General features: G+C 62.6%; 50 protein-coding genes (2 of these 50 cut by a window edge). 23 read left to right on the top strand and 27 right to left on the bottom strand.

All coding sequences use genetic code 11. The features are described 5' to 3' along the window. The 6 genes from ASD00_RS33785 to ASD00_RS33760 all read left to right on the top strand — a co-directional run. Nucleotides 1-475, top strand: the end of a protein-coding gene (locus ASD00_RS33785; RefSeq protein WP_025428566.1) for an ABC transporter substrate-binding protein. The gene continues 548 nt to the left of window position 1, outside the view; 475 of the gene's 1023 nt are visible here — the last part of the coding sequence; its start codon lies beyond the left edge, outside the window; the stop codon is at nt 473-475. 110 nt (nt 476-585) lie between these two features. Further along, nucleotides 586-1413, top strand: coding sequence for an ABC transporter permease (locus ASD00_RS33780; protein ID WP_025428567.1), 828 nt, complete (start codon nt 586-588; stop codon nt 1411-1413). Further along, nucleotides 1410-2189, top strand: coding sequence for an ABC transporter permease (locus ASD00_RS33775; RefSeq protein ID WP_025428568.1), 780 nt, complete (start codon nt 1410-1412; stop codon nt 2187-2189). The genes ASD00_RS33780 and ASD00_RS33775 overlap by 4 nt, the downstream gene beginning before the upstream one ends. After that, the gene (locus ASD00_RS33770; RefSeq protein ID WP_057211284.1) at nt 2182-3210 is read left to right on the top strand and encodes an ABC transporter ATP-binding protein; all 1029 of its coding nucleotides are present in this window, start codon (nt 2182-2184) and stop codon (nt 3208-3210) included. The genes ASD00_RS33775 and ASD00_RS33770 overlap by 8 nt, the downstream gene beginning before the upstream one ends. Before the next feature lie 6 nt (nt 3211-3216). Next, nucleotides 3217-4140 (top strand): nucleoside hydrolase, encoded by a 924-nt coding sequence (locus ASD00_RS33765; protein WP_057211283.1) that lies wholly within the window; start codon nt 3217-3219, stop codon nt 4138-4140. Next, the gene (locus tag ASD00_RS33760; protein WP_156585917.1) at nt 4137-5918 is read left to right on the top strand and encodes an adenine deaminase C-terminal domain-containing protein; all 1782 of its coding nucleotides are present in this window, start codon (nt 4137-4139) and stop codon (nt 5916-5918) included. The genes ASD00_RS33765 and ASD00_RS33760 overlap by 4 nt, the downstream gene beginning before the upstream one ends. Before the next feature lie 358 nt (nt 5919-6276). Here the strand turns inward: ASD00_RS33760 and ASD00_RS33755 are convergent, their stop codons facing one another. Further along, nucleotides 6277-7458 carry a M20 aminoacylase family protein gene (locus ASD00_RS33755; RefSeq protein WP_057211281.1) on the bottom strand — a complete coding sequence of 394 codons (1182 nt, stop codon included), beginning with the start codon at nt 7456-7458 and terminating at the stop codon, nt 6277-6279. Nucleotides 7459-7651: 193 nt separating this feature from the next. On the opposite strand from ASD00_RS33755, the gene ASD00_RS33750 reads away from it, so the two are divergent. Then, nucleotides 7652-8332, top strand: coding sequence for a phosphoribosyltransferase (locus ASD00_RS33750; protein ID WP_057211279.1), 681 nt, complete (start codon nt 7652-7654; stop codon nt 8330-8332). 26 nt (nt 8333-8358) lie between these two features. On the opposite strand, the gene ASD00_RS33745 is transcribed toward ASD00_RS33750, so the two are convergent. The 11 genes from ASD00_RS33745 to ASD00_RS33695 form a co-directional block, all read right to left on the bottom strand. After that, nucleotides 8359-8784, bottom strand: a complete 426-nt coding sequence (locus ASD00_RS33745) for a DUF411 domain-containing protein (RefSeq protein ID WP_225906303.1) — start codon at nt 8782-8784, stop codon at nt 8359-8361. Between the two features lie 120 nt (nt 8785-8904). Beyond that, nucleotides 8905-9177, bottom strand: coding sequence for a copper-binding protein (locus tag ASD00_RS33740; protein ID WP_057211277.1), 273 nt, complete (start codon nt 9175-9177; stop codon nt 8905-8907). A 26-nt stretch (nt 9178-9203) separates the two neighbouring features. Further along, nucleotides 9204-9689 (bottom strand): plastocyanin/azurin family copper-binding protein, encoded by a 486-nt coding sequence (locus ASD00_RS33735; protein WP_057211388.1) that lies wholly within the window; start codon nt 9687-9689, stop codon nt 9204-9206. Between the two features lie 38 nt (nt 9690-9727). After that, nucleotides 9728-11077, bottom strand: coding sequence for a copper oxidase (locus ASD00_RS33730; RefSeq protein ID WP_057211386.1), 1350 nt, complete (start codon nt 11075-11077; stop codon nt 9728-9730). Nucleotides 11078-11091: 14 nt separating this feature from the next. Beyond that, nucleotides 11092-12543, bottom strand: a complete 1452-nt coding sequence (locus tag ASD00_RS33725) for a TolC family protein (RefSeq protein ID WP_057211275.1) — start codon at nt 12541-12543, stop codon at nt 11092-11094. Beyond that, a complete protein-coding gene (locus ASD00_RS33720; RefSeq protein WP_063963374.1) occupies nt 12540-12770 on the bottom strand; it encodes a hypothetical protein in 231 nt (76 codons plus the stop codon). Before ASD00_RS33720 ends, ASD00_RS33725 begins: the two co-directional genes overlap by 4 nt. Nucleotides 12771-12862: 92 nt before the next feature. After that, a complete protein-coding gene (locus tag ASD00_RS33715; RefSeq protein WP_113567519.1) occupies nt 12863-13291 on the bottom strand; it encodes a hypothetical protein in 429 nt (142 codons plus the stop codon). 90 nt (nt 13292-13381) lie between these two features. Next, entirely contained in the window at nt 13382-13852 is a 471-nt protein-coding gene (gene cueR / locus ASD00_RS33710) for a Cu(I)-responsive transcriptional regulator (protein WP_025428581.1), read from the bottom strand. A gap of 108 nt (nt 13853-13960) precedes the next feature. Further along, nucleotides 13961-16483: a heavy metal translocating P-type ATPase gene (locus tag ASD00_RS33705; protein WP_082523802.1), complete on the bottom strand. Its 2523-nt coding sequence runs from the start codon at nt 16481-16483 to the stop codon at nt 13961-13963. 111 nt (nt 16484-16594) lie between these two features. Then, entirely contained in the window at nt 16595-17110 is a 516-nt protein-coding gene (locus ASD00_RS33700) for a DUF4396 domain-containing protein (protein WP_057211269.1), read from the bottom strand. 150 nt (nt 17111-17260) lie between these two features. Then, a complete protein-coding gene (locus tag ASD00_RS33695; RefSeq protein ID WP_057211267.1) occupies nt 17261-17458 on the bottom strand; it encodes a heavy-metal-associated domain-containing protein in 198 nt (65 codons plus the stop codon). A 433-nt stretch (nt 17459-17891) separates the two neighbouring features. Here ASD00_RS33695 and ASD00_RS33690 point away from each other — a divergent pair, with 433 nt between their 5' ends. Then, the gene (locus tag ASD00_RS33690) at nt 17892-19184 is read left to right on the top strand and encodes an NCS2 family permease (RefSeq protein WP_025428585.1); all 1293 of its coding nucleotides are present in this window, start codon (nt 17892-17894) and stop codon (nt 19182-19184) included. Nucleotides 19185-19315: 131 nt separating this feature from the next. On the opposite strand, the gene ASD00_RS33685 is transcribed toward ASD00_RS33690, so the two are convergent. Beyond that, on the bottom strand, nt 19316-19636 hold the full coding sequence (locus tag ASD00_RS33685; protein ID WP_025428586.1) for a 2Fe-2S iron-sulfur cluster-binding protein: 321 nt from the start codon (nt 19634-19636) through the stop codon (nt 19316-19318). Between the two features lie 68 nt (nt 19637-19704). Continuing rightward, on the bottom strand, nt 19705-20958 hold the full coding sequence (locus ASD00_RS33680; RefSeq protein WP_057211383.1) for a cytochrome P450: 1254 nt from the start codon (nt 20956-20958) through the stop codon (nt 19705-19707). Between the two features lie 112 nt (nt 20959-21070). On the opposite strand from ASD00_RS33680, the gene ASD00_RS33675 reads away from it, so the two are divergent. After that, nucleotides 21071-21919: an AraC family transcriptional regulator gene (locus tag ASD00_RS33675; RefSeq protein WP_057211266.1), complete on the top strand. Its 849-nt coding sequence runs from the start codon at nt 21071-21073 to the stop codon at nt 21917-21919. A 71-nt stretch (nt 21920-21990) separates the two neighbouring features. Here ASD00_RS33675 and ASD00_RS33670 read toward each other — a convergent pair whose 3' ends face one another. From ASD00_RS33670 to puuE, 3 genes are read right to left on the bottom strand one after another with little or no spacing between them, the layout of a single operon-like run. Further along, nucleotides 21991-22476 carry an ureidoglycolate lyase gene (locus tag ASD00_RS33670; protein ID WP_057211263.1) on the bottom strand — a complete coding sequence of 162 codons (486 nt, stop codon included), beginning with the start codon at nt 22474-22476 and terminating at the stop codon, nt 21991-21993. 29 nt (nt 22477-22505) lie between these two features. Then, a complete protein-coding gene (alc, locus tag ASD00_RS33665; RefSeq protein ID WP_057211261.1) occupies nt 22506-23528 on the bottom strand; it encodes an allantoicase in 1023 nt (340 codons plus the stop codon). A gap of 9 nt (nt 23529-23537) precedes the next feature. Beyond that, complete coding sequence (gene puuE, locus ASD00_RS33660; protein WP_057211259.1) at nt 23538-24953, bottom strand: allantoinase PuuE; 1416 nt, start codon at nt 24951-24953, stop codon at nt 23538-23540. A 170-nt stretch (nt 24954-25123) separates the two neighbouring features. On the opposite strand from puuE, the gene uraH reads away from it, so the two are divergent. The 4 genes from uraH to xdhC are packed head-to-tail and all read left to right on the top strand — an operon-like array spanning nt 25124 to nt 30216. Beyond that, a complete protein-coding gene (gene uraH, locus ASD00_RS33655; protein ID WP_025428592.1) occupies nt 25124-25495 on the top strand; it encodes a hydroxyisourate hydrolase in 372 nt (123 codons plus the stop codon). Between the two features lie 6 nt (nt 25496-25501). Continuing rightward, nucleotides 25502-26983: a xanthine dehydrogenase small subunit gene (xdhA, locus tag ASD00_RS33650; RefSeq protein ID WP_057211257.1), complete on the top strand. Its 1482-nt coding sequence runs from the start codon at nt 25502-25504 to the stop codon at nt 26981-26983. 12 nt (nt 26984-26995) lie between these two features. After that, nucleotides 26996-29347 carry a xanthine dehydrogenase molybdopterin binding subunit gene (gene xdhB / locus ASD00_RS33645; protein ID WP_057211255.1) on the top strand — a complete coding sequence of 784 codons (2352 nt, stop codon included), beginning with the start codon at nt 26996-26998 and terminating at the stop codon, nt 29345-29347. After that, nucleotides 29347-30216, top strand: coding sequence for a xanthine dehydrogenase accessory protein XdhC (gene xdhC, locus ASD00_RS33640; RefSeq protein ID WP_025428595.1), 870 nt, complete (start codon nt 29347-29349; stop codon nt 30214-30216). The genes xdhB and xdhC overlap by 1 nt, the downstream gene beginning before the upstream one ends. A 3-nt stretch (nt 30217-30219) precedes the next feature. Here the strand turns inward: xdhC and ASD00_RS33635 are convergent, their stop codons facing one another. Next, a complete protein-coding gene (locus tag ASD00_RS33635; protein WP_025428596.1) occupies nt 30220-30597 on the bottom strand; it encodes a helix-turn-helix domain-containing protein in 378 nt (125 codons plus the stop codon). Between the two features lie 99 nt (nt 30598-30696). On the opposite strand from ASD00_RS33635, the gene ASD00_RS33630 reads away from it, so the two are divergent. Continuing rightward, a complete protein-coding gene (locus ASD00_RS33630) occupies nt 30697-31677 on the top strand; it encodes a zinc-binding dehydrogenase (protein ID WP_025428597.1) in 981 nt (326 codons plus the stop codon). A gap of 34 nt (nt 31678-31711) precedes the next feature. On the opposite strand, the gene ASD00_RS33625 is transcribed toward ASD00_RS33630, so the two are convergent. Continuing rightward, a complete protein-coding gene (locus ASD00_RS33625; protein ID WP_025428598.1) occupies nt 31712-32626 on the bottom strand; it encodes a LysR family transcriptional regulator in 915 nt (304 codons plus the stop codon). Nucleotides 32627-32773: 147 nt separating this feature from the next. Here ASD00_RS33625 and ASD00_RS33620 point away from each other — a divergent pair, with 147 nt between their 5' ends. Together ASD00_RS33620 and guaD are read left to right on the top strand one after the other, a co-directional pair. Further along, nucleotides 32774-34012: a urate hydroxylase PuuD gene (locus tag ASD00_RS33620; RefSeq protein ID WP_025428599.1), complete on the top strand. Its 1239-nt coding sequence runs from the start codon at nt 32774-32776 to the stop codon at nt 34010-34012. Beyond that, the gene (gene guaD / locus ASD00_RS33615; RefSeq protein WP_057211253.1) at nt 34009-35364 is read left to right on the top strand and encodes a guanine deaminase; all 1356 of its coding nucleotides are present in this window, start codon (nt 34009-34011) and stop codon (nt 35362-35364) included. The genes ASD00_RS33620 and guaD overlap by 4 nt, the downstream gene beginning before the upstream one ends. A gap of 107 nt (nt 35365-35471) precedes the next feature. Here guaD and ASD00_RS33610 read toward each other — a convergent pair whose 3' ends face one another. Next, complete coding sequence (locus ASD00_RS33610) at nt 35472-36293, bottom strand: IclR family transcriptional regulator (RefSeq protein ID WP_025428601.1); 822 nt, start codon at nt 36291-36293, stop codon at nt 35472-35474. A 169-nt stretch (nt 36294-36462) separates the two neighbouring features. Between ASD00_RS33610 and gcl the strand changes: the two genes are divergently transcribed. The 4 genes from gcl (at nt 36463) to ASD00_RS33590 (ending at nt 41371) form a co-directional block, all read left to right on the top strand. Then, nucleotides 36463-38247 (top strand): glyoxylate carboligase, encoded by a 1785-nt coding sequence (gcl, locus tag ASD00_RS33605; protein WP_025428602.1) that lies wholly within the window; start codon nt 36463-36465, stop codon nt 38245-38247. Nucleotides 38248-38273: 26 nt separating this feature from the next. Next, a complete protein-coding gene (hyi, locus tag ASD00_RS33600) occupies nt 38274-39089 on the top strand; it encodes a hydroxypyruvate isomerase (protein WP_057211251.1) in 816 nt (271 codons plus the stop codon). Between the two features lie 5 nt (nt 39090-39094). After that, nucleotides 39095-39979, top strand: a complete 885-nt coding sequence (glxR, locus tag ASD00_RS33595) for a 2-hydroxy-3-oxopropionate reductase (protein WP_057211249.1) — start codon at nt 39095-39097, stop codon at nt 39977-39979. Nucleotides 39980-40102: 123 nt separating this feature from the next. Continuing rightward, nucleotides 40103-41371 (top strand): glycerate kinase, encoded by a 1269-nt coding sequence (locus ASD00_RS33590; RefSeq protein WP_057211247.1) that lies wholly within the window; start codon nt 40103-40105, stop codon nt 41369-41371. 39 nt (nt 41372-41410) lie between these two features. On the opposite strand, the gene hpaH is transcribed toward ASD00_RS33590, so the two are convergent. From hpaH to ASD00_RS33560, 6 genes are all read right to left on the bottom strand, one after another. Next, nucleotides 41411-42226, bottom strand: coding sequence for a 2-oxo-hept-4-ene-1,7-dioate hydratase (hpaH, locus tag ASD00_RS33585; protein WP_057211245.1), 816 nt, complete (start codon nt 42224-42226; stop codon nt 41411-41413). Between the two features lie 146 nt (nt 42227-42372). Next, on the bottom strand, nt 42373-42984 hold the full coding sequence (locus ASD00_RS33580; protein WP_025428607.1) for a LysE family translocator: 612 nt from the start codon (nt 42982-42984) through the stop codon (nt 42373-42375). A gap of 207 nt (nt 42985-43191) precedes the next feature. Then, nucleotides 43192-43851, bottom strand: coding sequence for a response regulator transcription factor (locus ASD00_RS33575; RefSeq protein WP_057211243.1), 660 nt, complete (start codon nt 43849-43851; stop codon nt 43192-43194). Nucleotides 43852-44168: 317 nt separating this feature from the next. Beyond that, nucleotides 44169-46250 carry a penicillin-binding protein 1C gene (gene pbpC / locus ASD00_RS33570; protein WP_057211241.1) on the bottom strand — a complete coding sequence of 694 codons (2082 nt, stop codon included), beginning with the start codon at nt 46248-46250 and terminating at the stop codon, nt 44169-44171. Nucleotides 46251-46258: 8 nt separating this feature from the next. Continuing rightward, nucleotides 46259-51709 (bottom strand): alpha-2-macroglobulin family protein, encoded by a 5451-nt coding sequence (locus ASD00_RS33565; RefSeq protein ID WP_057211381.1) that lies wholly within the window; start codon nt 51707-51709, stop codon nt 46259-46261. 156 nt (nt 51710-51865) lie between these two features. Next, nucleotides 51866-52531 carry a GntR family transcriptional regulator gene (locus tag ASD00_RS33560; protein ID WP_057211239.1) on the bottom strand — a complete coding sequence of 222 codons (666 nt, stop codon included), beginning with the start codon at nt 52529-52531 and terminating at the stop codon, nt 51866-51868. Nucleotides 52532-52813: 282 nt separating this feature from the next. On the opposite strand from ASD00_RS33560, the gene ASD00_RS33555 reads away from it, so the two are divergent. Further along, on the top strand, nt 52814-53845 hold the full coding sequence (locus ASD00_RS33555) for a proline racemase family protein (protein WP_057211237.1): 1032 nt from the start codon (nt 52814-52816) through the stop codon (nt 53843-53845). An 11-nt stretch (nt 53846-53856) separates the two neighbouring features. On the opposite strand, the gene ASD00_RS33550 is transcribed toward ASD00_RS33555, so the two are convergent. Next, nucleotides 53857-54477 carry a cupin domain-containing protein gene (locus tag ASD00_RS33550; protein ID WP_025428613.1) on the bottom strand — a complete coding sequence of 207 codons (621 nt, stop codon included), beginning with the start codon at nt 54475-54477 and terminating at the stop codon, nt 53857-53859. Nucleotides 54478-54707: 230 nt separating this feature from the next. On the opposite strand from ASD00_RS33550, the gene ASD00_RS33545 reads away from it, so the two are divergent. Both ASD00_RS33545 and ASD00_RS33540 read left to right on the top strand, forming a co-directional pair. Next, nucleotides 54708-56285: an ABC transporter substrate-binding protein gene (locus ASD00_RS33545; RefSeq protein ID WP_025428614.1), complete on the top strand. Its 1578-nt coding sequence runs from the start codon at nt 54708-54710 to the stop codon at nt 56283-56285. 65 nt (nt 56286-56350) lie between these two features. Then, nucleotides 56351-56931: the 5' portion of an ABC transporter permease gene (locus ASD00_RS33540; protein WP_025428615.1), read on the top strand. Its footprint extends 361 nt past the window's final position; 581 of the gene's 942 nt are visible here — the first part of the coding sequence; the start codon lies at nt 56351-56353; its stop codon lies off the right edge, out of view.

Genomic DNA, 56931 nt, shown 5'->3' with positions numbered 1-56931 from the left:
GGATCTGAAGGAAGCCATCGCCGCCGTCGGCGCGAAGAAGGACGAGATCGTCACGTTCTACGTCAAGTCTTCGCAGCTCGTGCAGCTGATGCAGCAGGAAGAAATCTGGGCAGCACCTATCGGTCGCTTCTCCTGGGAGGGTTTCACCAAGCTCGGCCTGCCGATCAAGTGGGCGACGCCGAAGGAAGGCCAGACGGGCGGCATGAACGTCATGGTTCTGACCAAGGGTGCCAAGAACCAGGATCTGGCGCTGGAATTCATGGACTTCTGGCTCTCGACCGAAATCCAGACGGCACTTGCCGAAAAGCTGGTCGACAGCCCGGCCAACAAGGACGTCAAGGTCGCGCCGGAAATCGCTGAAAACCTCACCTATGGCGAGGAAACCGTGAAGAGCCTCAAGCTCATTCCGTCGGCCGTCGCTCTCGACAACCGCGAAGCCTGGCTTTCCGAGTGGAACGCCCAGGTCGGCCAGTAACAGCCATCGACAAACGCCCCCATCGCCGTGATGGGGGCAGTTTTGCGGGTCGGCCGGCAACCTTTGAGCCGATCCCGCAGTGAATGAACGCGACGAAAGGAAGACCAGGGATGTTTCAGAACCGCGCCGAGGCACTGGCGCTCGCTTTGCCGGCGGCGGTCTTTGCGGCGATCGTCTTTCTGGCGCCCGTCGTCATTCTGCTCGCCGAAGGCTTTCGCAGCGCCGACAGCTGGTCGCTTACAGCGTATGTCGATTTCTTCACCGACCCGCTGAACCGCACGGTCTTCCTGCGCACGTTCCGGCTCGGTCTGATGGTGACTGCCGTCTCGGCCGTGCTCGGCTACGCCGCTGCCTTTGCGATCGTCAATCTTTCACCGCGCAGCAAGGGGCAGATGATCGGCCTTGTCGTGCTGCCGCTTATGATTTCGTCGGTCGCCCGCACCTATGCCTGGATCGTCATTCTCGGGCGCACCGGCATCGTCAACCAGGCGCTGCAGCTCATCGGCCTTTCGGACGAACCGATCCGCTTTCTCTTCACCGAGACAGCCGTGTTTATCGGCCTGTTGCAGCTGTTCCTGCCGCTGATGATCCTGTCGCTGATCAGCGCGCTCGAGAACATGCCGAAGGATGCCATTCCGGCGGCGCGCGTGCTGGGTGCCAACTGGTTCCAGGTGTTCTGGAAGGTCATTCTTCCGCTCACAAAGGAAGGTCTCGTCATTGGCGGTACCCTGGTCTTCACCGGTTCGCTGACTGCCTATATCACCCCGGCAATCCTCGGTGGCTCCAAGGTGCTGATGCTCGAGACGCTGCTCTACCAGCGCGTCACCGTCGCCAATGATTTCGTCTCGGCGAGCGTCATTGCCTTCATCCTGATCGTCATGAGCTTTGCCGCCAATCTACTCCTGAAACGGCTCGCCACCGCGAGGAACAAGCGATGACCCCCCGCGTCTTTTCTCCCCTCGTCCTGTTTCTGGTGATCGCCTTCCTGATCGGGCCGTTCTTCATCATCGTCGCGGCATCACTGTCGGGCGGCGAGACCCTGGCTTTCCCGCCACAGGGCTTCTCGCTGAAATGGGTCGCCAAGGTCTTCACCGTCGAAAGCTTCCGTGAAAGCTTCGCCGTGTCGATGTTCCTTGCCATCGGTGGTACCGCGATGGCGCTGGTGCTTGGCATTCCCGCTTCCTACGCGCTTTCGCGCTACAAGCTGCCCTTCGGCGAAACCATCCGCACGATCGTGTCGTTGCCGATCATCGTGCCTGGTATCATCGTCGGCCTGGCGCTGCTGCGCTATATCGTCGTACCTTTCGGCTTCAACATCACGCTGGCGCTCTTCCTTGCGCATACGGCGCTGGTGCTGCCCTATGCTGTGCGTGTCGTCTCAGCGAGCCTCAACAATCTGCGCTCCGATATCGAGGAAGCGGCAGTGCTGCTCGGCTCTTCGCGCGCCGGAGCCTTCTTCCGGGTGGTGATGCCGAATATTCGCAGCGGCATTCTCGCCGCCTTCATTCTCGGCTTCGTCACGAGCTTCAACCAGGTGCCGGTCTCGCTGTTCCTGTCCGGTCCTGGCGTTCGCACGCTGCCGATCGACATGCTCTCCTATATGGAGATCACCTATGACCCGTCGGTGGCCGCTCTTTCAGCGCTGCTCGCCTTCATGTCCATCGGCATCGTTTTCCTTGCCGAACGCTTCCTAGGATTTTCCCGCTATGTCTGACGCTTCCTTCCTCAGCCTCGAAAAACTCACGCTCGCCTATGGCGATACCGTTGCGGTGAAGGATCTCGACTTGTCGATCCGCAAGGGCGAACTGGTGGCGTTCCTCGGTCCATCCGGCTGCGGCAAGACGACGACGATGCGCTCGATTGCCGGGCTGCTGACGCCCGCCTCGGGCCGCATTAGCCTCGACGGTGTCGACATCACGCGGGTTTCCGCCAACAAGCGTTCGGTCGGGCTCGTCTTCCAGTCCTATGCGCTTTTTCCGCATCTGTCGGTTTTCGAAAACGTCGCCTTCGGCCTGCGCCTGAAGAAGCAGCCGGCAAACGACATCGAGACGCGTGTGACCGCCGGCCTCAAATCCGTCGGCTTGTCGAAGTTCGCCACGCGCAAGCCGGCCGAGCTTTCCGGCGGCCAGCAGCAGCGCGTCGCGCTTGCCCGCTCGATGGTGATGGAACCGAAGGTCCTGCTGCTCGACGAGCCGTTGTCGAACCTCGACGCCCGGCTGCGGCTGGAGATGCGCACCGAGCTGCAGCGTGTGCAGAAGGAAACTGGCGTGACGATGATCTTCGTCACGCACGATCAGGGCGAGGCGCTGTCGCTTGCTGACCGGATCGTGGTGATGCTCAACGGCGCCATCGAGCAGATCGGCACGCCCGAGGATATCTACAACCGTCCGGTTTCCCGCTTTGTTGCCGACTTCGTCGGCTTCGAGAACATTTTTGCGGTCGAACGCGGCAAGCTCAAAGCCGCAAACGGCCCGATCGCCCTTTCCGAATCCCTGCCGCCTGACACGGCAGGGCTTGCGTGGCGTCCGCGCATGGTGACCCTTGGTTCTGGTCCTTTCCAAGGCACTGTGCGCGGAGCCTCTTTCTCAGGCAGCACACGCGAATACCTGCTCGATACGCCGCTCGGCGCGATCAAGGCCGAGGAGGATGCCGGCCTCGCCGCGCATCAGCCGGGCACGGAACTTACCTTCGATTTGCCGGTCGCCAAGGCGGCCCGGCTCGAGCGGTTCGGGTAATCAGTAATGGGCATCTGGATCGATACGGATATGGGTTTCGACGACATCGCTGCGGTGCTCGTCGTTCTCCATGCCAATGAGACGATTGACGGCATCTCGCTCGTGTTCGGCAACACGCCGCTCGAGCAGGTCAAGCGCAATGCAGCGAGTGCGGCGATGGCATTCGGCTGGTCGTTTCCCATCCATGAGGGCCGCGCCTTGCCGGTGCTCGGCAAGCTCGAAACCGCGGAGCGGATCCTCGGGCAAACCGGCATGCCGACCGTCGGCCTGACGCTTCCGGCGGCCCCGCCGCTGCCGACGAGCGACGCCTTCGCCGCGCTCTGCCGCTGGTTGGAGGAAGCCGAGGGACCGCGTCGTATCCTGGCGCTCGGGCCGCTGACCAACCTTGCCGCGCTCTGCCTTGCCCGCCCGGATCTGGCCGCGAAGATCACCGACCTGACCTGGATGGGCGGTGGCGTGACCAGCGGCAACCATACGGCCTCCGCCGAGTTCAACGCTTTCGCCGACCCGGAAGCACTGGCGATCGTGCTGGCGCACGAATTGCCGCTGCGCATGGTCGACCTCGACCTTTGCCGCAAGGTCTTCGCCTATCCCGATGATATTGCACCCATTCGTGCCACGGGCGGTGTCAATGCCACGCTGATCGCCGATCTGCTGTCCGGCTATGTGTCCATTGGTACCAGCCGCGGCCGGCCGGGCATGGCGATCTACGATCCGACCGCTGCGGTTGCATTCGTCAATCCGGGGGCGATTTCCTTCCGCAAGGCGCGCATCGATGCGGAGCTTGCAGGCTCGCTGACGCGTGGGCGCACCGTGGTCGAGATGCGTGAAAGCCACGCAGCCTTCAATGCCGAGTATGCGACTGACGTGCATGCGGAAACGGCGCGCGCGCAAATCCTCGGCGCCCTGATGAAGGAAGCCGCCAAGTGACGCGTCTGCAGGAACCGATGGACCTGATGGATCCGGCGCTGCGCACGCGCGCGGTTGCCGCGGCACGGGGTGCGGACGCATTCGATATGCTCATCACCGGCGGCGTCGTCGTCGACATGGTCACCGGTGAAAGGCGCGCTGCCGATGTGGGCCTTGTCGGTCTGCTGATCGCCAGCGTGCATGCCCCCGGTAGCCGCAGCGACGCCGCCTCGATGGTCGAGGCCTCCGGCGCCTTCCTGTTGCCGGGCCTGATCGACACGCACATGCATGTCGAAAGCTCGATGGTCACGCCCGCAACCTATGCCAATGCGGTGCTGCCGCGCGGCGTCACGACCGTAGTCTGGGACCCGCACGAATTCGGCAATGTCTGCGGCATGGCCGGCGTTCGCTGGGCTGCAGACGCCATCGTGGACCTGCCGTTGCGCTGCGTTCTGCTGGCGCCTTCCAGCGTGCCATCAGCGCCTGGCCTGGAATTGGCGGGCGCCGACTTCGATGCCGATGCCATCGCCACGATGCTTTCCTGGCCCGAGATCGGCGGCATCGCCGAGATGATGAACATGCGCGGCGTTATCGATGGCGATCCGCGCATGCACGCAATCGTCCAGGCAGGGCTTGCCGCGGGCAAGCCGGTCAACGGCCACGCGCGCGGCCTTGCCGGTGCGGACCTGCAGGCATTCGTGACCGCGGGCGTCAGCTCGGACCACGAACTGGTTTCTTCGGACGACCTGATGGCCAAGCTTCGCGCCGGGCTCTCGATCGAACTGCGCGGCTCGCACGATCACCTATTGCCCGAGTTCGTCGAGGCGCTGAATACACTCGGCCATCTGCCGCAAACCGTGACGCTTTGCACTGACGATGTCTTTCCTGATGATCTCGATCGCTCGGGTGGGCTCGACGACGTCGTGCGGCGGCTCGTGCGCTATGGCCTAAGGCCCGAATGGGCGCTTCGCGCCGCGACGCTGAACGCCGCGACCCGCCTCGGCCGTGCCGACCTCGGCCTCATCGCCCCCGGACGGCGCGCCGATATCGTGATCTTCGAGGATCTTACCGATCTCGAGGCCCGTGCCGTGATCGCCGGCGGCAAACAGGTCGCCGTTGCCGGACGGATGATCGATGCCCTGCCGAGGACCAATGTAGAAGCGCTTGCCGGCACCATGAAAATCGAGCCATTGAGCGAGACCGATTTCGCCATTGCGTCGACCGGTTCAAAGGTGAGGGTCGCTACGGTCGATCGCCCGCGCTTCACGCAGTGGGGCGAGGTTCTGGCCGCGGTCGAGAATGGCTTCGTCGTTCCGCCGCAAGGCGCAACGTTGATCGCCGTCGCTCATCGCCACGGCCGCGCCGACAGCAAGCCGCGCGTCGGCCTGCTTACCGGTTGGGGAGAGTGGCGCGGTGCATTCGCGACCACCGTTTCACACGACAGCCACAACCTGACAGTCTTCGGCGGCAATGCCCGCGACATCATGGAGGCGGCCAATGCCGTCATCGCCGCCGGTGGCGGCATGGCTGTCGCATCGGCGGGCAAGATCGACGCGGTCCTGCCGTTGCCGCTCTGCGGCCTCGTCTCCGATGCACCGTTGGCCGATGTGTCTGCCGGCTTTGCCGCCCTGCGCGATGCTGTCGGGCGGATCGTCGATTGGCAGCCGCCTTACCTCGTCTTCAAGGCCTGCTTCGGGGCAACGCTTGCCTGCAATGCAGGGCCGCACCAGACCGATCGCGGCATCGCCGATGTGCTAACCGGAAAGCTTCTCGAAAATCCGGTGCTCGAAGTCCTCTGAGGCATCAAGCACGGCGACGATTGTCGCCCTCAGACTGCTGACAACGTCAGTACGAGGAGTAAGGAAGGCTCGGCGTTAGCCAAATTCTCCTTCATTCCTGTGCCTGTCACAGGAATCTGGCCAGCCCAAGTCCTTGGGCTGAACGGTCTTTTGACCTGACGGACGTCAGCTCGCTCCGGCACGGGGCAGGAATGAGGCAGAACTGAGCGAGCCTTTCGTCAACCAGGCATTCTCAAGCTTTGTCATCATGCTCAGGCGTCGATTGACGCCCCGCTGACCCCTTCGGCAACCACCGGCCTCTACCGAAGGGGCGCGACGTTTCGGAGCAGCGGACATTCTGAGCGACGGCGTTACATGTTCAGAGGCCGGCCGAAGCACTCAGTTCCTGTTCCACCAATGTCGTCCAGAAGGTGGTGCCCGGACCAATCGCGTCGTCGTTGAAGTCATAGGCCGTGTTGTGGTGCAGTGCGCCGTCGACGGCGGGTCCGTTGCCGAGCCAGACGTAGCAGCCGGGAGCTTCGAGACCAAAGAAGGCGAAGTCGTCGCCGGCGGTCGATGGCGGAAACTGCGTGCGGGTCTTTTCGCCGAAGACGGCACGGGCTGCCGAAAGGGCGCGTTCGCTGGCGCCGGCGTCATTGACCACGGGCGGAATGCGACGCTCGAACGCGTAGTCGACCTTGATGCCATACATCTCGGCCGTACCGCGCGCCAGCCGGCCGATCTCTTCCTCGAGCTGATCGCGAACAGGAGGCGTGTAGGCGCGCGCCGTGCCGCCGATCTCGACCGTATCGGGAATGACGTTGAGCGCCTTCGGGTCGCCGGCGCGAACGGAGCAGGCGCTGACGACGGCCGGCTGTAGCGGATCGACGACGCGGCCGACGATCGATTGCAGTGAGGCGAGGAACGTGCCGGCTGCCGTCACCGGGTCGCGGCCGAGATGCGGCTTGGCGCCGTGGGTGCCGACGCCGCGGAAAGTCAACCGCCAGCTGTCGGACGAGGCGAGCTGCGGTCCGGCGACGACGGCCATCTCGTCGGGGTGAAGGCCGGGCATGTTGTGCAGGCCGTAAACCGCGTCGCAGGGGAAGAGCCGGAAGAGGCCATCCTCGACCATGCGCTTGGCACCGCCACGACCTTCTTCGGCCGGCTGGAAGATGAAATGCACCGTGCCGGAAAAATTGCGCGTCCTGGCGAGATGGCGGGCGGCGCCAAGCAGCATGGCGGTGTGGCCGTCATGGCCGCAGGCATGCATCTTGCCGGCTTCCTTCGATTTGTATGGCCGCTCGGCCAACTCCGGCATGGCGAGGGCATCCATATCGGCGCGAAGGCCGATGGAGCGGGTGCCGTTGCCGATCTGCAGCGTGCCGACGACACCGGTTTTTCCAAGGCCCCGGTGGATTTTAAGCCCGGCTTCTTCAAGCAGTTTCGCGACCAGATCGCTTGTGCGAACCTCCTCGAAGCCAAGCTCCGGATGGGCGTGGAGATCACGACGGAATTCGGTGAGGAAGGGCAGATCGTTGGTGATCCCATCTGGCACGCGCATTGTCTGGCAGTTCCTTGCATGTCTGTCGGAGAAGGGCCGTCGAATTCCCCAGATTTGCGTCTGCCGGGGCGCCCTTTCGGTTTGATCGAAGTGGTAAACGGTATAGACGAAAACCGCCGGAACCAGAACAGTGCGCCGGCGTTTTCATTGCCTTTCGTTCGAAGCCTTGGTGGCGCAGAAGAGGACAGTACCGATGCAGCCGCATGAATTCTGGCAGGATGTGTTCCCGCCGAAAAGTTTCGATACTGGAAGCGGTTATCGGGATTTCTTCCCGGCAACTCTCGAAGACGGTCGCCAGATCCTGTTGCCGATCCGGCAGCTCTCCGATGGCAAACACGCGCTGGCCTCGCTGATCATCAACCAGGCGAGTTTTGCGGTCGAAGAAGCGCTGGCAACGGAACTGGCCACCAGGCTCGCGCCGTTAAAACCGGATGTCATCGCCGGTCTGCCGACGCTGGGGCTGACCCTCGCAGCTGCCGTCGCCCGCAAGCTCGGCCATGCCCGTTACGTGCCGCTCGGAACGTCGCGCAAATTCTGGTATGTCGACGATCTCTCTGTGCCGCTGTCGTCGATCACCACGCCCGACCAGAAGAAACGGCTCTACGTCGATCCGCGCATGCTGCCGCTGCTTGAGGGCAAGCGCGTTGTGCTCGTCGACGACGTCATCTCCAGCGGCACGTCGATCGTTGCCGGCTTGACGCTGATGGAGACTTGCGGCGTCGAGCCGATCGCAATCGGTGCAGCCATGCTGCAGACCGAGCGTTGGCGACAGCCTCTGGCCGATCTTGCGCCGCGTTGGCCGGAGTGCGTGGTCGGTGTGTTCCGCACGCCGTTGCTGGCCCGAGGGGAAGACGGCGCCTGGCGCGCCGCCTGAGCCTTATCGCCGATAAAGTGCCCGCGCTATTGCGCCGGCCGGACCTCGTAATAGACGGTCGCAGCAGTGCCGGCGGTCTTGGCGATGGTGTAGACGTCGTAGGACGCCTGCGGATCGTTGCCCATGCCAAGCGAACCTGCGGGCATGCCGGGCACGGCAATGCCAGCAATGTCCGGCTTTTCGGACACAAGCTTCTGTACTGCCTCAAGCGGCACATGCCCTTCTACGACATAACCGTCGATGACGGCGGTGTGGCACCCCTCCATGTCGGCCGGCACGCCGAGCCGGGACTTGATCGGCGTCATGTCGGCTTCGTCGCGGATATCGACCTTGAAGCCTGCTGCCTCCATGGCTTCCGCCCATTGTTCGCAGCAGCCGCATTGCGGATCCTTGTAGATCGTCATCGGGCCTGCTGCGATCGCCACACCGGCCGTGAGCATCGTCATGCCCATGATCGCACCGGCGATGAAATGTCTGCGGTTGAGGTCCATCATCGGACGCTCCTTTCTTTTCAGTTCGGCCTCGTCGTCCAAGGCCCGGAATTGTCGTTATACCGGGCCTTGGACATTGGATTACTTGATCTCGGTCACAGTGAGCTTGCCATCGACCCGGTCGGCGACGAATTCGATCGCAGTGCCTTCCTTGAGCTTGGCCAGTATCGCATCATCCTTGACCCGGAACACCATGGTCATCGCAGGCATGTCGAGGTTCTTGAGATCTTCATGGGCGATGGTCACCTTCTTGGCCGAGGCGTCGAGCTTCTTGACCGTCCCCTTGGTGAATTCCGCAGCCTGCGCGGAAGCGGCGATGGCGAGAGCGGCAAACAATGTGAGGAGCGTTTTCATAGTGTCATCCTTTCAGTGGGTTACAGTTATTTCTTCACGACTTCGAGCGGCCCATGCATGCCGGCGTCGTAGTGGCCGGGGACCAGGCAGGCGAACTGGAACGTGCCGTTGTTGGTGAAGGTCCAGACGATCTCGCCGGATTTGCCGGGCTCGAGCCGGATGGCGTTCGGATCAGCGTGTTCCATGTCCGGAAACTTCTCCATCGCGGCCTTGTGCTCCTGAATCTGCGCCTTGTCGTCGAGCACGAACTCATGTTCGAGTTCGCCGACATTCTTGATGGCGAAGCGCACGGTCTGCCCCTGGCGGACCTTGATGCTTGCCGGCGTGAAGATCATCTTGCCGTCGTCGGTTTCCTTCATCGTCACGCGTACGGTCTGGGTCGCCTTCTTGGCGTCGCCCGGTTTGCCGACCGACATGACATCATGACCGCCGGGGTGAGAGCCGCTGGCCAGCATCGGCGAGGCGAGCGAGGAAGCGGCGAGGAACGCCAGCGCGAAAAGTGTCGTCTTCATCTTTGTTTCCTTGGTTGTTTTGGAAGAGGTCATTGCGGTCAGCCCTTTTTTGCGGGCGGCGGCGTGATCATTGTCTTGGCATCGGTTGCCCGGTTGGTTTCCGGCAACGCGCCGGTCCATTCCCAGGCCTGCGTTCCCGGCGGGTTTTCGTACCAGCCGGGGTCGCTGTAATCGCCGGCGGAGATGCCTTCGCGCACCTTCACCACCGAGAACATGCCGCCCATCTCCAACGCGCCGTGCGGGCCCCAGCCCGTCATCATCGGGATGGTGTTGTCGGGAAGCGGCATTTCCATTTCGCCCATGTCGGCCATCCCGGCCGTGCCCATGGGCATGTAGTCGGGCTTGATCTTGCGGATCTTGGCCGCGACCTGGGTCTTGTCGGCGCCGATGAAGGTCGGGATGTCGTGGCCCATCGCATTCATCGTGTGGTGCGATTTGTGGCAATGGATCGCCCAATCGCCTTCGTACTTGGCGTCGAACTCGTAGGCGCGCATGGCGCCGACGGGGATGTCGATCGAGACCTCCGGCCACCGAGCTTCCGGGCGAACCCAGCCGCCATCGGTGCAGGTCACTTCGAAATCGTAGCCGTGCATGTGGATCGGATGGTTGGTCATCGTCAGGTTGCCGACGCGCACCCGCACCCGGTCGTTCTTGGCAACAACCAACGGATCGATGTCCGGGAAGATGCGGCTGTTCCAGCACCACATGTTGAAGTCCGTCATCTCCATGATGCGCGGAACATAGGTGCCGGGGTCGATGTCATAGGCGTTGAGTAGGAAGACGAAGTCGCGGTCGACCCGCATGAAGGCCGGATCCTTCGGGTGAATGACGAAGAAGCCCATCATGCCCATGGCCATCTGCACCATCTCGTCGGCGTGCGGGTGGTACATGAAGGTTCCGGACTTCACGAGATCGAACTCGTAGACGAACGTCTTGCCCGCAGGGATATGCGGCTGAGACAGTCCACCGACGCCATCCATCCCCGAAGGCAGGATCATGCCGTGCCAATGGATCGTCGTGTGCTCCGGCAGCTTGTTGGTGACGAAGATGCGCACCCGGTCGCCTTCGACCGCCTCGATCGTCGGCCCGGGAGACTGGCCGTTATAGCCCCAGAGATAGGCGGTCATGCCGTCGGCCATCTCGCGTTCCACCGGTTCGGCGACGAGATGGAATTCCTTGACGCCGTTGTTCATCCGGTGCGGCAGCGTCCAGCCGTTGAGCGTAACGACCGGGTTGTAGTCCGGCCCGCTCGTCGGCACGAGCGGCTTCTGGGTGGCGGCGTTGTCCATGCCTGCCGCCTCCGGCAGGCCGGATGTCGAGGTTTGCGCCCAGGCGGTGGTAGAAACGAGTGCCGCGCCGGCACCGAGGATTTGTCGTCTGTTGAACATGGTCATCGTTCCTTTCAATCCGCATCCGCTGCGGCAGGAGCGGCGGTTTCGACCGCAGTGCCTTCTTCCCCGCCGCCATGGATGGCCGTCATCAGATCGGCGTCCGCCAGCCAGAAATCGCGTTTGGCGTTGATGGAGAGGATCACCGAGTCCACCTTGGCGCGCGTGTCGGCGAGCATTTCGAAGGTGCTGGTGATCATGCCGTTGTAGCTGAGGGTGGCCTCTTCCTCGATCTTGCTGCGCAAGGGCACGACGTTGTTGCGATAATGTCTGGCGATATCGTAGCGCGATCGATAGGCCTGATAGGCCGAGCGAGCTTCCGAGCGGACGTTGACGGCCTTCTCGGCAAGCAGGTTGGCAGCGCGCATATGCGCCAGTTCCGCCTTGCGCAAGCGCGCCTGGCCGGTGTCGAAGATCGGGATGGAGAACTCCAACTCACCCTGGCCGGTGGTCTCGACCTTGGTGTCCCCGTCTTCGCGTTCGCGCTCGGCTTCTGCCCCTGCGACGAGCGTGAGTTCGCTGACGAAGCGTGTCGCGTCGGTCAACCGATAGGACTTTGCCACGGCCTCAAGCTCGAGGCGGGCCATCTGCAGGTCGACACGGCGCTTGAGCGCTTCGCCCTCGATGCTGTTCCGGTGGGCGAGGGTCTTCGGCAGGTCGGGCAGTCGGTTCGGGACCTGGTAGTCGGCGTCCGCTCCCCAGAGACCCATTTTCCGGGTGAGGCTTTCCTTGGCAAGTCGTGCCGCAAGCCGGGCTTGCGCCACCTGGCCGGCGAGTTCGGCATTGAAGACGTGCTCGCGTGCCTGGTCACCCTTGCCCATAGAACCGGTTTCGCCCAGCTTGGCGGCGAGTTCGGAGGATGCGTCGGCTGCGGCCTGCGCCCGGTTGAGCTGCCCGACCGTTTCCCAGGCCGAAACCGTCTCGACCCATGCGCGCCGGGTTTCTGCCGCAAGCGCAAGCGTTCGAAGGGCCGCCGCAAGTTGCGCCTGGCGAAAGCGGGTGTCGGCAACGGCGATGGTCTTCTCCCGCGTCATTAGCGCCAGGATATTGGTGGTGATCAGCCCCTCAATGGCGCGATAGGCTTGAAGCTCCGGCGCCCCGATCCCGGTGGTACCGATCGAAACAGTCGGGTTGAGGAGCATCGTTGCCTGCCAGGCATCCGCCGACGCATCGCCCAGATCCGCATAGGCGGCCTGCAGGCCCCTGTTGTTGAGAAGCGCGATCTGCACGGCGGTGTCGGCATCGACCGATTTGCGTGCCAGCAGGGCTTTCACCTGTGCTTCAGCCTTTGCGGCCTGCTCGCGGTTCTGGATCCAGACGCTTCTCTTCGCAGTGCCTGCGCTGACCTTGGCCTCGACCGCGGTAAAGCCGGCGTCCTTTGCCGAATATTCTGCGGTTGTGGTGCAGCCGGCAAGCGCCAGCGGCAAGCCGATGATCGCGGCGAGCTTGAACCTTTGCCTGCTCATGATGCGCCTCCCTTGGCGGGAGACTGGGCGTCGTTGAGCGGCACCCAGCGTTTTGGACCGACAGGCTCACGGTGGACATAGCCGGCAACAGGGCTTCGGTAAGCCTGACCGCCGGCGCCAGTGGAACTTTGCGAGGGATCGGCGAGGCTTGTGACCTCGGCAGGCATCGTGGTGGCGCATCCGCCCAAAAGGATGGGCAGGAGCGCCATGGGAAACAGACGTTTCATGGTTCAACCTGAAATGTGAATGATGGATATCGGCGTCCGACCGGCAAAGCCGGGCAGGCCAAGACCGCGCGTGCGGTCAGCTGTTCACGAAATCAGGCTCTTGGAGGGCGATGCAGACCAGCGGGCTCGCCTGGGCTGAGTTGCGACTGCAGGCCGAAGCTTAAAGCGGAGCGTGGAAGACCGAAGCGGGCTTCACCGGCGTCGGCAAGAACGGCAACGGACGCACAGAAGGTCTTGCAGCAATCCTTCTTGTCGGCCTTGCTGCTATCGCCGATGGGTTTTGCCTTGCCGCTTTCGGCACTTGGGCAATGCTCGTTCAGCGCTGAGGCACTGATATCGACCGAGGCATCTGTCTGCATCGCCGCGTGCTTTTGCATCGCCGCGTGCATCTGCATGGCTGTGTGTGATGCGACATGGGTCATGCCGGCGGCGCTGGAAAAGGGCAGCACAGCCAGCGACAGCATCGTCACCAGCTTGAGCATCGTCAGCAGACGCTGATATGCAGTTCGTACCTTTTCCATCATCAATCCGTAGAAACGCTGTCGATTCCTGTCAATGCTACCGGCGGGACCGAGGCTCACGAATGCGTGAGCCTCGGTCAGTTTCGGTCTTCAGGCCTGTCGGCGATTGCGGACCGGGTCGATGCCGGCCGGGCCGAAGCGCGCGGGCTCGAGGGCCTTGCCCGGTTCGTTGGCCATGTCGGCGAGATCGTCGAGGATCGGGCAATCCGGTCGTCCGTCGCCGTGGCAGTTGGCGGCCAGATGCTTGAGCGTCCGGCTCATAGCCTTCAACTCCTCCGCCTTGCGCTCGAGGATATCGACGTGTTCGAGCGCGATCTTCTTCACCTCACTGCTGGCGCGCGAACGATCGCGCCAGAGTGTCAAGAGGTCGGTCATCTGCTCGACGGTGAAACCGAGATCGCGGGAGCGGCGGATGAAGCGCAGGGTGTGGACGTCGTTGTCGCCGTAGTTGCGATAGCCGGCCTCGCTGCGATCGGCCGGAGGAATGAGGCCGATCGTTTCGTAATAGCGGATCATCTTCGTCGAGACGCCGGAGGCGCGTGCGACTTCGCCGATGTTCATGGCTTCACCTTTCAAGAGGCGCGCAGAGCGCGGGCATTCATGTCGAATATAGGAACTCTCCCCGGCGGACGCCATGCGGGCGTGTCCCGCCGGGGAGAGGCTTTGATGTTATCGCGCCGCTGGCGTTTGCGCGACGACGCCGCGAAAACCCCTCAGCCGAAGCGCGTTTCCGAGCACGAAGACGCTGGAAAGCGCCATGGCACCGGCGGCGAAGATCGGCGACAGCAACAGGCCATAGGGCGGATAAAGCGCGCCCGCTGCAACCGGGATCAGGACCGCGTTATAGGCAAAGGCCCAGAACAGGTTTTCTTTGATGTTGCGGATCGTTGCCTTCGACAGCGCGATCGCGTTGGGCACGCCCAGGAGATCGCCGGACATCAGCACAACATCGGCGCTTTCGATCGCGACATCGGTGCCGGTACCGATCGCAAGTCCGACATCGGCTTCGGCAAGAGCAGGCGCATCGTTGATACCGTCGCCGACGAAGGCGACGGCGCGACCGTCTGCCTTCAGGCGCTTCAGAGCAGCAATCTTGCCGTCGGGCAGCACCTCGGCGATCACTTCGTCGATCCCGAGCTTGGCGGCGATCGCTTCGGCCGTCCGGCGGTTGTCGCCGGTAATCATCGCCACCTTGAGACCGAGATCGTGCAACATGCGGATCGCCTGCGGCGTCGTTTCCTTGATCGGGTCGGCAACGGCGATGATGGCGGCAAGCTTGCCGTCGATTGCTGCATAGAGCGGGCTCTTGCCTTCCGACCCGAGGCGGGCTGCCTGGTCGGCAAACACCGAGACGTCGAGCTTCAGCCGGGTCATCAGCCGATCGGCGCCGACATGGATGCTCCGCCCATTCACCGTGGCGCTCGCGCCGAATCCGGGAACAGCCTCGAAGTTCGCGGCGGTCGGAATGGCGATGCCTTCGGACTTCGCCGCTTCGACGATTGCCTCGGCGATCGGGTGTTCCGATCGGGTTTCGACGGCGGCGACGAGTGCAAGCACCTCGCTGCGCTCAAAACCGGCTGACGTGTCGAGATCGGTCAGTTCCGGGCGACCCTTGGTGAGCGTGCCCGTCTTATCGACGGCAATGATCTCGGCATTGCGCAGTGTCTGCAACGCCTCTCCCTTGCGGAACAGCACACCCATCTCGGCGGCACGACCGGTGCCGACCATGATCGAGGTCGGGGTCGCTAGGCCCATCGCGCAGGGGCAGGCGATGATCAGCACCGCGACGGCGTTGACGAGCGCGAAGGTCAGCGCGGGATCCGGGCCGAAGACGAGCCAGATCGCGAAAGTAAGGACTGCCATGGCGATGACGGCCGGAACGAACCAGGCCGTCACCTTGTCGACCAGCGACTGGATCGGCAGCTTGGCGCCCTGGGCCTGTTCGACCATGCGAATGATCTGGGCAAGCACAGTGTCGGCACCGACCTTGGTGGCGCGGAAGGTGAAGGAGCCTGTTTTGTTGATGGTGCCGCCGACGACGTCGGCGCCGGCGATCTTCTCGACGGGAACCGGCTCGCCGGTGATCATCGATTCGTCGACGTAGGAATTGCCATCGACAACGGTACCGTCGACTGGCACGCGGTCGCCGGGGCGCACCAGCACGGTGTCGCCGGCATGCACGTCGGCGAGCGGAATCTCGATCGTTTCCCCATCGCGAACGACGCGCGCCGTCTTTGCCTGCAGGCCCATCAGGTGCTTGATCGCTTCCGAGGTGCGGCCCTTGGCGCGGGCTTCAAGCACCCGACCGAGCAGGATCAGCGTCACGATGACGGCCGCGGCTTCATAATAGACGTTGGCCGTGCCCTCGGGCAAAAGCCCAGATGCGAAGGTGGCAACGACCGAATAGCCCCAGGCGGCGGCCGTGCCGATGGCGACGAGCGAATTCATGTCGGGCGCGAGACGCAACAGGGCCGGTATGCCCTTCTGGTAGAAGCGCAAGCCCGGGCCGAAGAGCACGAGCGTCGTCAACACGAACTGCAGATACCAGCTCTCCTGCATGCCGATATTGATCATGACGAAGTCGTGCACGGCCGGGATGAAGTGCGAGCCCATTTCCAGGACGAAGATCGGCAGCGTCAAGGCTGCGGCAACCAGCAACGCGCGGCTGAGACGCCGGCTTTCGCGCTCGCGCTTTTCGGCCTCCTCATCGGTGTTCGCATCGCCGGTGATGCGCTTGGCGTCATAACCGGCGGCGCGCACGGCCTCTTCGAGACTGGCGACTGTTGCAATGCCCTTGGTGAGGCGCACCGAGGCGCGCTCGGTCGCCAGGTTGACGCTGGCGTCAGCGACGCCGGGCACCGCTTTCAATGCCTTTTCGATACGGGCGACACAGGAGGCGCAGGTCATACCTTCGATTGCCAGCTCGATCGATTCCTCAGCGGCGCCATAGCCGCTGTTTTCGATTGCCTTGACGATGTCGGCGGTCTTGGTCGATCCATCGAACCTGACATCGGCCCGTTCCGTGGCAAGGTTGACAGAGGCGGATGTCACCCCTGGGACTGCTCGGATGGCCTTCTCGACGCGCGCGACGCACGAGGCACAGGTCATTCCCTCGACCGGTATGCTGGCCGTCAGGGCGTTGCCGGCGATTGCTACGGCGCTCTTCGTTTCGATGGTGGTCACGGATCCCATGATCGTGCTCCTTTTCCTTTTCTTTTATCGGAAGATGGGGCTTCCAACGATGGGAAGGTCAAGGGCGGTTTGAAACATTTCTTCATGCAGCAAGGCATCGCATTCAAATGCTCAGTGCTGGTGATGCGAATGCACGACGGCGTGACCCTTGCCACGTGCAATCAGCCAGCGATTGACGGGAAACGCGGCGGCCCCGGCAACAAGGAGCGCGACCGCAAGGCTCGCCCAGAAGAGGAGAGACGTTACGCCTGCATCCATCGCTCCGGGGATGAACAGCATCAGGGCGTTGTCGACGATTTCCATGATGACGATGGACGCCGTGTCGGCGGCAAGCGCCAGCTTCAGGACCACCGCGAACGGCATGCCTGCCTTCAGCAGCGGAAACATGGTCAGGCCGTAGCCGAAGACAAAGGCAAGGAAGACGGCGAGTGCAATGGTCTGGACATTGCCCCAACCAAGCGCCGAGCCGATGACCATGCCGAGCACCTCGCCGATGGCGCATCCTGTCAGGCAATGCACCGTGGCAGAGAGCGCGAGACAGTTGAGTGACATGCTTTCGGGTTTCGAGGGACTGGCGGTCACGCTGCGGTGATCATGTCGGTGCCCGTCGTGTTCGTCGTGTTGCATGCTCGGTCTCCGTGAAGATGGGGAGCCGGCAAGCTAGAGCTTCCCACCGTTGTAGGGTCAAGGCGTGCGGCGGCGTCAAACGACAAACGCCCCGGCTTTGGGAGCCGAGGCGCGCCAACCGGTGACTGGAGGCACCGTTGCGATCTTGATTTAGAGCTGGCGGCCCTCATAGCCTGCCGTCTTCAGCGCGTCGGCAATCGGGCCGGATGCGGCGGCGGTGTCGACGCTGATTTCGCGCGCGCCGAGATCGATCTTGACGGTTGCCTGCGGATCAACGCTCAGGATCGCCTTTTGCACGACGCCGGCGCAATGTCCGCAGGTCATGTTGTCGATCTTGTAATTCTGCATCGCTTGTCTCCTTCTTTTCGATGTGAGACAAACATGAGGTTTCCCACCGTTGGAAGGTCAAGAGGCCATTCCACTATATTTATTCGGCGTGCTTCGGCCGCCGAACCCGGTGGCGAAAGTGCCAGGAATCGGCCTGCCAATCGGCCGCAACTGCTCCGAAAAATTTGAAAGTCTTTCCTTGTCGAACCCTGGAATAGACGGCTAGCAGTCGGCCGCCGGACGACGCACAATCCGAAGGCTGTGCACAAGGGCATTCGCGTCGTCTCAAGGGGGCGGACGATCGCCCGCCCGGCACGGACCGGAAATGGTCCGTGATGCGATCGCACCGGATAATTCGGGGATGATCGAAATGCACTGGTCGGGTACTGGAGGAGACTGTGGCCCGATCTCTGTCGTTCGGCTGCGTCGTCGCGACGCCGCCAAGGGAGGAAATATGTTTGAACGACTATTCAAGTTAAACGAGCATGGGACGTCCGTGCGCACTGAGGTGATCGCCGGCGTCACGACATTCCTGACGATGTCCTACATCATCTTCGTCAACCCCGACATTCTGTCGTCCACGGGCATGGATAGGGATGCCGTCTTCGTCGCGACCTGTATTGCCGCGGCGCTCGGCTCGGCCGTCATGGCGCTCGTCGCCAACTGGCCGATCGGCATGGCGCCAGGCATGGGCCTCAACGCCTTCTTTGCGTTTACCGTCGTCGCAGCCCTCGGCTTTACCTGGCAGCAGGCGCTGGGTGCCGTGTTCATCTCGGGCATGATCTTCCTGATCCTGACGGTAACAGGGGTCAGAAGCTGGTTGATCGCCGGTATCCCGCATTCGCTCAGAAGCGCGATTGCGACCGGTATCGGTCTTTTCCTCGGCATCATCGCGCTGAAGAATGCCGGCATCGTCGTCGACAATCCGGCGACGCTGGTCGGTCTCGGCGACCTGAAGCAGACCGGACCGCTGCTGGCGATCCTTGGCTTCTTCGTCATTGCAGTGCTCGATTCGCTCAAGGTCCGCGGCTCGATCCTGATCGGCATCCTCGTCGTCACCATTCTGTCGATGCTACTGGGGGTGAGTGAGTTCAAGGGCATTGTTTCCGCGCCGCCGAGCATCGCGCCCACCTTCATGCAGCTCGATATCATGGGCGCGCTCCATGGCGGCTTGCTCCACGTGATCCTCGTCTTCGTGCTCGTCGAAGTCTTCGATGCCACGGGTACGCTGATCGGTGTGGCCAAGCGCGCCAAGCTGGTGGAAGAAGGAAAGCCAAGCCGCCTCGGCCGGGCGCTTCTGGCCGACAGCACCGCCATCGTTGCCGGCTCGCTGATCGGCACCAGCAGCACCACCGCCTATGTCGAAAGCGCCTCCGGCGTCCAGGCAGGCGGTCGCACGGGCCTGACGGCGCTGACCGTCAGCGTGCTCTTCCTTGCCGCCCTGTTCTTCTCGCCGCTGGCAGCGGCCGTTCCGTCCTATGCGACGGCACCGGCTCTGCTCTATGTTGCCGGCCTGATGATGCGCGAACTGACGGAAGTTGACTGGGACGACCTGACGGAAGCGGCGCCTGCCGCACTCACGGCACTGGCCATGCCCTTCACCTACTCGATCGCCAACGGCCTTGCCTTCGGCTTCGTGAGCTATGTCGTGCTCAAAGTGTTCACCGGCAAGTGGAGCGTCATCCATCCGGCAACGCAGCTGGTCGCAGCGCTCTTCATCGTGCGCTTCGCCTTCTTCGCCGAATAGGAAAAAGGCCGGGGCAGACAACGCCCCGGCCTCACATAACTTCCCCCGCGAAGCTGGCCGGACTGCAGGCGTTTCCTGCGGCTCCGGTCTTTTTGCGTTTGGCGGTGGTTGGTGGCGCGAGCGCTCCTCGATCAGTATTGCCCGGCCGGCAGATGCACCACGAGGCCGTCAAGCGCGTCGGAAACAGTGATCTGACAGCTGAGCCGGCTTCTTTCGTCCGGATTGACGACGCAATCCAGCATATCCTGCTCCTGATAGTCGGGCGATGGCAGCCGGCCGGCCCATGTCCCGTCGATATAGCAGTGGCAAGTGCCGCAAGCGCAGGAACCGCCGCATTCGGCGGCGATGGCATCGATGCCGTTCTGCACGGCTGCCGACATCACCGACTGGCCGATTTCGGCCTCAACCTCGGTCGATTTCCCCTCGGCATCCACAAAGACAATCCTGGGCATTGCATGGTCTCCACTCAAATCTGAAATCGTTCGAATTGCTTCGCGCTGGAGGGCGCATCTGTTGGCGTTCAGGCCGGCTTGATGGCGATCTGCAGCCGCTTGGGGCCGCGCACCGAAAGGCCTCGCTTGTATTCGGGCTCTTCGTCGACAAGCTCGATCGTCGGGAAGCGCCGCAACAAGGTGCTGAAGATGATGTCCATGTCGAGCCGGGCGAGATGGTTGCCGAGACAGAAATGCACGCCACCGCCAAAGGCCAGATGCCTGTTGGGGGTGCGACCGATGTCGAACGCATTGGCGTTTTCGAACTGCTTGGGATCGCGGTTGGCAGCGCCATAAAGCACTCCGAACTTCGTGCCGCGCGCGAAAGTCCGCCCGCCGATTTCCACGTCCTCGATGCAGTGGCGATGGAAGAACGGCAGCGGTGACTCGTAGCGGAACATCTCCTGCACGGCCGTCTGGATCAATGCAGGGTCCTTTCGCAGCCGCGCCATCTGTTCGGGAAACCGCAGCAGCGCATGCATGCCGCTTCCAAGCACGTCGATGGTCGATCCATGGCCGGCCATCAGGATCAGCATGCAGGTCGAGATGAACTCGTCTGAATTCATCGCGCCGGCACGTTCGGCCTCGATCAGGACCGAGATGAGGTCGTCCTTGGGGTTTCGCTCGCGCTCGTGTTTCAGAACCGTCAGGTATTCGTAGAATTCGGTGGTGTTGGTCTCGGCGATGCGCTTGCGTTCATCCGACCGGTCGACGTCGAAAAACTGGACGATGTTCTCCGACCAGATGCGCAACTGGGGACAGTCTTCGTCCGGAACGCCGAGCAGTCGGCCGATGATGTGACCGGGCACGTGGGCGGCGAGATCATCGACGAAATCGATCTGGCCGCGATCGGCGAGGCTGTCGATCAGCCTGTCGACATAGGCCTGGATCTGATCGCGTAGCTTGGCAATCATCGCCGGCGTGAACAGTTTGAAGACCTGTCTGCGCAGCCGGTCGTGTACGGCGCCATCGCTGTCGAGCAGGCTAAACTGCACAAAGCGGGAGTGGTGCGGCATGTCGTGCCAGTTGCCGGCGCGCTGGATCCTGGCGATTTCCTCTGATGTCGCGATGTCCTCGAGCGAGCGAACCATACGCTTGTCCATGACGATTGCCGAGACATCCTCGAAGCGCGAGGCCAGCCAGATGTCGAAGTCCTCGTAATAGTGCAGACCGTCCTTGTCGCGCAGCGCCTTGTAGGTCGGATAGGGATCGCGCGCGAAATCGGGGGACAAGGGAGTAAACGCGACCTCCACCTGGCTCTCCGTCGATAAGGTCTCTGCCATTTGCCGCACTCCCTGCAAAAACTGCATGATAGCGTCATCAGGCAGTACTGGGAAATGCAGCAATCTCGCGAGATAATGGACAAAACTCGCATCGCCATGCAGAGTGTCGCGCATGTTGGCTGAGCGCGAAGAGATCTATTTTCACACACCGGCACGTTTTGCAGGCGCGTTCCCCTACAAGGCGCTGGTTGCCGGCGCGCGGGTGGCGTTGCCGGAGGAGTCGCCGATACGCAAGCGCTTCCATCAGCACGTGCTCGTTCACACCACCTCGGGGCAGGGGCTGATAGAAGTGCGCGGGCAGCGGTTCGTCGCCGAGGAGGGCCTGTCGGTCTGGCTCGACACGTCGCAGGCCTATGAACATCGCTGCGCGCCCGACGCCCGTGAATGGCGATATCTCTGGATGGGTGTCGAGGGACATGGGTTGGACGAGGTCTATGCCTTCCTCAATGTGCAGCAGTCGCCGTTGTTCGAGCCGTCGGATCGCGAGGCGGCCCGCGTCGCGTTCCAGGCCGTCATCGGCTATCTCGACGATCGCTCGTCGGCAACGGATGCGCTGGTCAGTGCGGCGATTGCCGGCCTGATCGCCAACCTGAGTGCGCCGCGATTGGTGGGTGCTGCCGCACCCGACGATTCTGCCTCACGCGATCGCATAACCAGTGTGCTTGCCGCAGTCCGAAAAGACCTTGCCAAAGCCTGGACGATCGATGAGCTTGCGGTCCTCGCGCATCTCAGCCCATCGCAACTGTTTCGGAGATTCAAGGACACCATCGGTACGACGCCGATGGACTGGCTGCGCCATGAGCGCATCAACCAGGCAAAACGTCTGCTGGTCGAGCCGGAGGCGAAGGTTTCGGCAGTCGCGGCGCACTGCGGCTATCCCGATCCCTATCATTTCTCCCGCGATTTTCGCCGTTTGACCGGCTACACCCCGACGAGATTCAGGCGTGACGGTGGGTACTAGGGCTCGTGAACGAAAGGATGACGGGACCCACTCCGGTAGAGCGGGTCCGTCCTCTGGTGTCAAACCCGCCGTCAGCGCAGCAGGAATGGTTGCTCGAAGAAATGCTCCTCGAGATTGACGCCTTCGCCGCCGCGGTCGACCACGGCAAAGTCCGAGACGTCTTCCAACGGCGTCAGGATGCCGTGCCAGACATTGCGGGCGATATTGACGCCCTGGCCGGGCGCGGTCCGGAAGGCGATCGGTTCGCTCGGACCTTCAGCCGTCTCCTCCGAAACGACAACCAGGAACGGATTGTCGGTCAGGGGAATGAAGGCCTGACTGCCGAGCGGATGCCGTTCGACCATGGTCAGCTTCAACGGCAGCGGATAGGGCTCGCCGCGCACGAGGCTGATCATCGGCCGGGCCTTTTCGCCGGCGGTTTCGATCTTGGCGAGATCATGGTAGCGGGTGCATTTTCCACCGTTGATGGGAAAGCTGTGGGCGTTTTCAGTCTCGATCACGTCGCCGAATGGCGCGAATGCCTCGCGTGTCAGCGGCTTTATCTCGATCTCCTTCATGTGACGCTCCTCCGTCCTATGTTGGTCGTTTACGGGGTGCCGGCCCTTGCAATGCGCCCGAAGACACGCAGCCGGCTGACGCCGCCATCGGGGTAGATGTTGAGACGAACATGGGTGGCGCAACCGACCTCTTCGATCAGGTCAGGGCCGTACTCATGAATGCTGTCGGCGCTCAGTTTCTGGCGCGGGAGCACGTCCCGCCAATAGAGCGAAGATGCTGTTAGCGCCGCATCGACCGTACAGTCCGTCTCGCCGCGGTCGGCCGCCTGCACCGAACAGGCGTCGGGATAGTTGCCCTTGAAATGGGCGGTATCGACGATGATGCGTTCGATCGACGTGCGTGCGGCCAGCCTGACGATGATCCAGTCGTTGCCGGGTTCGCGCCGCCGTCGCGTCTCCCAGCCGTCGCCCATGTTGATCCCCCGCCCGGGTGCCAGCAGTCGTTGATGGCCGTAGTGGCCGTTGGAGAAGACGACGATCCGGCCGCCGAGCAGCGAGGATGCGAGATCGACCACGTCGTCGCCGATCCGATCCCGGTCGAGGGCGGGCGTGCCATAGACCCGCAACCGGGCAACGCCACCGTCGGGATAGATCCGCAGCCTGATATGGCTCCAGGTCCCATCTGCAAGGGCTGCGAAGTAGTGATGGGCGCTTGGACCAAGCGGGCTCATGCCCAAGAGCTCGGTCCAAGCGGTTGCTTCATCCGGCCCATCAGGCGCCAGACAGGCGTCGATTGCGCAGGCGGAGGGGTAGTTGCCGGTAAAATGCGTCGTATCGACGTCGAAGCCGGCGATCCGGCCGGTGGCGGCAAGCGCGACGATCGCATGGTCGTGGCCGGGACCGCGTCGACGCCGCGTTTCCCAGCCATCCATCCATTTGCCGTGTTCGTCGTAGACGCCGGGATGAAAGACAGCGGGACAATCCTGCAACAGCCGTTCGAGCGGGGCGAAGAACTCGTCGGTGGCAAACACCGGCCTTGCCCCGAGGCCGGCGGAGGCGAGATTGATCGCCTTGCGCGCGAAGTCAGGCAGGCCGACGCTGTCGATCGTCATCGCCTGCACTCAGCTCGGCAGCATGTCTTTGAGGCGGAGAAGAGCAATCCTTTCCACCTGCCGGCAGGCCGTCTCGAGCTCGCTGTCGCGATCGTTCTCGATCCGGGTTTCGAAGGCCGCCAGGATGTCCTCCTTGCTGCGGCCTCTGACCGCGATGATGAAGGGAAAGCCGAATTTTTCGACATAGGCGCTGTTGAGTTCGGTGAAACGCGTGCGTTCAGCATCGGTCAGGGCGTTAAGGCCGGCGGAAGCCTGCTCGCTGGTCGAGCTTTCGGTCAGCCGCTTTGCCTGCGCCAGCTTGCCGGCGAGATCCGGGTGGGCGTTGAGCACGGCAAGACGCTCGTCCGGCCTCGCCTCGCGGAAGACTGCAGTGAGCGCTGCAGCAAGCCCGATCGCCGTGTCGTTGGCGGCCGATAGCTCGCTGGCAAAGGCGCGCCTGGCGATCCAATCGGAATGTTCGAAAACGCCACCGAAGCGAGCGACGAAATCAGCCTCGGAAAGCTGCGATGGACGGTCGTCCCAGGCCTTGAAGGGATAGGTCTTTGCCCAATGCCGTGCGATATCGACGCGACGAGCTAACCAGACCTTTTCGTGGCCCTTCACGTAGTCGATGAAACGCGCAAGCGCTGCGGCGCGACCCGGCCTGCCGACAAGGCGGCAGTGCAGGCCGATGCTGAGCATCTTTGGTGCGCCGGCCGCACCTTCCGCATAGAGCACGTCGAAGCTGTCTTTGAGATAGCTGAAGAACTGGTCACCGCTGTTGAAGCCCTGCGCCGTTGCAAAGCGCATGTCATTGGTGTCGAGCGTGTAGGGAATGACCAGCTGGTGGCGGCCCGCATGTTCATGCCAGTAGGGCAGATCGTCGGCATAACTGTCCGAGACGTAGTCGAAGCCGCCAGTCTCGGTCACCAGATCGAGCGTGTTGTCCGAACAGCGACCGGTGTACCAGCCGCGCGGCGGTTCGCCGGTGACGATCGTGTGCAGCCAGATCGCCTCTGTGATCTCTGTCCGCTCCCGCTCAGGGCTGAATTCCTTGTGCTCGATCCACTTCAGACCGTGCGAGGCGATCTCCCAGCCGGCGTCTTGCATCGCGGCCAGCTGCGCCGGGGAACGCTTCAGCGCTGTTGCGACGCCATAGACTGTCGCGGGCACGCCCTTTTCCGTGAACATGCGATGAAGCCGCCAGAAGCCGGCGCGGGCGCCGTATTCATAGATCGATTCCATATTCCAGTGGCGCTGTCCGGGCCAAGCCTGCGCACCGACGATTTCCGAGAGAAAAGCCTCTGATGCGGCGTCGCCATGCAGCACGCAGTTCTCGCCGCCTTCCTCGTAATTGATCACGAATTGCACGGCAATCCGCGCCTCGTCGGGCCAGACGATGGTGGGGTTCGGGCCATGGCCGTGAAGATCGCGGGGGTATCTCATGCAAGCAGTCCTCCAGACATTTGTCTCTGCACCTCGATTCCTAACGGGATTTTTCCGCCGTCATTCCCCCCAAAAATTTTGAAAGTCTCGAATGATCCGCCCGCTTCTCAATGCACTGGCTCACCGGGATACTGCGAAATGGAAAGATGACTTCGGGAGGAGCAAGACGCATGCAATCTCATGGTGGAAACGACGGCCGTCTGACGACCCATGTACTCGATACGGCCAGTGGCAAACCGGCCAAGGACCTGCGCATCGAGCTGTATCGCATCGAGGGCGAGCGCCAGACGCATCTGCGCTCGGTCAGGACGAATGATGACGGACGCTGCGATCAGCCGCTGTTGAGCGGATCGCTGATGCAGGCCGGCACCTACGAGCTGCATTTCCACGCCGGCGACTATCTTGGGTCCGAAGCTGCGCGCGGCGCCAACCCGTTTCTCGATGTCATCCCGATCCGTTTCGGTATCGACGATCAGGCGGCGCACTATCATGTGCCGCTGCTCTTGTCGCCCTACGGCTATTCGACCTATCGCGGGAGCTGATCAGCAATGACCATTCAGATACGCAACACGATCCGTTTTCTCCTGAACCACCGCCTTGTCGAGCTTTCCGACGTTTCTGCGGTGCAGACATTGCTCGATTTCCTGCGCATCGATCGCAACCTGCGCGGAACCAAGGAAGGCTGTGCCGAGGGAGACTGCGGCGCCTGCACGGTGCTGGTCGGCCGCCTGCTCGGCGGGCAGCTCAAGTATGAATCCGTCAATGCCTGTATCCGCTTTGTCGGTTCGCTCGACGGCTGTCACGTGGTGACGGTGGATTCGCTGGCAACACCGGGTGGTCCACTCCATCCCGTCCAGCAGGCGATGGTCCAGACGCACGCGTCGCAATGCGGCTTCTGCACGCCTGGCTTCGTGATGTCGCTCTACGGGCTTTGGATGGAAAACGCCAAGCCGTCGGTCACCGAAATCGAGAAGGCGCTGCAGGGCAACCTGTGTCGCTGTACTGGCTATGCCGCGATCATTCGCGCGGCCGAGGCGATTTCGACCATCGGCGATCTGGGGAAGGATCCATTGTTTGCCGAACGCGATCGTATCGCCGGCGAACTCGCAGCCCTTCAGGATGGCCGCCGCGTGGTGATCGGCGAGGGAGCGGAACTGTTCATGCTGCCGGCTTCCGTCGATGATTTTGCCGATGTGCTCGAAGCCAATCCGAAAGCGACGATCGTTGCCGGCTCGACCGACGTCGGCCTCTGGGTCACCAAGTTCATGCGCGATATCGCGCCGGTCGTGCATCTCACGCACCTGGAAGAACTTCGTCGCATCACCGTCGACGACAAGGGTGTGACGCTTGGCGCTGGTGTCAGCTATGCCGAAGCCTATCCCGTCATTACCGAACATTTCCCGCAATTGCGCGAGCTTTGGGACCGGATCGGCGGACAGCAGGTCCGCAACATGGGTACGGTCGGTGGCAACATCGCCAACGGATCGCCGATCGGCGACACGCCGCCGGCATTGATTGCGCTCGGCGCGTCGGTGACGCTGCGCAAGGGCGCTCGCCGCCGTACCGTGGCGCTCGAAGATTTCTTCATTGCCTACGGCAAGCAGGATCGCGAGCCCGGTGAATTCGTCGAAGCGGTTCACATTCCTTTCCTCGAAGCTGACACCAGCTTTGCCGTCTACAAGATCACCAAGCGTCTGGATGAAGACATCACCGCCGTCTGCGGCGCATTCCGCCTGACATTCGACGGTGCCGGTGAAGTCGCTGACGCGGTGATCGCCTTTGGCGGCATGGCCGGAACACCGAAGCGGGCTGTTCATGTCGAGGCGGCGCTGAAGGGCAAGGCCTGGCAGGAGCCAACGGTCGAGCAGGCGATCTCCGCCTTCGATCAGGACTTCACGCCGCTTACCGACTGGCGCGCCTCGGCGGAGTATCGCCAACTGGTGGCCAAGAACCTGTTGCGCCGCTTCTATCTTGAAACGCAGGCGACCGGAAACATCCGGATCGACCGCAACATTGCCGTAGCCGTCTAGGAGGTGAGACCCATGAATGTGATGCAGCCCATCGACCGCATCCGCGGTGGCGTCCACGAAAACGAACGGCACGAGTCCGGCCACAAACATGTGTCGGGAACGGCCGAGTATATCGACGATATTCCGGAGCCGGCCGGCACATTGCACGGCTATCTCGGTCTGTCCCAGCGCGCCCATGCCGATATCCTGTCGATCGATTTCGACGCGGTCAGCGCCAGCGAGGGCGTCATCGGTATCCTCACAGCTGACGACATCCCGGGTGAAAACGACATCAGCCCCGCCCACAAGCACGACGATCCGGTGTTTGCAACCGGCAAGGTCGAGTTCTACGGCCAGCCGATGTTCGCCGTCATCGCCACGTCGCGTGAAGCCGCGAGGCGTGCAGCCGTCAAGGTCGAGGTCGAATACCGCGATCTGCCGCATGTGACCGACGTGCTTGAGGCTGCTGCCGCGAACTATCCTCTGGTCATCGATCCGCTGAAGCTGGAGCGTGGCGACATCGAAGCCGGTTTTGCCAAGGCGAAGAACATCGTCGAAGGCGAGATGCGCATCGGCGGTCAGGACCACTTCTATCTCGAAAGCCAGATTTCCTTTGCCATTCCCGGCGAGGACGATGAGGTCCTGGTTTATTCGTCGACCCAGCATCCGAGCGAAACCCAGCACATGGTGGCAACCGTGCTTGGCGTGCCGTCCAACGCCGTGACTGTCAATGTGCGCCGCATGGGTGGCGGCTTCGGCGGCAAGGAAACGCAGGCCAACATCTTCGCCGCCGTGGCGGCCCTGGCCGCAAAGAAATACCGTTGCGCCGTCAAGGTCAGACCTGACCGCGACGACGACATGTCGGCAACCGGCAAGCGTCACGACTTCCACGTCGACTACAAGGTCGGCTTCGATGACGAGGGCCGGATCGAGGCGGTCGATGCGGTGTTTGTGGCGCGCTGCGGCTTTTCCGCCGATCTCTCTGGACCCGTGACCGATCGCGCGCTCTTTCATGCCGACAACTGCTACTTCTATCCGAACGTCCGTCTTCGTTCGAAGCCGTTGAAGACCAACACCGTCTCGAACACTGCGTTTCGTGGCTTCGGCGGCCCGCAGGGCATGGTCGGCGGCGAGCGCATGATCGAGGATGTCGCCTATGCTGTCGGCAAGGATCCGCTCGAGATCCGCAAGCTCAACTTCTATGGCGGCGAGGGCCGCAATCTCACGCCCTATCACCAGACGGTCGAAGACAACATCATCGGGCGCATCATCGAGGAGCTCGAAACGTCGGCCGATTACGCTGCGCGTCGAGAGGCCGTGATCGCCTTCAACCGCGAAAACCACATCATCAAGCGCGGCATCGCGCTCACCCCGGTCAAGTTCGGCATCTCCTTCACCAAGACCGAGTACAATCAGGCAGGCGCCCTGGTGCACGTCTATACCGACGGGTCGATCCACCTCAACCATGGTGGTACCGAGATGGGGCAGGGGCTTTACACCAAGGTTGCCCAGGTGGTGGCCGACGAGTTCCAGGTTGATCTCGATCGCGTCAAGGTAACGGCGACGACGACGGGCAAGGTGCCGAATACGTCGGCGACAGCAGCGTCCTCCGGTTCGGATCTCAACGGCATGGCGGCCGCCAATGCGGCGCAGCAGATCAAGGCGCGGCTGGTGCGCTTTGCCGCCGAACGCTGGAATGTTGCCGAGGCCGATGTCGCCTTCGAGCCGAACACAGTGCGGATCGGCGCGGAACGCTTGCCCTTTGGCGAGTTCATCAAGCTTGCCTATGGCGCCCGTATCCAGCTGTCCGCCGCCGGTTTCTACAAGACGCCGAAAATCCACTGGAACCGCTCGGAAGGCCGCGGCCGTCCGTTCTTCTATTATGCCTATGGCGCGTCCTGCTCCGAAGTCAGCGTCGATACGCTGACCGGCGAATATCAGGTCGATCGCACCGACATCCTTCACGATGTCGGCCGATCGCTGAACCCGGCACTGGACCTGGGTCAGGTCGAAGGCGCGTTTGTTCAGGGCATGGGCTGGCTCACGACAGAGGAACTGTGGTGGGACGCCAAGGGTCGGCTGCGCACGCATGCGCCGTCGACCTACAAGATCCCGCTTGCCTCCGATCGACCGCGCGTGTTCAACGTTCGCCTGGCGGAATGGTCGGTCAACCGGGAGGAAACGATCCGGCGGTCAAAGGCCGTCGGGGAACCGCCGTTCATGTTGGGCATTTCGGTTCTGGAGGCGTTGTCGATGGCAGCGGCGAGCGTTGCGGAGTATCGTATTCCCCCGCGCATCGACGCACCGGCGACGCCGGAGCGGGTGCTGATGGCGATCGAGCGGCTGCGAGCCGCCGCAAGGCAAGGGGCTGTAGCACAGGGTTGATGGCGATGGTTGCGAGCCGAGAGGATATCAGGGACTTCCTGCGTCGCGAACCGGACTGCGTTCTGGTCGAGGTGACGGGTGCCGCAGGCTCGACGCCGCGCGACACCGACGCCTGGATGCTGGTGGCGCCGGACGGCCTCTTCGGCACCATCGGCGGCGGCCAGCTCGAATATATGGCGATCGACCACGGTCGTCGCGCGATGAAGCGCGGCGATGGCGCCGACACGATGACGGTCCCGCTTGGCCCCGAGATCGGTCAGTGTTGCGGCGGGCGCGTCGCGCTCGCCTTCACGCGCATCGATCGGGAGAAAGCCGCCATGTTGATTGAACGCAGCGATCTGGAGATTGCCAGCCGCCCCCATGTCTACGTCTTCGGCGCCGGGCATGTCGGTGATGCGCTGGCGATGGCGCTATCGCTTGTGCCGGTGCGCACCATTCTCGTCGACACCCGCGAGGACGAGCTTTCGGCCGCCGATATCCACGGTATCGAGACCTGCCTGACCGCGATGCCCGAGGCGGTGGTCCGCGATGCGCCGCGCGGCAGCGCCTTCGTGATCCTCACCCATGACCACGCGCTCGACTTCCTGATTGCAGCCGAGGCGCTCAGGCGTGACGACGCTTCCTATGTCGGCATGATCGGCTCGAAGACCAAGCGTTCGACCTTCAAGAACTGGCTGTCGCGGGAAATCGGCCGGCCCGATCTTTTCGATCGTCTTATCTGCCCGATCGGCGGCACGGCCGTGAAAGACAAGAGGCCGGCGGTGATAGCGGCCCTGGCCGCAGCCGAGATCATGACCGCCGCGCTCAATCATCATTGGGAGGCGCCGGCTGTCTCCTCGGTCAAGCCAGGCAAGCGCGTCGGCGCCTGACGCTCAGGCGCTTTGGCGCGGCCGGATGATGCAATCGCCGACTTGGTCGAATTCACCCAGTTCTTCGGCGTGACGCTGACCCCATTCGCACAGGGCAAGCAGGACCGGCTCGAGGCTCTGGCCCAGTGCCGTTGCCGAATATTCCACCCTTGGCGGCACTTCGCGAAAGATCTCGCGATGAACGAGGCCGTGTTCTTCCATCTCGCGAAGCTGCTGGATCAGGACTTTCTGGCTGACGGCCGGTACGAGCCGTCGCAACTCAGAGAGGCGCCTCGGACCGTCGAACAGGTGATAGAGGATCACTGCCTTCCATCGCCCGGAGATCACCTTGAGCGCACGCTCGGATGGCAGTGATGGCAGTCTCTTGATGATATCGGCCATGGTTACCAATCGGTCAGTATGGAACAAAAGGGTGTGTAGAGCCAAACGGGAGTCTAAGGCTAATTATGGATCAAAGCCAGTCAAATGAGGTTGAGATCCATGAAAGCAATCCGGTACCGCTCCTTCGGGAGCCCTGAAGTCCTTGAGCTGATCGATATGCCGAAGCCGGTGCCCGCGCACGGCGAAGTGCTGGTGCGGGTCGGGGCGATCGGGCTCAATTTCTTCGAAGTTCTGATGCGGCAGGACCGATACGCGGTGACACCTGGTTTGCCGATGGTGCCGGGTGTCGAGATCGCGGGCATTGTCGAGGCGCAGGGCGAAGGCGTGAAAACGCCGGCGGTCGGCACGCGTGTCGCCGTGCCGATGTTCGCCTCCGGCCGCGGGGCGGGCGGGTGCGCCGAATATGTCGCGATCGACGCTGACGCACTCGTGCCGATCCCCGGCGACGTTTCGTTCGAAGTGGCGACAGCGCTGATGATCCAGGGGCTGACGGCGCTTCATCTCGTTCGGCAAAGCAATCCGCAGGGAAAGACCGTGCTGGTGACTGCTGCGGCCGGCGGTGTCGGCTCGCTGCTCATTCAGCTTGCAAGAGAGGCTGGTGCAAAAGCGGTAATCGCGCTTGCGGGCGGCAGCGAGAAGGTCGCGTTCACACGCTCGCTCGGCGCGGACCTTGCAATCGACTACAAAGCAGCGGATTGGCGGTCGGAGCTTGGACAGCATCAGGCAGGTGGGTCAGTCGAGACGATCTACGACATGGTCGGCGGATCCTTCACCAAATCCGCGCTTGGTGTTCTGGCGCAAGGCGGTGAGCTCGTCTTCGGCGCGATGGGGCGCTTCGAACTCGAAGCCGCTGACGTCGAACAAATGCTTTCGGGCAATCAATCCCTGCGTGGGTTCGCTCTATTGCCGTTGCTCACGCCGTCCGCCCTGAAAACCGATCTCGGCGATCTGTTCCGTCGCGTGGAGGACGGGCGGCTCAAGGTCCATCTGGGTGGTCGGTTTCCGCTGGAACAGGCGGCAGAGGCGCACCGTGCCATGGAAACACGAAGCACGACCGGTAAGATCGTGCTCGTGCCTTAACCGATCAAGCAGAGCGCTGTTTTAGGCGGGGCTGTTAGGCGAGCATCTTGCCGATCAGCCGCTGACAGCGCTCCGCCATATAGTCGATCATCAGCCGAACCTTCGGGTCCTGGAAGCGCTTGTGCGGATAGATCGCCGCCAGTTGCACGCCGAGCGGCGGTGTCGAGGCAAGGATTGGCACCAGCTCGCCGGTGTTGATGTAGCTCTTCACCTCGAAGAGAGGCTTGTTGATGATGCCGCGACCATCGAGCGCCCATTGGGTCAACACATCGCCATCATCCGAATCGTAAGGCCCGGTCACTTCGAGCTTCCTGACACCCTCAGGCGTCTGCAATGTCCAGAAGTACTCCTTGGAACCGGGATAGCGCAGCAGCAGACAGTCATGTTTGTCGGCGATAAGCTCGTCGGGTGTTTGCGGCACGCCGCGCTTCTCGAAATAGGCCGGTGCGCCGCAGACGACGCGCTCGCAGTTCATGATGCCACGCATGCGCAGGTTCGAATCTTCGAGGATGCCGAGCTTGAAGGCGACATCGACGCCTTCCGACAGGATATCGACATTGTGGTCGGAGAGCCTGAGCCGCACCTCGATATCCGGATATTTGTCGTGAAACTCCGGAATGCCCGAGGCGATCAGCCGCCGACCTATCCCCAACGGAGCGGTAATCTTCAGCGCACCCTTCGGATTGTGCGACAGATCCGCGATGGCGTTCTCCGCCTCATTGACAGCTTCGAGAATCTTGACGGCACCGTCGTAGAACACACGGCCGTGCTCCGTCGGGGTCAGCTTGCGCGTCGTCCGATTGAACAGCCGAACGCCCATGTGGCGCTCCAACTCTTTGATTCTATTACTGGCAACCGCCGGCGTTACGCGCTGGTCGCGACCAGCTGCCGACAGGGTTCCAAGCTCTACGACGCGTACGAAGACGCGAACATTGTCCAGATATGACATGCCTCCCGATCTCTCCTCCGGGCGCTATCTAACGCATCCATTCCGTCGCGATTTTATAGATTTTTTTGAAAGTGTTGGTGAACCAGCGACGTTCCCGCGGCCTCCAGCAATGACACATAATGCGCCACGGAGAAATGGGAGAATTGCATGTACGAGTATGCCATAGCCTGGGATTGGCTCACCTTTGCCATGAGATGGCTACACGTCATCACCGGTATCGCATGGATCGGTTCGTCGTTTTATTTCGTCGCGCTCGATCTTGGCCTGAAGAAAAGACCCGATCTGCCTGTTGGAGCCTACGGCGAGGAATGGCAGGTCCACGGCGGCGGCTTCTATCATATCCAGAAGTATCTGGTGGCTCCATCAAACATGCCGGAGCACCTGATCTGGTTCAAATGGGAATCCTACGTCACCTGGCTTTCCGGTTTCGGCATGCTGTGCATGGTCTATTACGCCGGCGCTGACCTTTACCTGATCGACCCCAATGTGCTCGACGTATCGAAGACGACGGCGATCGCCATTTCGCTGGCATCGATCGGCTTCGGCTGGCTTGCCTATGATGCGATCTGCAAGTCGCCGGCCGGCCGCGACAACACCAAGCTGATGGTGCTCCTGTATTTCATCCTCGTCGGCATGGCCTGGGGCTATACGCAGCTTTTCACCGGCCGCGCCGCCTTCCTGCATCTGGGCGCCTTCACCGCGACGATCATGTCGGCGAACGTCTTCTTCATCATCATCCCGAACCAGAAGATCGTCGTTGCCGACCTGATCGCCGGCCGCACGCCGGACGCCAAATACGGCGTCATCGCCAAGCAGCGTTCCACGCACAACAACTACCTGACGCTGCCTGTGCTGTTCCTGATGCTGTCGAACCATTATCCGCTGGCCTTCGGCACCCAGTACAACTGGATCATCGCCTCGCTGGTGTTCCTGATGGGCGTCACCATCCGCCACTATTTCAACACCCGTCACGCCGACAAGGGCAATCCGACCTGGACGTGGCTTGCGACCGCGCTGCTCTTCATTGTCATCATGTGGCTGTCGACCGTGCCGAAGATCCTGAGCGGCGACGAGGAGGCGAAGGTTTCGGCGGCGCAGCAGCCGTTCGTTACCGCCGAGGCCTTTCCGAAGGTTCGCGACACCGTGCTTGGCCGCTGTTCCATGTGCCACGCCAAGGAGCCCGGCTGGGAAGGGCTGGTCGTGCCGCCGAAGGGCGTGACGCTGGAGACCGACGGCGAGATCGCCGCCCACGCACGCGAAATCTATCTGCAGGCCGGCCGTTCGCACGCGATGCCGCCGGCCAATGTCACCGGCATATCGGACGAGGAGCGCAAGCTCCTCGTCGCCTGGTATGAGACGGTCGTAAAGGGAGAGAAGGTTCAATGACCGATTTGCTGATCCGCGGCCGCGTGCTGACGTTTGTCGAGGCGCCCAAAGGCATCGACGACCACGCCTCCTATCGCTACTTCGAAGATGGCGCCGTGCTGGTTCGCAACGGCAAGATTGCCGATATCGGCGAGCATTCGGACGTTGCCCGCAGGGCCGGGCCAGCAGTCAAGGTTGCCGATCATCGACCGAACCTGGTGTTGCCGGGCCTGATCGACACGCATCTGCATTTCCCGCAGACGCAGGCTATCGCGTCCTATGGTGCGCAATTGCTCGAATGGCTGAACACCTACATTTTCGTCGAGGAACAAAAGTTCCGCCAGCCGGAGCATGCTCAATTCATTGCCGGCCGGTTCATGGACGAACTGCTTTCCAACGGCACCACCACGGCCGTTGCCTATTGTTCGGTGCATCCGGAGAGTGTCGATGCCTACTTCGGCGCTGCGGAAAGCCGCGGCATGCTGATGATCGGCGGCAAGGTAATGATGGATCGCAATGCGCCCGATGCGCTGCGCGACACGCCTCAACTCGGATATGACGAGACGAAGCAACTGATCGGCAAGTGGCACGGCCGCGGCCGCGCCCACTACGCCATCAGCCCGCGTTTCGCCATCACCTCGACGCCGGAACAGATGGAGATGAGCCGGGCGCTCGTCGCCGAACATCCGGAATGCTACGTCCAGACGCATCTGTCCGAAAACAAGGACGAGATCGCCTTTGCGACGTCGCTCTACCCGGAAGCGAAGGACTATACCGACATCTATGCACGCTACGATCTTTTGACCCGCAAGACGTTGCTCGGGCACTGCATTTACCTCAGCGATCGCGAGATCTCGGTTCTCGCCGAGACCGGCGCCGTCGGCACTTTCTGCCCGACCTCGAACCTGTTCCTCGGTTCGGGCCTCTTTGACCGCGACCGTTTCGACAAACTCGGCGCGCGCTGGTCGGTGGCAACGGACGTCGGCGCCGGCACCAGCTTCTCGATGCTGGAAACCATGGATGAGGCCTACAAGGTTCTTCATCTGCAGGGTCAGCGGCTTTCGCCGTTCAACTCGTTCTACATGATGACGCTCGGCAACGCGCGGGCGCTCGATCTCGACGACCGCATCGGCTCGCTGCATATCGGCGCCGACGCCGATATCGTCGTGCTCGACAGTCGCGCCAAGCCGTCGATGGAGCTGAGAATGCGCGTGGCCAAGACGCTCGCCGAGGAACTCTTCATCCTGCAGACGATGGGCGACGACCGATCGGTGGCCGAAACCTATGTTGCCGGCAAGCCGATGAAACATCTTGCCAGCAACCAGGCAGCCGAGACAGAAGCCACAGGCGGCCGGAAATTCGAGACGGTCTGAACCATCGCGGAAGCGTGGTCTCCCAACGTTCGACGCTGAACGTTCCAATCAACGCCGTACGCAAGCCTCCCCCACAAGGGGAGGCTTTCTTGTCAAAGATCTCCTTATCAGAGATCTTCGGGGCGCTTGCCGCCCATGGCCCGGGTCAAGGCATCGGCGCGCTCGCGCACGACCGGTCCCAGCACCAAGAGCTTGTCGTCATTGACGCGCACGGATGGTCCTGAGATCGAGATCCCGGCGATCGTTTCCCCATATTCGTTGAAGATCGGCGCTGCCACGCAGCGCATGCCGAGCGTGTGTTCCTCGTCGTCGATCGACCAGCCGCGCTGGCGGATCTTCTGGATGTCCTGCAGCAGCGCCGACAGGTTGTCGCGTGTCTTGTCGGTGAAATGCGCCAGGTCGCGTCCAGCCAGCAGATGCGCGACATCCTTGTCGGCCCAGGTCGACAGGATCGCCTTGCCGATTCCGGAGGCATGGATCGGCCCGCGCCGGCCGGGGCGGAAGAAGGCCCGCATCGGGGCATGGCTTTCCACCTGCGAGATGAAGACGACATCGCCGCCTTCTTCGATGCCGATATTGGCAGTCTCACCGCTTTCTTCCATCAGCTGTTTCAGAAACGGACGGCTGATGGTGCCGAGCTTGCGGAAGCGCAGATAGGCGTTGCCGATCTCGAATGCCTTGAGGCCGATCGTCCAGGCGCCGGTGTCGGGGTCGTTCATCACCATGCCGTGGTTGGCCAGAGACGTCAGCAGCCGGTGCACGGTCGATGGCGCCATGCCTGTGACATCGGACAAGTTCGTCAATGTCGAGCCGTCGCTTTCGGCAACGACCGCCAGCAGCGTCAGGCTACGGTCGAGCACCTGCACGGAGCCGGGCGCTGCGTTTTCGCCCGCCTTTCGGCCGCGTTTTCCCTTGCCTGTCGCATCCATGATCCATCCTCCAGCAGCCGAGTCATTCCTATCATCCTCTAGCAGGACCAGGATTGATTGTTTCGAAATTCTTGAAGATGTTTATTTCCATCTGGTGGAAATGAATTCCATTTAAATGTTGAACATTGATGACAATGGGGTATCGTCTCATCAAATAGGAGGAGTTCCCATGGCTAAGATGCGTGCCGTTGATGCGGCTGTTTACGTTCTTGAGAAAGAGGGCATCGATTGTGCTTTCGGCGTGCCCGGTGCGGCAATCAATCCGTTTTATTCCGCTCTGAGGGCGCGCGGCTCGGTTCGCCACATCCTTGCCCGCCACGTAGAGGGCGCCTCGCATATGGCGGAAGGCTACACCCGCGCCAAGCACGGCAACATCGGCGTTTGCATCGGCACGTCAGGCCCGGCCGGCACCGACATGATCACCGGCCTTTACTCGGCTTCCGCCGACTCGATCCCGATCCTCTGCATCACCGGGCAGGCGCCGCGCGCCCGCCTGGACAAGGAGGATTTCCAGGCCGTCGATATCTCCAAGATCGCAGCACCTGTCACCAAGTGGGCTGTCACCGTCATGGAGCCGGCGCTGGTGCCATTCGTCTTCCAGAAGGCTTTTCACCTGATGCGCTCCGGACGACCGGGGCCGGTGCTGATCGACCTGCCGGTCGACGTCCAGCTGGCCGAGATCGAATTCGATCCCGAGACGTATGAGCCGCTCGAGCCCTACAAGCCGAAGGCGACGCGCGCGCAGGCCGAGAAGGTCATTGCGATGCTGAACGAGGCCGAGCGGCCGTTGATCGTCGCCGGTGGCGGCATCATCAATGCCGACGCCTCGGATCTCTTGACCGAATTTGCCGAGATCACCGGCGTTCCTGTCATTCCGACACTGATGGGCTGGGGTACGATCCCGGACGATCATCCGCTGATGGCCGGCATGTGCGGCCTGCAGACGTCGCATCGCTACGGCAATGCCAGCATGCTCGCCTCCGACTTCGTGCTCGGCGTCGGCAACCGTTGGGCAAACCGCCACACCGGCAACATACCGACCTATACCGAGGGTCGAAAGTTCGTTCACGTCGATATCGAACCGACGCAGATCGGACGCGTCTTCGCGCCGGATTTCGGCGTCGTCTCAGACGCGGGGGCAGCGCTGAAGCTCTTCCTTGACGTTGCGACGGAATGGAAGACCGCCGGCAAGCTGCGCGACTGGTCGGGCTGGGCGCAAGAATGCCGCGAGCGCAAGCGGACCATGCTGCGCAAGACCCATTTCGACCAGACGCCGCTAAAGCCGCAGCGCGTCTATGAAGAGATGAACAAGGCCTTCGGCCGCGACACCTGCTATGTGTCGACCATCGGCCTCAGCCAGATCGCCGGCGCGCAGTTCCTGCACGTCTACAAGCCGCGCAACTGGATCAATTGCGGCCAGGCCGGTCCGCTCGGCTGGACCCTGCCGGCTGCCCTTGGCGTGCGTGCCGCCGATCCCGATAGGCCGATCGTCGCACTTTCCGGCGACTATGATTTCCAGTTCATGATCGAGGAACTGGCGGTCGGCGCCCAGCACAAGCTGCCCTACCTGCATGTTGTCGTGAACAATTCCTACCTCGGCCTCATCCGCCAGGCGCAGCGCGGCTTTAACATGGACTTCGAAGTCAGCCTCGCCTTCGACAACATCAATGCGTCTGAAGACGCGGAGAAGGGCTATGGCGTCGACCATGTCGCCGTTGCCGAGGGTCTCGGCTGCAAGGCGATCCGGGTGCGCAGCCCCAACGAGTTCCAGGAAGCGTTCGACCGCGCCCGCGCCCTGATGGATGAGCACCAGGTTCCCGTCGTCATCGAGTTCATCCTCGAGCGCGTCACCAACATCGCCATGGGTGCGGACATCAACTCCGTCGTCGAGTTCGAGGAACTGGCGGCGCGTGGCGAAGATGCACCGACCGCGATCGAAGCGCTTCTCGATTGAAAACTATCACAAGGAGGAAAAATCGCATGGCGAAGTTCGCTGCGAACCTGACAATGCTGTTTACCGAGGCGCCGTTCCTCGATCGCTTTGCCCTTGCTGCAAAAGCCGGCTTCGAAGGCGTCGAGTATCTCTTCCCCTACGAGTTCGAGAAGGTCAGCCTGCGCGCCGAGTTGCAGCGTTACGGTCTGAAACAAGTGCTGCACAACCTGCCGGCCGGCAACTGGGCCGGCGGCGAGCGCGGCATCGCCATCCTGCCCGACCGGATCGACGAGTTCCGCAAGGGCGTGGCGAGCGCCATCGACTATGCGACCACGCTTGATTGCAAGCAGGTCAACTGCCTGGTCGGCATCGCGCCGGACGGGGTCTCGGAAGCCGTGCTGCGCACCACGCTGGTCGCCAACCTCAAGCTGGCCGCGAGCGAACTGGGCAAGCAGGGCATTCGCCTGCTGATCGAGCCGATCAACCACTTCGATATTCCCGGCTTCTACCTCAACACGGTCGAGCAGGCCGCTTCGATCATCGACGAGGTCGGCAGCGACAACCTCTTCATCCAGTACGACCTCTACCATCAGCAGCGCACGCAAGGCGAACTCATCGGTACCTACAGGCGCTTTGCCGGCCGCATCGCCCACGTCCAGCTTGCCGATAACCCGGGCCGCAACGAACCGGGTACGGGCGAGATCAACTATCCCTACGTCTTCGATGCGCTCGAAGAGGCGGGCTACGACGGCTGGATCGGCTGCGAATACAAGCCGCGCACGACCACGGTCGAGGGCCTTGGCTGGCTTGGCACCGAGCGCAAGCGCACGCAATCCGCAGACATCATCAAGATCAGGAGTTAAGCACAATGGCAACGATCGGCTTTATTGGACTGGGCATCATGGGTACGCCGATGGCACGCCATCTGCAGGATGCCGGGCATACGATCATCACTTCGAAATTTGCGATCCCGCCGCGGCAGGAACTGCTCGACAATGGCCTGACGTTTGTCGAGACGCCGAAGGCACTTGCCGAGGCGGTCGACACGATCATCCTGATGCTGCCGGACACGCCTGAAGTGAAGGACGTTCTCTTCGGCGAGAACGGCGTCGCCTACGGCCTTTCCAAGGGCAAGTTGGTCATCGACATGAGCTCGATCTCGCCGATCGAGACCAAGGAATTCGCCAAAAAGGTCCGCGAAACCGGTGCGGAATACGTCGACGCACCAGTCTCCGGCGGCGAAGTCGGTGCCAGGAACGCTTCGCTTTCGATCATGGCCGGCGGCTCTCAGGAGAGCTTCGACCGGGCCTTGCCGTTGTTCCAGCTGATGGGCAAGAACATCACCCTCGTCGGCGATTGTGGCGATGGCCAGGTGACCAAGGTCGCCAACCAGATCATCGTTGCGCTGACGATCGAGGCGGTGTCCGAGGCGCTCGTCTTCGCGTCGAAGGCCGGCGCCGATCCGGCACGGGTTCGCGAAGCGTTGATGGGTGGTTTTGCCTCCTCGCGTATTCTCGAAGTGCATGGCGATCGCATGATCAAGCGCACCTTCGATCCGGGCTTCCGCATCTCGCTGCACCAGAAGGATCTGAACCTGGCGCTGCAGGGCGCAAAATCCCTCGGCATTTCGCTACCGAACACGGCAGCGACGCAGGAGCTGTTCAACAACTGCGCCGCCAATGGTGACAGCGGGCTTGACCATTCCGGCCTGGTGCGTGCCCTTGAGCGCATGGCGAACCATCAGGTCGCCTGAAGCACCGCTACGACAGCATGAAAATACGCATGATCGACCGGCGGCCCGTTCCGTCTGCCGATCGTGCCTCCGGGCGGCGGAAGGAGGAGCCGCCGCCCGAGATCTTGGATGAAGGGGAGAGACATGGCAGCCATTGCCGATCCGCGCACGTTTCTGGAAACGCTGTTCACATCGGCGGTTGCCGCTGCCGACCCGGCACTGGTGATTGCCGCCAACCTGCCGGAGCGGCCGAAGGGCCGGACCGTCGTCGTCGGCGCCGGCAAGGGTGCGGCGCAGATGGCACAGGCCTTCGAGCGACATTGGGATGGTCCGCTTTCCGGCGTCGTCGTCACCCGCTACGGCTACGCAGCCCCTTGCCAGCGTATCGAGGTGCTGGAAGCATCGCATCCGCTGCCGGATGAAAGCGGTCTGCAGGCCTCTCGGCGCCTGATCGCCGAGGTCAGCGGCCTGTCGGAAGACGATCTGGTCGTTGCTCTTGTCTGCGGTGGTGGATCGGCCCTGCTGCCGTCACCACCTCCAGGCCTTTCGCTGGACAATGAAGTCGCCGTCAACCGGGCGCTGCTCGCCTCGGGCGCGCCGATCAGCGCCATGAATGCGGTGCGCAAGCACGTCTCATTGATCAAGGGTGGCCGGCTCGCGGCCGCGGCCTATCCGGCGAAGGTCGTTTCACTCATCGTATCTGATATTCCCGGCGATGACCCGGCGCTGGTCGCCTCCGGTCCGACCCTGCCCGACGCAAGCACTCGTGCCGACGCCCTGAAGATCATCGAGCGCTATGGCCTGCAATTGCCCGAAAAGGTTCTGGCGTGGCTCGCCGATCCGGCTGCCGATGCGCCGTCGCCGTCCGACCCGCGTTTCGCTGCCAACGAAGTACGCCTGATCGCATCCGCTTCCGTCTCGCTCGAGGCGGCTGCCGCCAAGGCGCGGGAGGCCGGCATCGAGGCAATCATTCTCTCCGACGCGATTGAAGGCGAGGCGCGTGACGTCGGCAGTGTTCACGCGGCAATCGCCCGTGAGGTCGCAGGCCGCGGCCGCCCCTTCGCGAAGCCCGTTGTCGTTCTTTCCGGCGGCGAGACGACCGTTACCATGCGCGGGGCAGGCAAGGGCGGACGCAACAGCGAGTTCCTGCTGTCGCTGGCCCTTGGCATTGATGGCGCCGTTGGCGTTGCGGCGCTTGCCGCCGATACCGATGGCATCGACGGTTCCGAGGACAATGCCGGCGCCTTTGCCGACGGAACGACGATCGCCCGGCTCGCCGCACAGCGGCTCGACGCCTCAGCACTCCTGCAGCGGAATGATAGCTGGAGTGCCTTCGACGCGCTCGGTGATATCTTCAAGCCCGGGCCGACCGGCACGAATGTCAATGATTTCCGCGCAATCCTGGTGCAATAGGACGCGAGGATGGGTGCCTAAGACATTGGTGCCGCTGGGTCAGGCGGCGCTTCGGGCGAAGTGGCAGCTGACCGTGCCGTGATTGCCGAAATCCGCAACGAAGGTGTCGCCGCTGCGCGCCTCCACCGCACGCACGAACGAGCCGGAAAGCACGATCTGGCCCGGTTCGATCGCGTCGCCATACTGCGCCAAGCGGTTGGCGAGCCAGGCGATGCCATGGGCGGGATGATTGAGAACGCCCGCCCCCAATCCGGCTTCTTCCACTTCGGCGTTGCGCGAGAGGATGGCGCCCATCCAGCGCATATCAACCGCGTCGGGGCGCATCGGTCGTCCGCCAAGGATCAGCCCGGCATTGGCCGCATTGTCGGCGATCGTATCGGCGATCCCTCGGGCTTGCTGTGTCTCGGGATCGCGTCTGACGATGCGGGTGTCGAGGATCTCAAGCGCGGGGATCACGAAGTCGGTGGCGTTGAGCACGTTCAGGATAGTGACGCGCGGCCCTTTGAGCGGCGCCTTCATCACGAAGGCGATTTCGGCCTCTACGCGAGGCTGGATGAAGCGATCGGCGGGAATGGTTGAACCATCCTCGAACAGCATGTCGTCGAACAGCACGCCGGAATCCGGCGTGTCGATATCAAGCGCCTGCTGCATGGCCTTTGACGTCAGCCCGATCTTGAAGCCGATGATCCGTCGGCCGAGGTCCCGCTTGCGCCGCACCCAGGCGGATTGAACCGCATAGGCGTCGTCTATCGTCATCCCCGGATGTTTGAGGGATAACAGGCCGACCTGGCTGCGATCGATTTCGGCCTGGTGAAGGCTCTCGGCTGCTTGCGAAATCTCGGCAGGGCTGAGCATGCGACCGTTTTCCTCTCGCACGGACGTCATCCATAGCCTTGCGATGGCATCCGAAGGACTTCGAGCTTTGCGCTGACGTTCAAGGCCCGGATATCATCGCCGAAACAATCGGGATAGGAAAGGGTTTGATCGCAAGACCCCTCGTGTCAGACGGACTGCGTTGCCAGCATCATGCCGAGGCCGATGAGGATCGAACCGCATGCCCGCGGGACCAGGCTGCTCTGGCCGGTGAAGCGACCAAGGGTCAGGGATGCGAGTATCACAGCGGCGACATCAGCGGCCGACAACGCCAGATTGACCAGCATGCCGAAGACCAGGAACTGCAGGGAGACCGGCATTGCCGCTGCCGGGTCGACGAATTGCGGCAGGAACGTCACGAAGAACAACGCCGTCTTAGGGTTGAGGATTTCGACGAGGATGCTGTCGCGCAGCACGCCGGGCTTGGCATCGGTCTTATGCGTATCATGCTTGCCGATGCCGAGCAGCATCGTGCCGCCAAGCCAGACCAGATAGACGGCGCCGGCAAGTTTGATTGCCGCATAGACAAACGGTGCATGGCTGAGAAGGGCGGCAAGCCCGAGGGTTGCGGCTGCAATATGCACATAGCAGCCGATATGGATGCCGAATGCGGCCAAAAAACCGGCTTTGCGGCCATGCGCCAAGGTCTGCGCCGTCATGTAGAGAATGGCGGGCCCCGGCATGCAGGCAAAGATCGCCGTAGCGACCGCAAACGAAATCCAGTGCTCGATCGAGGGCATCGCAGTTCCTCCGGTTTGCCGGCTGCCCCTCCGGCAGCGTGGCATTCGGCCCGACCCCGTCGGTGCGGAATCGGGTCGGCAGAGAACTACGCTTGGTTGTAGATCGGCGACATACGGCAGGTGCCGTATTTCGGAGCCTCGAACCTGCGGCCAATGATGTGGTGGTTAAGGGAATGTCACCGCTGGAGCCGGCGCGGCATGCGGATTTCAGCCAATGGGCAGGCCGATGCGCACAGCGTAGGCGGCGAGTTCGGCAGCGCTATGCAGGCTGAGCTTGCGCATCAGGTTTTCGCGGTGCTTGCGCGCGGTGAGCGGGCTGATGCCAAGCCGTTCGGCAATCTCGCGAGCCGTCAGGCCCTGAGCCGCGAGCGAAAGGATCTGCATCTCCCGCCGGGTCAGGGGAATGGGCGAAAGCGCTTCGTCGGTCGCGGACGGCAAGGTCCGTCGCTCCGGGTGGCTGACGGCAAAGCGTATCGATTGTGCGAGGTAGATTTCGTTGGCGCCAAGCGCGTCAACGGCAGAGGCAAGCTCGGCCGGGTCGCCGTTCTTCGTGAGATAACCGCTTGCGCCCGCATCTATGGCGGCGCGGACCGTTCGCGGTTCGATATTGGCGGTCAGCACTAGGATCTTCATTCTCGGAGCCAGTTCCCTGATGTCGGCGATGAACTGGATGCCTGCCACGCCCGGCATGCCGAGATCGAGGGTCAGAAGGTCTGCCGGCTCACTTCTCGCAAGCGCCAACACGGCTTCGCCGTCGGCGGCCTCGGCAACCACGGATATGCCCGCCATCGTCGAAAGTAGCATCTTCAAGCCTTCGCGAACGATGGCATGGTCGTCGGCAACGATGACGTTCATGGCCTTCGACATTTCAGCAATCCTTCATTGATATCAGCAATTGTCCGCAACCATAAACAGGTTCGCGTGCGGAGGCGATGCAAACAGCGTGAGCGACTGCAACCTCTCCTGATAGAACTACTATTTCGTCAATCTTACGCGGTGCTGGTCGCAAATTTGGTCATTCCACTACCGGTTGCCATTGATCCGAAGGAGTGGATGCGGTGAGACCCGTTGGCGGGATGCACCGTAACCCTCCATACGCGGACAGTCGGGCGCCTCGGCGGTATTCTGACCGTTCACGCCGGGTCGAGCGACGTGCGCAAACTGCAGCCGACTGAGGGTCTCATCTATTCGATAAAGACGCGCACGCTGGCGGCCCGACCCACGGCGTCGATGACCGTGAGGGTGGAATAGCCGGCGCCATCGGGCTGCCATTGCGTCGTCCGCCGGCGGGTCGGATCGGGCAACGGCTTGCCATTTGCGAGCCACCGGAAGGGCGCGCGGCCGCCCTGCAGCTTCAAAGTAAGCGGTGACATGGTCTCATGGTCGATGCCAAGTTCGACACGCGCGCCCTCGGGCGGAAAGACGATCTGTGGCGCCGGCTCGCGCGCCGAGGCGTTGACGAGGCCGCTTGCGGTCATCGAGAAGCGGCGCTGGCTGATCGGCAGCTCGATTTGGGAGATGCGCACAGCGCCCGGCGGTGCATCCGGCAGCGGCGTGATCGGCAATCCGGATTTGGCAAAGCCTTCAAAGAGAATGGGCGCGGCCGCGCCATAGCCGGTCAGCCCCGGAACGGCGCCATTGTCCGGCCGCCCGACCCAGACCCCGAGCACATAACGGCCGTCGTAGCCGACCGACCAGGCGTCGCGATAGCCATAGCTGGTGCCGGTCTTGTAGGCGATGCCGCGCTGCCGGCTTCCCGCCGGCGGCAAGACGGCCGAGAGCACATCCGAGACATGCCAGGCGGAAACGGGCGAAAGCAGCGGTTCGCCGTCGATCAGACCGGCCGTGCCGGTGATGCCATCGCCGAGCCGCACCGGGAAGCCGCGATTGGCAAGACCCGCATAGAGCTGCACGAGATCGCGCAGCGTCAGGCCGACCCCGCCAAGGCCGATTGCCAGCCCGGGTGCCTCGCCTGCGGGCAGCACAGGCTTCACCTCGGCGCGGCGGAACCTGACCATCAGCCGGGCAGGGCCGACGACGTCGAGCAGGCGAATGGCCGGAACGTTGAGCGACAGTTGCAACGCCTGGCGCACGCTGACGTCGCCTTGGTAGCTCATGTCGAAATTGCGCGGGCGGTAACCGAAGAAATCGGCCGGTCGATCCTCGATAATGGTTTCCTGGCTGACCAGGCCCTCCTCGAAGGCGAGACCGTAGATGAAGGGTTTTAGCGTCGAACCGGGCGAGCGGGTGATCCGCGTCATATCGATCCAGCCCGAGCGGCTCGCGTCGAAATAATCGGCCGAGCCGACTTCGCCGATGATCTCGCCCGTGCGTGCGTCGGCCATGATCATGGCGACCGACACTCTCGGTCCCAGTTTGGCCGCTCCCTCGCGCGCAACCGCTTCGAGGCCGCGCTGGACATTGCGGCGCAGCGTCGTGTGATGCTGCGCGGCCGTCGGTTGCTTGCGTAGCGCCGTCTCGGCCAGATGGGCGGCATAGGCTGGCAACTGAAGGCGGCGGTCCGGAATGGCCGTCATCGCCGCCCGTTCAGCTTCGCCTTCGCCGATCACGTCGGCAACCGCCATCCGGGTCAGGACGCGCTTGCGGGCAGCTTCGGCTGCGGCGTGGTTGCGGTCCGGCCGGCGCTTTTCCGGCAATTGAGGCAACGCCACCAGCAGCGCGGCTTCGCCTACAGATAGTCGCTTGGGTTCCTTGCCGAACCAGGCGAGGCTTGCGGCGCGCACCCCCTCAAGATTGCCGCCATAAGGTGCGTGGCTGAGGTAAAGGTCAAGAATCTGGTCCTTGGACAGCCGGCGCTCGATCTGGATCGCGCGCGCAATCTGAAGCAGCTTGGCCGCAATGCTTCGTTGTTCGCGCGGTTCGATCAGCCGCGCCACCTGCATCGAAAGGGTGGAGGCGCCGGAAACGATGCGGCCGTTGGTGACGAACTGCAGCGCGGCGCGGCCGAGCGCCAGGAAGTCGATGCCGGCGTGCTCGCGAAACCGCTGGTCCTCATAGGCAACCAGCATCCGCAGAAACTGCGGGTCGACGTCACCGACAGTCGTGTTCAGCCGCCAGAGACCGTCAGGTGTTGCAAAGGCCCTGAGCAATTGGCCGTCGACGTCGAGAACCTCGCGAGACACGATGCCAGCCGCTCCCAGTGGCGGCGGAAATGCCTGGTCAGCCTTGTCGAGCGCAAAGGCAGACAGCCCCGTCAGCAACAGGCCGACGGGGATCGCGATCAGCAATTTTTGCCTTATCGACATTATCGGGCCTATTGGGCTGCCAGAACCTCCATACGCCCTGTCGCGGTGCGCGCCGAGAACTGCGGCCGGTACATGTCTTCGACGCTTGCAGCAGGATGATCGTAGACACCGGGGTTCACCGCGCGGACGACATAGGCGAGCGTCAGCTCGCGGCTATCGCCGGTAGCGCGGTCGAAGGCGGCGACGAAGCGATCGTTGCGGAACTCGGTATGCGTCGCGGTAATCTCGCCGAGCCATTCGAAGTTCGTCAGCTGGGCGCTGTCGACCAGGCTCGGGTTATCGATCTGGAAACCGGCCGGCAAAAGGTCCGAAACAAGCACGCGGGACGGCCAATCGTTGGTTTCGGTGACCTTCAGCACCACGACATAGCGCTCGTTCTGCCTGGCCTGGCTGACATTAGCTTCGGCACCATCGAGTGTGTAATAAGTGCGCTCGATGGCAAAGCCGTCACCGCCGGCCGACAGTGGCTGAGCCGGGGCGGCAACCGTGGTGACCACGGCGGAGACGGCGTCCGCCCCCTCGTTCTTGATCACCACCGGATGAGACAGAAGCGCATCGCCGGGCATCCGCGCGGCGTAGCCGCCGGTCTTCGACGCGCCATTGACGTCAAGCAGCATGTCCTCGTCGCCGCCCTGAACGGCACGGGCGGCAAGCAGCATCCAGGCCTGTTCCTGCGTGCTGGTATATTTTTTCTGCTCCCATTGCCGCGCCACGATCTTCGACAGTTCCGGAATGATCGGCGGAACCGGACGGCTTTCGGCTGCCAGAGCCAGGACGGCCGCGTCGTCGCGCAGCGAAGAACCGTAGTCGGAACGCGACAGGCTGACATTGACGAGGCCGGTCGACATGTTGGCCGAGGACGCAAAGATCTCCTGTGACCGCTGGGCATCGCCGTAAAGCGCCAGCGCCGCTGCGACCTGAGCCTTGGCCAATGGCGTCGGGAAATCATTGATCAGCGTGTTGGCGTAATAGCGGATGTCGTTGACGGCGGCCTTGCGGTTGCGTGCGAGCACGTAGAGCGCATAGGCGATCTCGTTGCCGCGATCCTTGACATTGGTGTCATAGCCGAGGCCGTTCTGCAGGTTTTCCAGTGCCTGCACCATCGCTGCCTCAGGCACGTCGTACTTCTGTTCACGCGCGCGTGTCAGGAAGTCGGTGACATAGGCGTCGAGCCAGAGGTCCCCATAGCCCGGCCCCCACAGGCCGAAGCTGCCGGACGACGACTGGTTGGAGAGCACGCGGTAGATCGCTTCCTGCACCCGCTTGGTCACTTCGCCGTCATCGGGAAGGCCGGACTGCTTGGCCAATTCACTCATATAGAGAAGCGGCAGCGCCCGGCTCGTCGTCTGCTCGGTGCAGCCATAGGGGTAGCGGTCGAGCGCCATCAGGATGGCGGGAATGTCGAAGGCCGCAGACCGGGTGACGCTCAGCGAAACCGATGCGCCCTGGAGCACGCTGTCTGCCAGCAACTGGCCGTCGATCGTCAGGCTGCTGCCCGCCGCAAGGTTGACCACCTGTCGCTGCGTGACCGGCAGTGTGGCCGGGCGCACCGGAATGTTGAGCGCCTGTTCGAGCGAAAGTCCGGAGGCGCCGGTGAGCTGGACAGTAACGAGCCCGTCGCCTGTGTGTTGGCCGACCAGCGGCAGCGTCAGAACGGATTTGCCGCCCTGTTCGAGGCGTACCGTTTCGCTGGGGCCTGCCTGTTCCACCGTCACCGGTCCGTTGGTGGTCAGTTGTACCTGGTAGTCGCCGGCCGGAGCGTCGGTGTTGGCGATGTCGAGCCGCAGCTCGGCCCGGTCTCCCGGGGCGAGGAAGCGCGGCAGGCTCGCCGTCACGACGATCGGGTCGCGGATGACGACGTCGCGGACAGCATGGCCGACGCCGGACTTCGTCCAGGCGACGCTCATGATCCGCACCGTCCCGTTGAACTGCGGAATATCGAAGCTGACGGTCGCCTTGCCATCGGCGTCGAGCTTCACCGGACCTTCGAAGAACGCCACCAGCTTTTCGGTGGGCGGGCTTCCCTGCAGCGCGACCTGGCCGCCGTCGCCGCCGGTGCGCAATTTGCCGGTCGCCCCAAGCGAGCCATCGATCAAGCGACCGTAGAGATCGCGCATTTCAAGACCAAGCTGGCGCTGGCCGAAATACCAGGCGGCAGGATCCGGAGCTTCATAGCGGGTCAGGTTCAGGATGCCGACGTCGACCGCGGCAATCGTGACATATGCTTCTTCGTTGGCGCCGGCCCCTGCCACCTGCAGGCTGATATCGAGCGGCTTGCGCGGTTCGGTCTTTTCGGGCGCTTCGATGGCCACGGCAAGCTTGCGCTCGGCGGGATCGACGGTGAGCCACTTGATGCCAATCGCGCGCATCGGCATGCGGCTTTCCTGCGCGTCGCCAGGCCGATAGAGGGTCGCGGTGACATAGGCGCCGGCCCCCCAATCGGCGGTGACAGGTAAATCGACCTCGCCACCTTCGGCAGCGATCGTCGTGCTCTTTGTCGTGATCAGGCCTTCCGTGCCGACGGTCACCAGCAGTTCACCGGCAAAACGCGGTGAAACCTTGAGCTTGGCGGTTTCGCCGACGGCGTAGTTTTCCTTGTCGAGCGCGATTTCGAGGCCATCGGGCGTTTCGGTCGATGTCGATGCGACATACCAGCCGGCATCGAATTCGACGCTCGATGTCGGTCCGTCGAGGGCCGCCGTCTCGACTTCGAGACGGTAGCGGCCCCAGCCGACGGGCACGGCGATCTCGCCTCCATCGGCGGTCACGTCGAGCGTGCCGTTCGCAACCTGCTTGGTGGTGACCACTGGCTCGTATTTCCAGGCGGTTCCGTCGCGGTACCATTGATAGTTGCGCTCGACGCTGATCAGCTTCCAGAGCGCACCCGGCATGGCGGCCCTGGCACCGTCGGGGTCGATGGCGATCACGCGGAACTTGCCGACGGAGTTTTCCTGAAGGTCGCCCGAAAACTCGGGTTTGATGCCGATCATCGCGCCTTCCGGCTTTACCGGCAGCGTCAAGGATCGTTCGACGGCGCGACCGCCGGCCTCGCGCATCCGCACGGTGACATTGGCGTTGAGCAGTTGCGTCGTCGACGGCACTTCGCTCAAAGCCACGTCGAAGGTCGACTTGCCGTCGTCATCGAGAGCCGTCAGGTCCTCAAGCGGCAGACGCGTGTCCTCGCTCGCCTCTTCGTCGGCAAGGCCGAAGAAATATCCCTTGAAGGCAGCACTTTCGCGCGTCGGCTTCAGAACCACTTCGCCCTCAAGCTCGAGGCCGGCGGCCGGTGCGCCATAGAGATAGCGTCCATCGACCACGACTTGCACCGGTTCGCCGACAGCGATCTCCTTTGCTTCGCTCGTCAGATCGAACTCCGTGCGGTCCGGCACGAAATCGTCGACCAGAAACTGCTTCTCGCCGATCGGCGAGGCCTTGGGATCAGTGAAGATCTGCATCGTCCAGGTGCCACGCATGGCGTTTTCCTGAACATCGAGATCGAGCGTGTGGCCGCCGAGCTTGCCGCCGTCGCTGATCATCCTGCGGTATTCGACGCCGTCAGGGCGCAGGAACACGAAGGTGAGCGGCAGATTCTCGATCGCCTCGCCATTAACGTCTCGCGCAAGTGCAGACGCGTGCACCGTCTCGCCGACACGGTAGATGCCGCGCTCCGTCCAGGCGAGGACGTCGATGGCGCCGGGCGCCGCACGGCCGGTGACCCCACGATCCGACAGGTCGAATCCCGCCCTCGTCATGTCGAGGAAAACGAAGTCGTCTTCGCCGCTCTTGGCTGTGATCACGGCCGGGGTCAGGGCGGAGGTGCCGCGGATGAGACCAGCGGTGAAGGTGGCGCGGCCGTCGCCATCCGTCGTCGCCGTGCCGAGGATTTCGTTGTTCTTGGCGACCAACTGCAGCTCGACGCCTTCGATCGGCTTGGCGGTTGCGAGCGACCGGGCAAAGACGTTCAGGCCGTCGGTGCCGGCATAGGTCGACACGCCGATGTCGGAGACGACGAACCATTGGGTGGCACGGGCGTCCCAATCCTGGCTGAGGCCGGTTTCGGAGGCAGCGGTCAGCACGTAGACGCCGGCTTTGCGCTTCGGCAATGCTTCATCGACCGGGAAGCTGGTGACCACTTCCTTGTTGAGGACGCTGTCGATGGCGATCGAACCTTCCCAGACCAGTTCTCCGCTTTCGTCTTGAATGCGCTGGGCGCTGTAGCCGTCGATCTGCGTCAGGAACTGCGAGTTCTGCAGCACCTGCGCCAGGCTGCGATCGCCGATGCGGTAGAGCTTGAGCTTGGCGCTGTCGGTGTTGACGGAAACCAGCGGAATGCCGCGGCGCGCGGTCGAGGGCAGCACGAAGCTGTCGCCGGTAAAGCGCACGACCTGGCCGCGATCCTTGACGTAGACCTCAAGAGTGACCGGCGCCTCAAGCACTTCATCGACCGACGAGGGCAGGCCCGTGCGCAGCGTCAGCTTGTAACGCTGGCCATGCGACAGACCCTCAACGCAGATCTGGTCGCCCTTGGCTTCCACTGCTTTCGGGGCAGCGCCGTCTAGTGTGACGAAGGAGGCATAGTCGGCGCCGCTCTTTAGTAGCTGCTCCGAAAATTGCACGCAGGCGCGCGGCGAGGCGCTATCGGCATCAACGGTGTTTTCGATGACGCGGAAGCGCTTGCGTTCCTTCAGGTCGAGGTAGGCGGTCTCGACCGTTTTTGATTGCACCAGTTCGAGGCTGGCCTTGTAAGCATTGAGGGCGCCGCGGAAATTCTCGGCATTTTCCAGCGCCTTGGCGAGAACGGCCAGCGCATGGGCGCGGCTTTCTGCGGTCCGCGTCAGCTGATAGCCGTTGATCGCCGCAAGGGCGGCTTGCGTCGCGACATCGGTATTGCCGGTGACGCGATTTGCCGTGCGCGCCGTTTCAAGCCACAGCTCACTGTCATCAGGGGTGATCGCAAGCGCGCCCTGGAACGCCTTCAATGCACCGTCGATAATGCCCGATTCCGCCTGCGCCCGCGCCGTTTCGATCAGGCTGTTGACGCCGAAGCCCTGCTGATCATCAGCAAGCGAAAGGTTCGCCTTGGCGTCGCGTGCATCCTGAAGGATCTGGTCGGAGAGAAACGAGAGTCGCGGCGGCGCGCCGAGGTCCGGCTGCACGGCCTGCGCCTGGACGATCTTGCCCGCGATGGCGCCGGGGAAGTCGTTCAACTGATTGAAGTCGGACTTCAGGAAGCACCATTTCACCTTGGGATTGTAGGTGAATGCGCGGCAGGATTGGTCCGCGATGCAGGCGGTCTCGCACTGATCCAGCGAGACATTCTGTTCGGTTCGCAGATCGAAGCCGAAATAGTCACCATCCTGGGTGATCTCGACCTGGCGGCCGGTCTGAGCCGAAAAAGCCGGATATCCGGCGGCCAAAACAGAAACAAGAAGAGCGGAAAGGCCGAAAAACGCGCGCACAGACATAAGTCCTCCCAACGCAGCCGGTCTCGATAGAGCTTCACTTTTTCAAGGTTCCTGATGCCTTGTCAACCGCGGACGTTCAAGAGTTGGACGACAATTTACGCGAGAACGAGCAACATGTCCTAGTGAGGCGGCGTTACTGCGACAGGGCGCTTATCTTCTCTGCTCCTTCAGGAAAACGACGAGCGAACGGCCGGCGTCGAGGATGTGATCCCGGGTGAGCGACGATGCCAGATCGGCGTCACCTTTGGCGCAGGCAATGAGGATCGCCTCATGCTCGCGCGCTGCGCGCTTCATGCCATCCGTCAGCGTCAGCTGCGCGCGCAGATAACGATCGATACGGTCGAGCGAGGCGCGCACGATTTGCAGGTAGTAAGGCCGCCGTGCGGCCTCATAGAGGCTGTAGTGGAAGTTCCGGTTGGTTTCGCCCCACTTCGCCGAATCGGATTCCTTGCCGAACTCGTCGCAATGCCTGCGGGCGAGTTCGAGCGTCCTTCGATCCATATTGGGCACGGCAAGCCGGATCACCTCTGCTTCAAGAAGAGCGCGGAACTCGAAGATCTCCTCGATCTCTTCGATCGAAAGGCCGGCAACGACGGCGCCTTTGTAGCGTTGCGTCGTGATCAACCCGTGCTGTTCAAGGCGCGAAAGCGCTTCGCGCACGGGGATGCGGCTGGTGTTGAACATCTGGGCGATCTGGTCCTGCCGCAGGTTCTCGCCCTCGGCAAGCGCACCCTCGATGATCGCCTTGCGTAATGCCTCGTAGACGATATCGGCTGCGGAAGCGGCTTGCCTGACATCAACGGCATCGAGTTTCATCGCGTCTAAACCCCGGCGGCTTTGTGTCCCTGACAGTGCGGAAACTGCCGTGGTTCTGGTCATAGGTCCATTCTCTTGGTCGGGCAACAGAGGTCGCGGCTTTGCGCCAAAAATCGTATATTTCAGATTGTATATTGGATCCAATCTTTCTATGACTGTTTCCACGTTGGCTGCGGCGGCCGTTTGGTCGCCGAAAGAGAGCCGTTCTCTTGATCGTCGACGGGCAGATATCAAGGCATGGCATGTGGATGCGGTCCGCATGCATCGCGTGGAGGCGAGAAGATGCGCAGCAGCAAGGTCATTCATATTGTTTCCTGCCACGCGGAGGGTGAAGTCGGCGATGTCATCGTCGGGGGCGTTGCGCCACCGCCGGGCAAGACGCTGTGGGAGCAGCGACGCTTCATCGCCGAGGATCAGACCTTGCGCAATTTTGTGCTCAACGAACCGCGTGGCGGTGTTTTCCGCCACATCAACCTGCTGGTGCCGCCAAAGGATCCACGCGCGACTATGGGCTTTATCATTATGGAGCCTGAAGACACGCCGCCGATGTCCGGGTCCAACTCGATCTGCGTTTCGACCGTCCTGCTCGACAGCGGCATCGTGCCGATGCAGGAGCCGGAGACGAGAATGGTGCTGGAGGCGCCCGGCGGGCTCGTCGATGTCGTTGCCACCTGCCGCAACGGCAAGGCCGAGCGCATCACCGTCACCAACGTCCCGTCCTTTGCCGGCAAACTCGATGCCAAGATCGAGGTGGAAGGGCTCGGCACACTCACCGTCGACACCGCCTATGGCGGCGACAGCTTCGTCATCACCGATGCTCGTACACTCGGCTTCTCCGTGACGCCGGATGAAGCGCGCGAGCTTGCCGAAACCGGCATCAAGATCACGCGCGCAGCCAATGAGCAGCTTGGCTTCGCACATCCGGAAAATCCGGAATGGGCCCATATCTCGTTCTGCCAGCTGACGCTGCCGGTGGAAGAGCGCGATGGCGTCCTGCACGGACGCAACACAGTGGTGATCCAGCCGGCAAAGCTCGACCGGTCGCCGACCGGCACCGGCTGCTCCGCGCGGATGGCGGTGCTTCACGCGCGCGGCCAGATCAAGGTCGGCCAGCGTTTTGTCGGCCACTCGATTATCGACTCGACGTTCGATTGCCGTATCGTCGACGAAACCACCGTTGGCGGGCGCCCGGCCGTCGTCCCGGAAATCTCCGGCCGTGCCTGGGTGACCGGTACGCATCAGGTGATGCTCGACCCGGCCGATCCGTGGCCATCAGGCTACCGGCTGGCCGATACCTGGCCACGCAAGCAATAGGCCGTCAGACGCTATTGTTCGGCAATGATGCGCGTGGTGCCGACCCAGAGTTCACGGGCCGGCCCTGCGCCGATGTTGCGGGCGCGGTGCGGTAGCGACGAGGGGAAGTGCAGGGTGTCGCCCGCTTTCAGGACATACTCCTTGCCGTCGATCTCGTAGAGCATTTCGCCTTCAATCAGATAGAGGAAATCCTCGCCGTCGTGGCTGGTCAGCTCGGAAGCGTAGCCGGCCGGCATGTGGGTGATGCAGCCGTTGAGCTGGGCGCCGGGAAAGCCGCGCTCGAGCAGTTCATAGACACGCTCCTTCGTCTCGACATTGTAACCGCGGCGTTCGCCGGCGTGAGACACAATGGAATGGGCGTGCTGCGGCGGCTGCGACAGGAACGTATCGACGCTGGTGCCGAGCGCATTGGCGACATTGTAGAGCGAGATCAGCGAGGGGGTTGAAATACCTCTTTCGATCTGGCTGATGAAGCCCTCCGTGAGGCCGGCTTCACGCGCGACCTGCTTCATCGTCTTGCCGATTTCCTTGCGGCGGGCGCGCAGCATCTGGCCGATCGTTGCGGCCACAGGCATGTCGGTGAGGGGGGCGCCGGCGTCTGCCGCTGGCGCCTCATCGGTATCGAGAGGCATGATTTTCTTTCCGCTTGACTCGCGTCTATTGTTGTACTTTAGTCCAGCTAAAGTCGGTTATGCAAGCTGATCAACTCGGCTTAGTACCGCTTTAAAAAGGGGAACAACAAGAATGCCTTCGCTGCAATCCGGACGCAAAGGAAAACGTTCGGAAAAATTGGATCCAATATCCAATTGGTGTGAGGCGTCGTGCCGGCGCTAGCCGGTCGATCAAACAGGAGGAGTGAGAGATGAAACGTTTGTTGCCGATCTTACTGGGTGCCGCCCTTGGGCTGGCCGCGGCCACGTCTGCGCTCGCCATCGAACGTGGCGGTGCGATGACCTTTGCGCGTTATGACGATTCCACGGTCATCGATCCTGTTTATGCCGATCGCAACCCGGACCTCTGGATGGTCACCGGCCTATACGAAACGCTGCTGCGCAACGGCCCGGACGGTTCGATCGTTCCAGGGTTGGCCGAGGGCTATGACGTTGCTGCCGACGGGCTTTCGATCAAGCTCAAGCTGCGCGACGGACTGAAATTCTCCGACGGGTCGGCCCTGACCGGCGCCGACGTGGTGTTTTCCCTTGACCGGGCCCGCAATCCCGAGCTTGGCCCTTGGGCGGGTCTGCTTGGCGCCGTCGACAAAGTCTCCGCCGATGGCAATCAGGTAACGCTGGCGCTCAAGAACCCGGACCCGACCATCGTCTCTATCCTCGCAACCTTCAACACCGGCATCATGCCGCAAGCGGCCTTCGAGAAGGCGGCCGGCGCCAACGATCAGGAAAAGGCGCGTGCCTTCTTCGAGGCCGGCCCGGTCACATCGGGCCCATTCACGATGAAGAGCCGCGTGCAGGGCTCAAGCATGACCTTCGCACGCAATCCCAACTACTGGCGGCCCGGCACGGATGGGCAGCCGCTGCCCTATCTCGATCAGGTCGATTTCGTCATCATCCCAGACGATGCCACCCGCATCCTTAAGCTTCAGGCCGGTGAAGTTGATGCCGCGGAGTTCATTCCTTTCGCTCGCGTTGGCGAACTCAGCGCTGATCCGGCTCTGAAGATGGAGCTCTTTCCCTCGACCCGCATCGTCTACGCACCGATCAATACGCGCGAGACACGCAAGGACGGCTCCAAGAACCCGCTTGCTGATGTAAAAGTGCGGCAGGCGCTGAACTACGCCACCGACAAGAACGTGCTGATCAAGCTCGTCACTTTCGATACCGGCAAACCGATGACGTCGTTGATGTCGGCCGCCACCCAGCTCCATTATGGGCCTGAGCCGCTCTACCCCTACAATCCAGACAAGGCCAAGCAACTGCTTGACGAAGCCGGTCTCGGCGGCGGCTTCGAGGTGAAGTTTACGACGCTTGCCGGCAGCGCCGACGACGCGACCTTGTTCACCGCGCTGCAGCAGATGTGGTCGCCGCTCGGCGTTAATCTCAAGGTCGAACAGGTCGACAATCCGACCCGCGGTGAGAAGAACCGCTCCGGCGACTTCGACATCCACACCTATGGCTGGGCAAACGACGTCAACGACCCGGCGCAGGTGACCGGCTGGCTCGGCTACTACAAGCAGCGCCAGGCCGTGGGCACGGGCTGGAACAATCAGGAGTTCAACACGCTGTTCGAAGCGTCCAACATCGAGGTCGATCCGGCCAAGCGCAAGGACGAGTACAAGCAGATGCAGGAAGTCTATGCAGAGGGCGCGCCGCTGCTCTTCCTGTTCGAGACCCCTTTTGCCGTTGCCGTCTCGAAGTCGATCGAGGGCTACGTGCAGACGCCGCTCGGTGCGAACGACTTCTCCGAGGCCTGGCGGGCCAAGTGACGACAGCCTGAATTCATGATGTTGGGCGGCGAGAGCTGCCCGACATCGCTTACAAGGTTCAATCCATGCCCTCGTTATCCTATCTTCTGGCGCGGTTGCTGCAGATCATCCCGACCTTTCTTCTGGTGATGATCTTCATCTTCCTGCTCGTCCGGCTGCTGCCGGGCGACCCGGCCATCGCCATGGCCGAAGCCAAGGCAACGGACGCGCAACTTGAGCAGATCCGCCACAATCTCGGCCTCGATCAGCCGCTGCCGATCCAGTTTCTCGTCTTCGTCAAGAACACGCTGACCGGCGATCTCGGGCGTTCGATCATGCTGAAGGCGCCCGTGACCGAGATCATCCTCGCGCGCCTGCCGACCACGGTCTTCCTGGCGCTCTATTCCGTTCTGCTGGCGATCTGTCTCGCAGGGCCGCTGGCGTTCCTTGCCGCGTCGCGGGTCAACGGTCCCGTCGATGTTGCAATCCGCAGCGTCTTCCAGGTCGGGCTGTCCATGCCGGTCTTCTACATCGGCCTCGTGCTGTTGACGGTCCTCGCAGCCCAGCTGCGCTGGTTTCCGGTCGGCGGCTACGGAACGGGCTTTCTCGACAATCTTCATCACCTGATCCTGCCGGCGCTCAGCGTCGCGCTTTACACCTCGGCCAT

The organism is Ensifer sp. Root31, from assembly GCF_001424825.1.
Classification (GTDB): Bacteria; Pseudomonadota; Alphaproteobacteria; order Rhizobiales; family Rhizobiaceae; genus Ensifer; species Ensifer canadensis.
This window is presented reverse-complemented; position numbering and strand designations above follow the sequence as displayed.

Excerpts from the sequence above, each read along its gene's own strand:
- ASD00_RS33780 (WP_025428567.1), top strand. The coding sequence starts at position 586 with ATGTTTCAGAACCGCGCCGAGGCACTGGCGCTCGCTTTGCCGGCGGCG.
- ASD00_RS33775 (WP_025428568.1), top strand. The coding sequence starts at position 1,410 with ATGACCCCCCGCGTCTTTTCTCCCCTCGTCCTGTTTCTGGTGATCGCC.
- ASD00_RS33770 (WP_057211284.1), top strand. The coding sequence starts at position 2,182 with ATGTCTGACGCTTCCTTCCTCAGCCTCGAAAAACTCACGCTCGCCTAT.
- ASD00_RS33765 (WP_057211283.1), top strand. The coding sequence starts at position 3,217 with ATGGGCATCTGGATCGATACGGATATGGGTTTCGACGACATCGCTGCG.
- ASD00_RS33755 (WP_057211281.1), bottom strand. The coding sequence starts at position 7,458 with ATGCGCGTGCCAGATGGGATCACCAACGATCTGCCCTTCCTCACCGAA.
- ASD00_RS33750 (WP_057211279.1), top strand. The coding sequence starts at position 7,652 with ATGCAGCCGCATGAATTCTGGCAGGATGTGTTCCCGCCGAAAAGTTTC.
- ASD00_RS33745 (WP_225906303.1), bottom strand. The coding sequence starts at position 8,784 with ATGGGCATGACGATGCTCACGGCCGGTGTGGCGATCGCAGCAGGCCCG.
- ASD00_RS33740 (WP_057211277.1), bottom strand. The coding sequence starts at position 9,177 with ATGAAAACGCTCCTCACATTGTTTGCCGCTCTCGCCATCGCCGCTTCC.
- ASD00_RS33735 (WP_057211388.1), bottom strand. The coding sequence starts at position 9,689 with ATGAAGACGACACTTTTCGCGCTGGCGTTCCTCGCCGCTTCCTCGCTC.
- ASD00_RS33730 (WP_057211386.1), bottom strand. The coding sequence starts at position 11,077 with ATGTTCAACAGACGACAAATCCTCGGTGCCGGCGCGGCACTCGTTTCT.
- ASD00_RS33725 (WP_057211275.1), bottom strand. The coding sequence starts at position 12,543 with ATGAGCAGGCAAAGGTTCAAGCTCGCCGCGATCATCGGCTTGCCGCTG.
- ASD00_RS33720 (WP_063963374.1), bottom strand. The coding sequence starts at position 12,770 with ATGAAACGTCTGTTTCCCATGGCGCTCCTGCCCATCCTTTTGGGCGGA.
- ASD00_RS33715 (WP_113567519.1), bottom strand. The coding sequence starts at position 13,291 with ATGGAAAAGGTACGAACTGCATATCAGCGTCTGCTGACGATGCTCAAG.
- cueR (WP_025428581.1), bottom strand. The coding sequence starts at position 13,852 with ATGAACATCGGCGAAGTCGCACGCGCCTCCGGCGTCTCGACGAAGATG.
- ASD00_RS33705 (WP_082523802.1), bottom strand. The coding sequence starts at position 16,483 with ATGGGATCCGTGACCACCATCGAAACGAAGAGCGCCGTAGCAATCGCC.
- ASD00_RS33700 (WP_057211269.1), bottom strand. The coding sequence starts at position 17,110 with ATGCAACACGACGAACACGACGGGCACCGACATGATCACCGCAGCGTG.
- ASD00_RS33695 (WP_057211267.1), bottom strand. The coding sequence starts at position 17,458 with ATGCAGAATTACAAGATCGACAACATGACCTGCGGACATTGCGCCGGC.
- ASD00_RS33690 (WP_025428585.1), top strand. The coding sequence starts at position 17,892 with ATGTTTGAACGACTATTCAAGTTAAACGAGCATGGGACGTCCGTGCGC.
- ASD00_RS33685 (WP_025428586.1), bottom strand. The coding sequence starts at position 19,636 with ATGCCCAGGATTGTCTTTGTGGATGCCGAGGGGAAATCGACCGAGGTT.
- ASD00_RS33680 (WP_057211383.1), bottom strand. The coding sequence starts at position 20,958 with ATGGCAGAGACCTTATCGACGGAGAGCCAGGTGGAGGTCGCGTTTACT.
- ASD00_RS33675 (WP_057211266.1), top strand. The coding sequence starts at position 21,071 with ATGTTGGCTGAGCGCGAAGAGATCTATTTTCACACACCGGCACGTTTT.
- ASD00_RS33670 (WP_057211263.1), bottom strand. The coding sequence starts at position 22,476 with ATGAAGGAGATCGAGATAAAGCCGCTGACACGCGAGGCATTCGCGCCA.
- alc (WP_057211261.1), bottom strand. The coding sequence starts at position 23,528 with ATGACGATCGACAGCGTCGGCCTGCCTGACTTCGCGCGCAAGGCGATC.
- puuE (WP_057211259.1), bottom strand. The coding sequence starts at position 24,953 with ATGAGATACCCCCGCGATCTTCACGGCCATGGCCCGAACCCCACCATC.
- uraH (WP_025428592.1), top strand. The coding sequence starts at position 25,124 with ATGCAATCTCATGGTGGAAACGACGGCCGTCTGACGACCCATGTACTC.
- xdhA (WP_057211257.1), top strand. The coding sequence starts at position 25,502 with ATGACCATTCAGATACGCAACACGATCCGTTTTCTCCTGAACCACCGC.
- xdhB (WP_057211255.1), top strand. The coding sequence starts at position 26,996 with ATGAATGTGATGCAGCCCATCGACCGCATCCGCGGTGGCGTCCACGAA.
- xdhC (WP_025428595.1), top strand. The coding sequence starts at position 29,347 with ATGGCGATGGTTGCGAGCCGAGAGGATATCAGGGACTTCCTGCGTCGC.
- ASD00_RS33635 (WP_025428596.1), bottom strand. The coding sequence starts at position 30,597 with ATGGCCGATATCATCAAGAGACTGCCATCACTGCCATCCGAGCGTGCG.
- ASD00_RS33630 (WP_025428597.1), top strand. The coding sequence starts at position 30,697 with ATGAAAGCAATCCGGTACCGCTCCTTCGGGAGCCCTGAAGTCCTTGAG.
- ASD00_RS33625 (WP_025428598.1), bottom strand. The coding sequence starts at position 32,626 with ATGTCATATCTGGACAATGTTCGCGTCTTCGTACGCGTCGTAGAGCTT.
- ASD00_RS33620 (WP_025428599.1), top strand. The coding sequence starts at position 32,774 with ATGTACGAGTATGCCATAGCCTGGGATTGGCTCACCTTTGCCATGAGA.
- guaD (WP_057211253.1), top strand. The coding sequence starts at position 34,009 with ATGACCGATTTGCTGATCCGCGGCCGCGTGCTGACGTTTGTCGAGGCG.
- ASD00_RS33610 (WP_025428601.1), bottom strand. The coding sequence starts at position 36,293 with ATGGATGCGACAGGCAAGGGAAAACGCGGCCGAAAGGCGGGCGAAAAC.
- gcl (WP_025428602.1), top strand. The coding sequence starts at position 36,463 with ATGGCTAAGATGCGTGCCGTTGATGCGGCTGTTTACGTTCTTGAGAAA.
- hyi (WP_057211251.1), top strand. The coding sequence starts at position 38,274 with ATGGCGAAGTTCGCTGCGAACCTGACAATGCTGTTTACCGAGGCGCCG.
- glxR (WP_057211249.1), top strand. The coding sequence starts at position 39,095 with ATGGCAACGATCGGCTTTATTGGACTGGGCATCATGGGTACGCCGATG.
- ASD00_RS33590 (WP_057211247.1), top strand. The coding sequence starts at position 40,103 with ATGGCAGCCATTGCCGATCCGCGCACGTTTCTGGAAACGCTGTTCACA.
- hpaH (WP_057211245.1), bottom strand. The coding sequence starts at position 42,226 with ATGCTCAGCCCTGCCGAGATTTCGCAAGCAGCCGAGAGCCTTCACCAG.
- ASD00_RS33580 (WP_025428607.1), bottom strand. The coding sequence starts at position 42,984 with ATGCCCTCGATCGAGCACTGGATTTCGTTTGCGGTCGCTACGGCGATC.
- ASD00_RS33575 (WP_057211243.1), bottom strand. The coding sequence starts at position 43,851 with ATGTCGAAGGCCATGAACGTCATCGTTGCCGACGACCATGCCATCGTT.
- pbpC (WP_057211241.1), bottom strand. The coding sequence starts at position 46,250 with ATGTCGATAAGGCAAAAATTGCTGATCGCGATCCCCGTCGGCCTGTTG.
- ASD00_RS33560 (WP_057211239.1), bottom strand. The coding sequence starts at position 52,531 with ATGAAACTCGATGCCGTTGATGTCAGGCAAGCCGCTTCCGCAGCCGAT.
- ASD00_RS33555 (WP_057211237.1), top strand. The coding sequence starts at position 52,814 with ATGCGCAGCAGCAAGGTCATTCATATTGTTTCCTGCCACGCGGAGGGT.
- ASD00_RS33550 (WP_025428613.1), bottom strand. The coding sequence starts at position 54,477 with ATGCCTCTCGATACCGATGAGGCGCCAGCGGCAGACGCCGGCGCCCCC.
- ASD00_RS33545 (WP_025428614.1), top strand. The coding sequence starts at position 54,708 with ATGAAACGTTTGTTGCCGATCTTACTGGGTGCCGCCCTTGGGCTGGCC.